Source organism: Flavobacterium chryseum (genome assembly GCF_004362015.1).
Classification (GTDB): Bacteria; Bacteroidota; Bacteroidia; order Flavobacteriales; family Flavobacteriaceae; genus Flavobacterium.
This window is the reverse complement of record NZ_SNWW01000001.1, coordinates 771,645-829,315: the sequence shown is the minus strand read 5'-3', so window position 1 is coordinate 829,315 and position 57,671 is coordinate 771,645. Positions and strand designations below refer to the sequence as shown.

Sequence of the window (57,671 nt, the reverse complement as noted above, 5' to 3'; positions counted from 1 at the left end):
ATAAATAATATAGATACTCAAATAACCAGCGACATTTCAGCTAATAAAATGTCTTTTAGCGAAAACTCTAATGCTACTTACAAAGTTAAACTTGACGAAATGGCTAATGCAGGGTATGCTAATTTGTTTTTAAAATTTGGAGAGAAACTTGAAGTAAACGCAGGAATTCGATTTGAAAGCACTCTTAAAGAAACTCATTACAGAACATTAGGTTCTTTTGATGCTCCTTTCAGAATATTAAAATATGATAATGCCTATTTTTTACCATCAGTAAATCTTAAGTATTTGTTGACTGAGACTGCTAACATTCGTTTTGCAGCAAGTAAAACTTACACTAAACCAGTTATCATGGAGGCTTTCCCTATATCTTTCATCAATGCTGACGGAACTTCAACTCAAGGAAATTCAATTTTGAAAAACAGCGACAATTATAATGTTGACTTGAAATATGAGCTGTTCCCAACGGCTAAAGAAATGATTACTGTTGGATTATTTGGAAAACACATTATCAATCCAATTGAAAAAACTTTCATCTCAAACGCAACCACAGGAACAGTTACCACTTTTCTAAATTCTGAAAGTGCCAACATATTTGGAATAGAAGCTGAATTACTCGTTGGTTTAGAAAGAATCAGCGAAAGCTTAAATGATTTTTCATGGGGATTAAATGCTACATTAATGTCATCCAAAGTTACTGTAAGCCCAACTTTTGAATCTATCGATGAGGATGGGATAATTACCGTAAAACCTTCTATTGAAACGCATCAATCAAGATCACTGCAGGGAGCATCAGACTGGTTAGTAAATTCAGATTTAAAATATGAATTTAATTTCAGCAATGAGTGGTCGAACACTGTTTCATTAGTTTATGGTGTTTTTGGAAAAAGAATATATGCTGTAGGAACCAATGGACAAGACCATATCTATGAGTTGCCTGTACAGCAATTGGATTTTGTATGGGGAAGTAAAGTTTCAGAACATTTTGATGTGAAATTTACCGCTGACAACTTATTAAATCCATTACGAAAATTAGAATTTGGTAACGATGGAACTATAAAAGTAGCTGAAGAATCATTATTGGCTAGTAGTTATAAAAAGGGAATCGGGTTTTCATTAAAACTTGGATATACTTTCTAGAACCCAAGAAAAAATAATTATTAAAAGCTCCATTTTGGAGCTTTTTTTATGCACAATTAAATTGAGTTTAAATTAGCACAACAAAAAACACATAACATTCTCTTCACATTATAATTGTCTTTTGGTAACCGTAATGTAATATTGAGATAACACCAGAAAAAGATTATCGTTCTAATTTTGACAAAAATAAAAACACATAATAACACAACTATGAAAACTAAACTTTTTGCTTTAGCACTTGCTACAGGATTATTTTTAAATTCTTGCTCAAGTAGTGATGATCCAACTCCAGTTGTTACTCCTGTTACTGGTGAAATTACAGGTCCAATAACTAAGGACGTTACTTACGCATACGGAAACTACACTTTGAAAGGAATTGTAAAAATCAATGCTGGTGTAACTGTAACTATTGAGGCGGGATCTACAATAACGATTGACAAAGCTACGGGCGACAATGCTCTAGTTATTTTGAAAGACGGAAAATTAATTACAAAAGGAACTGCTGACAAACCAGTAGTATTTACAGAAAAATCTAAGGTTCCCGGATCTTGGGGAGGAATCATTATGTATGGTGATGCTCCTGCAAAAGTAGCTGGTGGAGGAACGACTTCGACATCTGAAGACGGAAATAATATCTCTTACGGAGGAACAAATGCAACTCATAATAGTGGTTCATTAGCTTACACAAGAGTTGAATACGCTGGTTCAAAATTAGCTGACGGAGCAAAAGAAAACAATGGTTTTACTTTTTACTCAGTAGGTTCAGGAACAACTTTAGATCACTTAGTATCTTACAAAGGTGCTGATGACGGATTCGAATTTTTTGGAGGAACTGTAAGTATGACTAATGCTATCTCTTATGGTAACTATGATGATTCATTTGACTGGCAAGATGGATGGCAAGGTCAAGCAAATACAAACTGGTATGCTTACCAAGTTGATAAAGGAAACTATGGTATGGAAATTGAAGCTTCTTCAAATGACAATGCGTTTTTTCCAAAAGTAACTAATATCACTCTAAAAAGAGCTGCAGGTACGGTTACAGAAGAGCAAAAAGAAATTCAATTGGATGCTTTTCAATTTAAAAAAGAAGGAAATGGAGACTACAGTAACATCGTAATCGATGGTTATGTTAGTCAAACTATGCCTACAGCATTTAATGGTGGTGTATTACAAGTACTAGATAAAGTTACTTACGATCATCAAGTTGCTGGTGGAAAAATCAAATTAAATAACGTAAAAATTACTAACTCTCCTCTTATCTTCATTTCAGGACAGGCTACTTTTACATTATCTGCTGATAGCTTTCTTCCTGCATCAAACTGGACAACTAGTACTACTGCTACTGGTGCAGTTTTAACTCCTGGTGCTTGGGCAACAGTAGACGGTGTTAACTTAATCAAATAAGAATACCACACATATAAAAATGTTAAAAACATCCTAAAATTTTAGGATGTTTTTTTTTGGCGTAATTTTTGTAATTTTTTTTGTATATTTACATTAATCAAAATTACGCGATGGCAAAAAACTACTTTTATATTACACTCTTATTGGCATTTTTCTTTACTCTGAGCGCTTCTGCTCAAGATAGTAAGCAATTACCAAAATCTCAGGACGTAAGTACGACTATCGAGGGCCTGAGCTTGTATCCTAACCCGGTTACAAATGGTAAAGTATATATTTCATCTAAAAACGACTTAGAAAAAGAAGTTATTGTTTTTAATGTTTTAGGAAAAAAAGTAATCCAGACACATTTATCTTCAAGAGAACTTAATGTTGCTGATTTAGCACCTGGTGTTTATATCATAAAAATTAGCGAAGAAAATGCTTCGGCAACACGAAAGCTCATCATTCGATAAGAAATAGCAAATATATTCAAAGCTCCAAATAATATTTGGAGCTTTTTTATTGCCACAACTTCTTGCAATTATAATTATCTTTGCAAAAAAAAGTTTTGATTACAGCCAACGATATATTTACCATTTCCAGTCAGAAGCAATTTGAAAAAACAGCCTTAAAAGTGTTTCGTTTTCAGCACGAGAATAATCAGGTATATCGTGATTTCTGCGATTTTTTAAAAATCAATCCACAACTGGTAAAATCGCTGGAACAAATTCCTTTTTTGCCTATTCAGTTTTTTAAAAGTCATAATGTAGTTTCTAATAACGATTTTGCTCAGGTTACTTTTACCAGCAGCGGAACTACAGGAATGATTACAAGCCGACATTTAGTGACCGATGTTTCCCTATATGAGGAAAGTTACTGCAATGGATTTTCTCAGTTCTATGGCAATATCGAAGATTATGTTGTTTTAGCCCTTTTGCCGTCTTATCTTGAACGTGATGGGTCTTCGCTCATTTATATGGTCGAAGATCTAATAAAACTATCCAATCAGCCTGAAAGCGGGTTTTATCTACACAATCACGATGACTTAATAAAAAAACTAACTACTTTAGATGAATCTGGGCAAAATGTAATTTTAATTGGTGTTACTTACGCTTTATTAGATTTGATTGAAAAACATCAATTTAACCTTCAGAATACAATTATTATGGAAACCGGAGGAATGAAAGGCAAACGCAAAGAAATGATTCGCGAAGAATTGCATGAACAGCTTTGTAAAGGTTTTGGAGTTTCTGCCATTCATTCAGAATACGGAATGACGGAACTTTTAGCGCAAGCCTATTCTTTAGGAGAAGGCGTATTCGAATGTCCGTCATGGATGCACATTTTAGTTCGTGATCCGGAAGATGCGCTCACTTACGTGAAAGACGGAAAAACAGGTGGAATCAACGTTATTGATTTGGCTAATATTAATTCATGCTCCTTTATCGCTACCCAGGATTTAGGCAAAAAAAATCCCAACAACTCTTTCGAGGTATTGGGACGTTTTGATAATTCTGATATTCGTGGGTGTAACTTGATGGTTTTGTAATATAATTTCAATACACCTACATTTATTTCATTGTAATTCGTAAGAATATACACGATTTAATAACTTATCGTTAATATAGAAAAAATACTACATTTCTATTTAAAAATATACTTTAGAGTAAAATTTTAAATAGAAAAAAAATGAAAAAAATTACTTTACTAGTGCTTGTTTTTATAAGTATTAACAGTTGGTCTCAGACTTACAAATTTCACACATTACAAGATTTAGGGCCTAATATTGAAACAGCAATTTCTGCTGAATGCGCTAAAAGTATTACAGTTGGACCAAATAGAGATGTGAATTTGAATCAAAGCTTTAAATTAGAAGTTGGGAAAATTTACAAATCTGATTTAGTGTTAGGATCAACTTCCGGTTCAAGATACTACAAGGTACTTTATGCTGTTGATTACTATCTTGATAAAGGAGCAGAGATAGATGAGCCTGCAGATTTTGTACTAATTCCAGATTTATGTAATTCCTTGTCATGGAAATACATTAGACCAATATCATTAGGATCAACATTAGAAGAAGCGCAAAGCAATTATTGCTCCAATTTAACAGTTAATACAACTAGAGAAAAGGTAAATCTTAAAATAACTAGACCTTTAAATATAGGAGATGTATATCTAATGGATTTTGGGAAAGGATCAAATTATTATTTAATTGATGGATCAAGTATAGAAGCAGGAGATAGTGAATATCAACTGGACACTACAATCAGTAGCGCCATTTTTTCTTCTGTTACATTAAATTGTCCAAAACCTGATTTACAAGCTACGGGTGTAAATTTCGGATCCGGAACAATGAATACTGGCGCAACCGCTACCGCGACATATGCATTAAAAAACAATGGCGGTCGCGCATTTAACACAACTCGCTGCTTAATTTATTTCTCTAAAGGCAATTCTACTCTAAGTAGTGATGATATATTAATTAAAGATATTGTAATTGAACCGCTAAACTCTAATGAAACCAAATCTGGATATCCATCTATAACTATTCCAGCTAATATTACTAATGGTACATATTACACCATTATGCAATTAATTAATAGTGAGGATATAAATGCTAGTAATAACGTAATTTCATCTTCAACATCATTTACTATTAATCAAACAACAACCCCAGCAGGAAAACCAGATTTAGTCATTGATCCAAATAACACCATTATTTTCAGTAATTGTTTTGATTGTAGTGCTGCACTAAGTGATTTAGGAAACAAAAGGCACACAATAAGCAATCAATCAGGGAGTATCAATTTGCAGGTAATAACCATTAAAAACATAGGAAGCGCTGCATCAACTCCTACAACACTTCAGTTTTATTTATCTACTGACGGTATTATTGATACAGCTGATTTAAAATCTACTGCAAGTAGTGTCGCAATAAGCGCAATAAACCCAGGAGCTTCAATTACAGTATCCAGAACAATTTTTTCTTCTAATTTTGGTAATATCGGCACAACCTTTACCGGAAACAGAAACATTCTTATTTCAGTAGACGACTCTAAAACAAACACTGAATCAAATGAAAATAATAATGTTACTACTATACCTGTAACTTTCTATAATCCTTTTGGCAAAAAAGTGCAATCAAAGTTAGAAGTTGAAGAAGCTAAACAACCTTATTTAATAAATGTTTATAATTTTGAAGGACAAAAAGTTCTAACCAAAGAAGTCTACTCTAAAGAAGAAGAAAACAAATCATTAGATTCACTAAAAAGTGGTATTTATATCATTAAATCTAAAGATGAAACCCGAAAAGTTATTAAATAAAAATAGTTATTAAAGCAAAAAAGCATCCGCAAAGGCAGATGCTTTTTTTATAGTTATAATTTATGGCTTCTGAATTGAGTTAAACAATCCTCAAAACAAAATAATTTCTTCTACCACTTTGCAATAACACAAACTGATTGTTGATCAAATCATTTGCAGTTAAAACAAAATCTTCTTTGATTTTTTCTCTGTTTACAGAAATTGAATTTGCTGTCAAAGCTCTTCTCGCTTCTCCGTTAGATTTAAAGAAACCTGTTTTTTCATTTAAAACAGTAACAATATCCAATCCGCTTTCTAAATCTGCTTTTGCGATTTCAGCTTGCGGAACTCCATCAAAAACTTCTAAAAAAGTTGCTTCGTCTAACTGTTTTAAATCTTCGGCAGTTGAATTTCCAAACAAAATATTCGATGCCTGAATCGCTTTTTCCAATTCTTCTTTGCTATGAACAAAAATCGTAATTTCTTCAGCCAGTTTCTTTTGCAAAACTCTTAAATGCGGAGCCGTTTTATGCTCTTCAATTAAAGCATCAATTGTTTCCTTATCTAAAAAAGTAAAGATTTTTATATATTTTTCAGCATCAACATCGGTAGCATTTACCCAAAATTGGTAAAATTTATATACTGAAGTTTTATCAGCATCTAACCAAACATTACCGCCTTCAGATTTTCCGAACTTAGATCCGTCTGCTTTTGTAATCAATGGTGTTGTCAAAGCAAAGGCTTTTGCACTTTCTCCGCCCATTCTGCGTACTAATTCCGTACCTGTAGTAATATTTCCCCACTGGTCAGAACCTCCCATTTGCAAAAGGCAATTATTGTTTTTATATAAATGGTAAAAATCGTATCCCTGAATTAATTGGTATGTAAATTCTGTGAAAGACATTCCTTCTCCTTCTCCACTCAATCTCTTTTTAACAGAGTCTTTAGCCATCATATAATTTACCGTGATACGTTTTCCAACCTCACGCGCAAAATCAATAAAAGAGAATTCTTTCATCCAATCATAGTTATTTACCATAATTGGAGCATTTGAATCATTTGAATTAAAATCTAAGAAACGAGACAAAACGCTTTTAATTCCTGCAACGTTTTTAGCCAAAGTTTCTTCGTTCAGCAAATTTCTTTCGTCAGATTTCCCGGATGGATCACCAATCATTCCGGTTGCGCCACCAACTAAAGCAATAGGCTGATGCCCGAAATTCTTTAAATGAACCAATAAAATAATCTGAACCATACTACCAATATGCAGTGAATCTGCCGTTGGATCGAAACCTATATATGCCGCCGTTACTTCTTTAAGCAATTGTTCTTCGGTACCTGGCATGCTATCATGATATAAACCGCGCCATTTTAATTCTTCAACTAGATTCTTCATTTCTTTTAATAATTTGTGCAAATATAATTAATTCCAGTAGTAGTGGTTGCCTTAAACTATCTAAATCAAAAAAAATCACACTAAAATTTTTAACTCTTCAAGTGTTGATAAATCAGACTATAGCAAATATATAAAAACTAAAAAACTGTATTTCAATACATTAAAAAAAAAAGATTAGAAGAAAAAAAATAGCTAATAATAACCTGAAAAAGTGCGTTTGGTTTTTCTAATTTAGCGCCACCAAAAACTATATCCTATGAAAAAAATTTTACTAATTACCTTACTATTTTACTACTCATTTATCAATGCTCAAATTTCATTTGAAAAAGGGTATTTTATTTCCAATGACGGAAAAAGAACAGAATGCTTTATAAAAAATTTAGACTGGGGAAACAATCCGACAGATTTTAAATACAAAATACAGGTTAGTGACAACGATTACAAAACAGCAACGATTGCTGACGTTGAAGAATTTGGTGTTGAAAATATCACAACCTTCAAAAGAGCCAAAATTAAAATGGATCGTTCCCTTGATGATTTGTCCAAAGTATCACAAACCGGAAAGCCCGTGTTCGAAGAAAACACTCTTTTCTTAAGATTATTGGTTCAGGGCGAAGCCACATTATATTCATACAAAGAAGACAATCTTATCAGGTATTTTTACGAAACAAAAACAATTCCTCTGGAACAACTTGTGTTTTTAAAATATATAGTAATAGAAGACGGTAAATCGACAGGAGAGTTAAAAGAAAACAATTATTACAAACAACAACTAAATAATAATGTAAGATTGTCAAATACGAGTGATAGTGACATTAAAAACCTACAGTATAAAAAAGCTGACCTTACAAAATATTTTTTAAAATACAATAATAACGACAATAAAGAAACAAACCGCGAGCTATCAAAAACAAGCAAAGATCATTTTTTATTAAAAATAACTCCTGGAATTAGTTTTGTCTCGCTAACTATGAATGATGGCGATATACCATCTCTAGATGTAAAATTAGATAACAAAACTAGTTTTAAAATAGGTTTAGAAGCAGAATATGTACTACCTTTTAATAAAAACAAATGGAGTATCTTTTTGAATCCAATGTATCAAAAATATGAAAACAGTAAAGATTACAGCAGACGAGGTCCTTTCTTGTCTTCTCCTTTCACAACTCGTAATGTAGAAATCAAATATTCAAGCATTCAGCTTCCGATAGGATTACGTTACTATTTTCTTCTAAATAAAAATTCAAAAATTTTCGTAAATGCCGCGTATTCATTTGATGTAAATGGAAAAGCAAGTATCTCATTTGATAAAAATGTAGAGAATAAAAGTAATTCAGGATCTAATTTTGTTTTTGGATTAGGATATAATTTCAGAAATAAATTTAGTGTTGAAATTAGAACAAATACTAAAAAAGAATTACTACGCGATTACAAAACCTTTTCTGCTGAATATAAAGCAATTGATTTCGTTTTCGCCTATTCTATTTTCTAATATATAATAGAACTTTAAAAAAAAGCTTTAGAGCAATGGAAATATTTAATCAAATAAATATTTCCATTGCTCTATTTTTTTCAATTAAAAATAAAATAGATTTTAAGAATTAATCATCATTATTAATTGATTTATCAAAATCGCTATCTTTACAAAATGGTACTAGTAACAGGAGGAACGGGTTTGGTTGGCTCACATTTATTACTTCATTTAATTGAAAACGGAGAAAATGTCAGAGCGATTTATCGAGACATAAATAAAATTCAAAAAACAAAATCGGTTTTTGAATTATATAAAAAAGCAGATTTGTTCGAAAGAATCAATTGGGTTGAAGCCGACATTTTAGACGTTCCTTCATTAGAAATTGCTTTTATCGATATTGAATATGTTTATCATTGCGCTGCCTTAATTTCATTTGATCCAAAAGATGAAAATGCACTTCGAAAAACTAATATTGAAGGAACTGCCAATATGGTTAATTTTTCGATTGCTAAAGAGATAAAGAAATTCTGCTTTGTTAGCTCTATTGCAGCTTTGGGAGATTTAGCGCCTCACGAAACTTACATTACAGAAGAAACAGATTGGAATCCTGAAAAACCGCATAGTGATTATGCCATTTCGAAATACGGCGCAGAAATGGAAGTTTGGCGTGGTGTTCAGGAAGGTCTGGATATTATTATTATAAATCCCGGTGTTATTTTAGGTCCAATTCCCAAAACAAAAAATTGCGATCAGGGAAGTGCTGAACTTTATGTAAAAGTAGCGAATGGACTTCCGTTTTATACACTTGGAAATACCGGATTTATTGCCATAAGCGATGTTGTAAAAATATCATATGAATTGATAAAAAGCGACATCAAAAACGAACGCTTTACTTTAATTGCTGATAATATTGTTTTCCGTGATATTTTGAACACTATTGCAGATGTTTTAAAAGTAAAGAGGCCAAGCATTCATGCCAATTCATTATTTATGAATTTCCTCTGGATTGCCGATGCACTATTTTCTACCTTATTTTTCCAGAAAAGAAGATTAACAAAAGCAACTGCAAAAGCTTCTTATTCCAAGAATCTCTATTCTAATGAAAAAATAAAAACCGCTCTGGGAACGGTTTTTTTAGATGTACATCAATACATAAAAGAAGTATCGAAATTGTAATTTATTTTTTTGACTGCGCTTTAGCTTTAAATTGCATTGTTTTTCTTATTGAGTCAACACTACTTTTTTTCAAAGGTTTTACTTCATTAAGTTTTGGAGCCGATTCTGTTGTTTTTCCTTTATTTTTTTTCTTTGCCTTCGCAGCTTTTTTCTCCTCAATCTTTACTAACGAATCCGCTTTCTTTTGATTCGTTTCTAATCGCTTGGCAATTTGATCGAACATGTCTTTGTAGTTTTCATAATCTGCCGCGTAGTACATATTACTTTGAGCAAACTGCAAACTATCTACTTTATATTTTTGAAGAATAAATTTCTTCGGACTTGTATCTGAAGAATCTAACGACAATGGATTACTGTATTTTATTGCATCCAAAACAGATAAATCATACATAATATCAATCATCTTTCCTTTCTCAATAAGTCGTTTTGGTTGTTTTACCAACGCTTTTTCACAACTTACAGAAAGAAACAAAACCAATATTATTACTATAAAATTCTTCATTTTTTTCTATTATCTATCAAACAATAATCTTTTTCCGGCGCGAATGTCTTTAACTTTAAAGTTGTTATAGACCAACTCACCATTCACAAAAGTATGTGTAATTCTCGATTTAAAAGTATAATTTTCAAATGGAGACCAGCCACATTTGGCTAAAATATTTTCAGGTTTCACACTCCACGGCAAACTCGGATTTACAATCACCAGGTCGGCAAAATAACCTTCTTTTACAAAACCTCTTTTTTCAATTTTGAAAATTTTTGCCGGATTATGGCACATTTTCTCTACGATTTTTTCAACGGTAATTTTTCCCTGATGATGCGCTTCAAACATTGCAATAACGGCATGTTGAACTAATGGCCCTCCAGAAGGCGCTTTTAAGTAAGATTGGCTTTTTTCTTCTTTTGTATGAGGAGCGTGATCTGTAGCGATAACATCGATACGGCCGTCATTTAAAGCTTTCCAAAGTTCTTTTCTGTCATCAGCAGTTTTTACGGCAGGATTCCATTTAATGAAATTTCCTTTTGTTTTGTAATCTTCATCGGTAAACCAAAGATGATGTATACAAACCTCAGCTGTGATTTTTTTATCTTCTAACGGAATTTTATTGGTAAACAATTCCATTTCTTTCGCTGTTGAAAGGTGGAAAATATGCAAACGTGCTCCGGTTTTTTTCGCCAGCGCCACTGCTTTTGAAGACGAAATATAACAGGCTTCGGCACTACGAATTAAATGATGCGCCGTTACCGGAATATCTTCTCCGTATTGCTCTTTAAAAATGGCAAGATTATTTTGAATCGTAGTTTCATCTTCACAGTGAACTGCAATTAACATTTGCGTACTTGAGAATATTTTTTCTAAAGTCGCTTCATTATCAACCAACATATTTCCGGTAGAAGAACCCAGAAAAATCTTGATCCCTGCAACATTTCTTGGATTTGTTTTTAAAACTTCCTCTAAGTTATCGTTGGTTGCACCCATCATAAACGAATAATTCGCAAATGAATTTACCGCTGCAATCTGATATTTATCTTCTAAAATTTCTTGTGTAACGGCATTAGGAACGGTATTGGGCTGTTCTATAAAAGAAGTAATTCCACCCGCAACAGCAGCTCTCGACTCCGATTCTATGTCGCCTTTGTGTGTTAATCCCGGTTCTCTAAAATGAACCTGATCATCAATAGCGCCCGGCATTAAGTAACTCCCTTCGGCATCTATAACTATACAATCGGAAGTTTTTAAACTTATGCTGTCTGCTACTTCGACAATTAGGTCGTTTTCAATCAAAACATCACCTTCAAAAATAGATCCTTCGTTTACAATTTTAGCATTTTTTATTAAAATCCTATTCATCGCCATTGGGTTTATAATGTATTGATTAATTTTTTTAATCTAAGGGAAATTACGCCAAGAATAGCTTCTTTAATGATGGCATTGCTCATTTTCGAAACTCCTCTTGTTCTGTCTGTAAAAATAATAGGAACTTCGGTGATCTGAAATTTTGAGCAATAGGTTCTGTATTTCATTTCAATCTGAAACGCATAACCAACAAATTTTATTTTATTGAGATTTATCTTTTCTAAAACTTCTCTTTTATAACAAACAAAACCGGCTGTAGCATCATGAATTTTCATTCCGGTAATAAATTTCACATATACCGAAGCAAAATATGACATTAGTACACGGCTCAATGGCCAGTTTACCACATTTACACCTGTTACATAACGAGAACCAATCGCTAAATCAGCTCCACCAAAATGGCAGGCATCAAATAATTTTTCAAGATCATTTGGATTATGCGAAAAATCGGCATCCATTTCAAAAATGTAATCATATTTACGTTCCAAAGCCCATCTAAAACCATGAACATATGCCGTTCCAAGACCCGATTTTTTTTCTCTTTTTTCTAAAAATAATCTTCCCGGATATTCTTGCTGTAATGCAATTACTTTATTAGCAGTAAAATCCGGAGAATTATCATCAATAATTAAAAGATGAAAAGGTTTATGTTGCGAAAGTACAGCTCGAACTATACTTTCTATATTTTCAATTTCGTTATAAGTTGGGATTATGACAATGCAATCGTTCATTTTTCTGCGTAATTTCATCGCAAAAGTAAACTTTTTATGCCATTTCATTCATAATAAATGTATAATAAAAGTATTGATACAAAAAATTACTAATTTTGTAACGCTATGACTGAACACCTTCATCCCAGAATTATCGAGAACAAAGATTGGGCTACATTTTTATTTGTAGTGGCCTTTGCGCTTGTTGCTATTACTAAATCGACTTACGAAAACAGATTTAGTGAATTTAGTAAACTTATTTTTTCAGATAAATACGCAAAAATTTATCGCGATACGAGCAACTTAAAAGGCAGTTTTATCGTCGGATTGTTTTTCGTACAAGTTCTTTCATTTTCATTTTTCATCCAGCTTACCTTGGATATTTTTGGATATGCGTCAAAAACTGATTGGATTTTGTATATTCAGATTGCCACATTTCTGTTGTATTTTATTTTAGGAAAATTTTTAATAGAAAAAATCGTTGCAACTTCTTTTAATATCGACGAATTTGTAAGCCTTTTCAACCTGCAAAAGGCAACTTACAGAACTTACATTGGCGTTTTAATACTGCCAATTAACGCTATTTTATTCTATTCTGACAACATTCCTAAGAGCGTACCCCTAGTAATAATAGGCATTTCGCTATGTATAAGTCTATTCTCCTATTTTATTTCAATTAAAACGTATCAAAACGTAATAATCAGTAAATTATTTTATTTTATTTTATATCTTTGCGCTCTTGAAATAGCCCCTTATTATTTCATGTATTATTGGATAACAAAAGAGGTGGCTTAGTAAATGTTTATAATATGAAAGTGAAAACAATTTTGGTGTCACAGCCTGAACCTAAAGTGGAAAATTCTCCTTACTTTGAGCTCCAACAAAAACACAAAATAAAAATTGATTTCAGACCATTTATTCATGTGGAAGGGGTTAACGCAAAAGAGATTCGATTACAAAAAATCGACCTAAATCACTACACTGCGATTATTTTGACAAGCAGAAATGCAGTAGATCATTTTTTCAGAGTAGCAGACGAAATGCGCTACAAAGTTCCTGAAGGATTGAAATATTTTTGTCAATCTGAAGCAGTTGCGTTTTACTTACAGAAATATGTAGTGTACAGAAAGCGAAAAATTTATGTAGGTGCAAAAGATTTTGCTGATTTATCTCCACTAATTAAAAAATACAAAGACGAAAAGTTCCTGCTTCCGGCATCTGACCAGTTAAATGCTGACGCACCTATTACTTTAAATAATTTAAAAGTAGATTGGACACAAGCGATTTTTTACAAAACTGTAATGAGCGACTTATCTGATTTAGCTGATGTTTATTATGATGTTTTAGCGTTTTTTAGTCCAACCGGAATTAAATCTTTGTTTAAAAACTTTCCTGATTTTAAACAAAACGAAACCAGAATTGCTGTTTTTGGAAGCACAACTCAAAAAGAAGCCCTTGATTATGGATTGAGAATTGATATTCTTGCTCCAACTCCTGAAACTCCTTCGATGACTATGGCTTTAGAAAAATACATTAGCGAAGCAAACAAAGGAAAATAAACCTTTTTTAATAAAATATCAAATTTATAAAATCCAAATTCCAACTGCTTGTTGGGATTTGGATTTTTTTTGTTTTATCATTAAGAGATTAAGATAAATTAAGCTCTATCTTAATGAATTTTTAAAGAAAAGATTAAGCGTTCTTCTTTCTTTATTTTCTTAATCTCTTAATGGTAAAAAACCTCAATACAAAAAAATCAATCTAAACTTTCATTTCTAAATTATTCTAAAGTTTAATTCTTAAATTTGATTTCTATTTTAAACCAAATTACCCAAATTAGTTTCAAACCAAAACTCTTATGAAAATTAACTCTCTTATAATTGAAATTGATGGCATCGACAAAGAAATCCTTCGGTATTTAATGGATGATGCACGAAAACCAATTTTACAAATTGCCAATAAAATAGGAATTTCGGGAGCTGCGATTCATCAGCGTTTGAAAAAACTGGAACAATCTGGCGTAATTTCAGGATCTAAATTTACTGTTAACCCAAAAGTTTTAGGTTATAACACAATGGCCTTTGTTGGCGTTTATCTGGATAAGGCTTCCAGAAATTCTGAAGCGGTAAAAGATTTAAAGAAGATTCCTGAAGTTTTAGAATGTCACTACACAACCGGAAACTGGTCGGTTTTAATAAAAATTATTTGCCGTGATAACGAACATTTGATGCAGCTTTTGAATACTAAAATTCAAGCGATTGAAGGTGTTTCAAGAACTGAAACATTTATCTCGTTAGATCAGCAAATTGACAGGCAAATACAGCTTTAAAGGAAATTCCAATTTTTTAAATTCCAAATTCCAATTTAGAAAGAAATTTCAATATTTAAATTCCAACTTTGAAATTGGAGGCACTACAAATAATAAACCCGACAAGTTTTAAAATTTGTCGGGTTTGCTTTTATTTTCAATTTTGGAATTTGGAATTTGGAATTTGGAATTTAAAAAATTGGAATTTAAAAAATTGGAATTTAATTTCTAGTTCCTCCTGCTTCCCGAATAAATCGAAATATAGTACAATAAAGTTGCTATAGATCCTATTGCCGCTACAACATAAGTTCTTGCAGCCCATTTTAAGGCATCTTTTGCTCCTGCCTGCTCTTCTTGTGTCAGCATATGTTTATTTTCTAACCACGCTAACGCTCTGTTGCTCGCATCGTATTCTACTGGCAAAGTAATAATAGTAAATAATGTTGTTGCTGCAAAAATTACAATTCCTACCAATAATAATTGAGGAAAAGTTCTCATCATCAAAATTCCGGCAAGCAAAATCCATTGCACATAATTGGATGCAACGCTTACAATTGGAACTAGTTTAGAACGCATCGTTAGCCATTCGTAACCGATAGAGTGTTGCACGGCATGACCGCATTCGTGAGCTGCAACAGCCGCTGCAGCCGCATTACGATGATTATAAACTGCTTCGCTTAGATTCACCGTTTTATCTGACGGATTATAATGATCTGTCAACTGTCCTGGCGTCGAAATAACGCGAACATCAGTAATGCCATTATCAGCCAACATTTTCTCAGCAATTTCAGCGCCGCTCATTCCGTTTCTTAATTGCAATTTAGAGTATAATTCGAATTTACTTTTTAGTTTTGAACTTACCAACCAGCTAAATAACATAATTGCTCCGGCAATAATTAAATATCCACTTCCCATAACTTAGTTTTTTTTGATTGAATTTAAAGTTACAAAACAAACATCAATTTATGAACCAATTTCAAAAAATGTCATTTTGGCATTCAGTAGTTTGCACGGAGAGAATTAGAATAGGATAGAAAAAAGAGTTTTTATAACCCCAAATCAAGCACATACGAAATTTTAACCGCAACGTTGTCTTCAAATCTCAGTAACTGATTTGGTCCATAGCGATAAAACCCGCCTAAACCCAACCCTTTGTAGATCTTGTTTAACTCGATTCCGGATTCAAAAAAACCTTTGTCTAAAGTTTTGTAGGCTGGTCCCACATGCTGTTCCGGATTTTTCATATTTCCCCATGCCATTCGGGTAACCAATACTAATGAAGGACTAACTTTTCTTAGCAATTTAATTCGGTCAAAACCATGTTTTATCTGAAACATAACATATTGACTGGAAAAGAACTCATTAAAATACATGGTTTCAAAACTGTTTCTTCCAGAAAAAGTAATACGCTGTACAACAGTTTCTTTTGTTAGGTTATTTGGCGCCGTATTGTATAGATGTGTAATAGGAACGTCGCCCATAGCATAACCTCCCTGCAATAATAAACTTGTTTTTTGACCGTTCAGGTATTTTTTTTCATACTCTGTTTTAAAATCTATTTTGCCAAAAGCAAAGTCATTTCCTAATACATTTGGCAATGATTGTGTGTATTGAAAAGTAAACCTCGGGAATCTTTTATCAGATTCGGTTCTGCCTGTTGGTGTTTGCATGAAATCACTAAATGGTGCCCAAACAATCGACAGCATAACGGTTGTCATAGTATAACGCGAATACAGTCTTCCGTCAAGATTAAAAAGATAATCAAATTTTGGCGTAATATCATTGGTTGATAATTCCAGAACAGCTTCGGTTTTAGGAATTATTTTAGTTTGAAGATTGGCTCTCCAGCTTATGTATTCGTAAAAAGTACTAATATTAATCGGACGCGGGTCATAAATCTTAAAAACACGCTTGTCAACTGCGAACACCGTACTTGCAATCTCACGAATGTCATCTGTGTAATATCCGTTCAGCCATGTATTGGTGTATTTATCAAGCAAAACTCCGGAACCTATACTGTATTTAGTTACACCGTCTTTTGTACCATAAGCGCCATAACCTTCTATCCTGAAATTTTTAGAAAAACGGTCGTTGGTAATTCCGCCCAGTCCTAATCTAAAGCCTTCGTAATTATTGTAGCTCACTATTTTTTTCAAATCCAGATCAACGGGGCCAATAGGAAAAAATCCATTAATGATTTTTCGTCCAGAACCTAATCGTTTTTCTATTCTTCTATCCAAAGAAAGGCTATCTAATATAAGATATGTTTTTTCACTCTTTAAATCAAGACTGTCTTTTCTGTATTTATTCCAAAAAGCTTCGGGTTTATTGCTGGCATCATCTTTAATTTCAATGTAAAGGGATGGATTTTTTATTGGTGTATTTGTATTGTAATGAATATCAAAATTTTTACTTTCAGAAAGTAAATAAGTAAAATCTGAAGCTACTTTTTTTCTTGGTTCAAAATTTTCTTCCGCGTCTGCATCAAACTGAATTGTTCCGCCTAAGATTTTAATATCTTCTTTGTTTTTTCCTTTTACAATTTTGAAAGTTGTGTTACTTTGAAACCACAGTTTTTCACTCGGAACATATTCAAATTCGTGAACACCGCTAATGTCTAACACGGCTTTTGTACGCATTACGGCTTTAGCAACAGCAAAATTTTCCTGATCGATATACAAAACACCTTCCAGCGTATTCGACTTTCTTTTTTTCTTGTTTTTAAAGTAAATCATATAGGTATTTCTACCTTTGATCGCTACAGTATCCAGAAGTTTGTAATTATAATCAGAAAGCGCATTGTTCGCGATTGGACTTTGATGTCTTGTTTCGAACAATTCATAATTTGAATCGTAAATTGAGATAGATTGTAAATTGAATGCAATGATCTCATAAACAGGCTGCTTAAAACCTGCCATTTTTGTACCGAGAATTGTTTCCTTAAGTTTATTATTGCCAAACTGATATTGCGATAATTTTTCTGTTTGAAACAAATGCTGTTTGCTGATTATTTCTTTAAATTTAAAATCAGATGAATCTACATTAATTCGTTTTTTATCGAGGTCTTTATAAGCTGCTGATGAATCAATTCTTCCATCGATAGAATCAGGATTAGCCGTAACTATTAGCTTGTTGTATGTTTTATAATCAAAACTGCTTAGTTTTTTTTGCGGATTGTTGTTGTTTTTATTTGCAATTACATTTCTAATAATGGCCAAAGCGGGATTTTCATTAGAAATAACAACTTCTTTCAAATCATCTGTTTTCTCAGAAAGCGAAACCGGATAAAACTTTTTATTTTCTAGTATGGTAATAACTTTGGTATTGAAACCTATATAAGAAACTTTAAAAGAAGTAATTTTAGATGTTGAGGAAAGAATAAATTTTCCGTCGACATCCGTAATTGTATTATTATTGTCTGATGTTGTAATGGTAGCAAAAGGAAGCGGTTTGTTTTTGGAGTCGTTCACAATTCCGTTTATTTGAAATTGCGCATGAATATGCAGCGTGAAAAACAAAGTCAGTAAACAAAATAGCTTCATAGAGAGGATTATAGTTCAGAAACAAAAACATTATAAATTTTGTACGCAAAAATAGGAATAAAAAAATCCGTCCAGTATAATTTAACTAAACGGATTTTTTATTTGTACTGAATAAACTTACACTTTCATGATTTCGGCTTCTTTTGCAGCCAATAGTTCATCTATTTTTCTAATAAAAGTATTTGTAAGCGTCTGAACTTCTTCTTCTGCAGATTTACAAACATCTTCAGAAGTTCCATCTTTTTCTAATTTTTTAATCTCGGTGTTAGCATCTTTACGAACGTTACGAACACCAATTTTTGCATCTTCAGCTTCCGCTTTTGCTTGTTTTGCCAAATCTCTACGACGCTCTTCTGTTAAAGGCGGAACGCTAATAATGATAACATCACCGTTGTTCATTGGATTAAAACCGATGTTGGCAATCATAATTGCTTTTTCGATCGTTTGAAGCATATTTTTTTCGAAAGGCTGCAATGTAATTGTTCTTGCATCAGGAACACTTATTTTCGAAACTTGCGAAAGTGGTGTTGCTGATCCGTAATAATCTACAAAAACGCTTCCAAGCATGGCCGGAGAAGCTTTTCCTGCACGAATATTTAGAAATTCTTTTTCTAAGTGGGCAATCGAACCATTCATAGATTCTTCAGTACTTTCTAATATAAAGTCTATTTCTTCATTCATTTTTTTTCTCGATTTTTAGATTCTTAGATAGTTAGTTTTAAAAATCTAACATCTAAAATTATACCAACTAATATGTTTTATTTTTTAGGATTGTTTGTTTGATATTATTTGAGCTTAAAAGTCTAATAATCTAACAAATCTAAATAGCTTAAATATTAACTACAGTTCCAACATTTTCTCCTTCGCAAATTCTCAATAGGTTTCCTATTTTGTTCATATCAAAAACAACTATTGGTAATTTGTTTTCCTGGCTTAAAGTGAAAGCTGTTGTATCCATTACGTTTAATCCTTTTTTAAGGACATCATCAAACGAAATGAAATCGAATTTTACTGCCGAAGCATTTTTTTCCGGGTCAGAATCGTAAACACCATCAACACGGGTTCCTTTTAAAATAACATCTGCGTTAATTTCGATTCCTCTTAAAACAGCTGCAGTATCGGTTGTAAAATAAGGGTTTCCGGTTCCGGCACCAAAAATTACAATTCTGCCTTTTTCAAGGTGGCGGTCTGCTCTTCTTTTAATATAAGGTTCTGCAATAGATTCCATTTTCAAAGCAGTCTGCAAGCGCGTTTTCATTCCTTTGTCTTCAAGAGCACCCTGCAAAGCCATTCCGTTAATTACAGTGGCAAGCATTCCCATGTAATCACCTTGTACTCTATCCATACCAGCACTTGCTCCCGCAACGCCTCTAAAAATATTTCCTCCTCCAATAACAATAGCAATTTCAACTCCTTTATTGTGAATTTGCTGTATCTCTTCAGCATATTCAGCCAGTCTTTTAGGGTCGATTCCGTATTGTAAATCACCCATCAAGGCTTCTCCACTCAGTTTTAGAAGAATTCTTTTATATTTCATTTGTGTGTTGCGTTAATTTGTGCAAATATAGACATATTCTGTTTTTTAAAAATAATGTTTTCAAAAATTAATTACTCTTTTCTGATTAAATTTTGATGTTTTTAGATTTATTTTTTTGAATGTGATAAAAGTCATTCAGCTGTCTTTCTAAAATTTGTAAATTTATCACATCCAAAACGAAACATATATGAAAAGTATTGTAGCCAAAGCATTATTCAATAGTTATTCTTATGCTGAATATCGAAAATTAGTTACCGATTTACTATCAGAAGGAAAATCAACCGGTGATCAGCAGTCTGAAAGCCTGACACATTATACAAGTTTGAATGAAGCCCGAATGAATCGATTAGAGAAAACCATTAAAATCTCTGAAGATGTTATTTCGAAACTACAACAATTAAACAATCATTATATCTGGCTGGTAATTTCTGAAGGCTGGTGCGGAGATGCAGCTCAGATACTTCCTATTATCAATAAAATGGCTTTAGAGTCAAATAAAAAGGTAGATGTGCGAATTGTTTTAAGAGATCAGAACAACGAATTAATGAGCCAATATTTGACAAATGGAGGAAGAGCAATTCCAAAAGTTGTAATAATTTGTAAAGAAGCCGGAATTGTGCGTGCAGACTGGGGACCAAGACCAAAAGGCGCAACGGAGTTAATGACGAATTATAAAAGAGATTTTGGTGTAATCGATGAAAAAATTAAAACCGATTTGCAATTATGGTATTTGGCTGATAAGGGAATATCTGTTCAGGAAGAATTGCTTCAGATTATGGAAAACATCAAATATAACCGATTGTAATTTTCCTATTATAAATCTTCAAAACCACACATGGATTAGGTAACACATTGAAGGTAAATGTTTTAGTTCTTAAAAAATCAATAAAATATTTATTTGTAATTAAATTTTTTGTATCTTGCTATCGTAATCCCACTTCTATTATTTACTTTTTGATTTACTCTTTTACTGGTGTCTATTTAATATTTAACCATTAATACATGCACTATTATGAAAAAGTTATTCGAAAGGTTTTATGATTTATTTTCAACATTTTTATTCGGAGGAAAAAACATTCCTCATTATTAACATCAAAGATAATGATGGAATAAAAATATTTTGATTTAGGAGCTGGCACATTACTATTGTCTTATATGTAATGTGCTTTTTTTTATTACTTATTTCAGGCTTTCTTCAAACAAAGTAACATCAATTGCATCTCTTACATCATAATCGCCAATTTTTGTTCGGCGCAGAACCGTTAAATGCGATCCTGAATTCATTGCTTTTCCAAAATCGTAAGCTAACGAACGAATGTAAGTTCCTTTGCTGCAAACAACCCTAAAATCGATTTCTGGTAATGCAATTCTGGTAATTTCAAATTCGTGAATCGTAGTTTTTCTGCTTTCGATTTCTATCGTTTCTCCGGCGCGTGCATGTTCGTATAATCGAACGCCATCTTTTTTAATAGCCGAGAAAATAGGTGGCTTCTGATCGATTTCTCCTAAAAACTGTTTCACCGTTTCGTGAATTAGAACCTCATCGATATGTGAGGTTTCGAAAGTTTCGTCGATTTCTGTTTCTAAATCGTATGACGGAGTTGTCGCCCCAATGTAAAAAGTTCCGGTATATTCTTTCGCCTGACCTTGCAGTTCCGTAATTCTTTTAGTGAATTTTCCGGTACAAATTAATAATAAACCGGTCGCTAAAGGATCTAAAGTTCCTGCATGACCAATTTTGAACTTTTTTGGAAGTCCAACTTTATTAATTAAAAGGTATTTTAATTTATTGACAGCTTGAAACGAACTCCATTTTAAAGGTTTATCTATCAGTAAAATTTGTCCGTTTAAATATTCTTCAGGCGTCATTATATGATGGTAAGGGGATGAATGAAAAAGTGAATCAGTAATAAAACGATTCCGGCGATGATTCTGTAATAACCAAAAACTTTAAATCCGTTTTTAGTCAAAAATCCAATGAAGGTTTTAATCGCTAAAAGTGCTACAATAAAAGCAACAACATTCCCAATAACCAATAAGTTAATCTGATCGTGAGATAATTCAAAACCAGCTTTATAATAGTCGTAGCATTTTTTTACTGTCGCACCTAACATAGTTGGTACAGCTAAAAAGAATGAGAATTCTGCCGCTGTTGTTCTTGATAATTTTTGAGACATTCCTCCTACTATACTAGCTCCACTTCGTGAAACTCCCGGAATCATGGCTAAACATTGAAATAATCCAATTTTAAAAGCCTGCAAGTACGTTATTTGTTGTGAAGTTTCTGCTGTATTTGGATTGTTAAACCATTCATCAACTTTCAATAAAATAACTCCTCCTATCAAAAGTGAAATAGCAACCGTAACCGGATTTTCTAATAAACCATCAATAAAATCACTTAAAAGCAAACCTAAAACGACAGCCGGAATAAACGCAACCAAAAGTTTAAAGTAAAAGTCAAGTGTTTGAAAGAAACGTTTAAAGTATAAAACAACTACAGATAGAATAGCGCCAAGCTGAATTACAATCGTAAAAAGTTTAGTAAAATCTTCCTGAGCAATTCCAAAAAAAGAAGAGGCAATAATCATGTGACCAGTTGAAGAAACAGGTAGAAATTCTGTTATTCCTTCAATAATGGCAAGAACGATAGCTTGTAATGTATTCATTAAATTAGATTGTTAGATTTTAGACTTCTTAGATTTTAGACTTCTTAGATTTTCAGAAAAGATTAATCTAAAGATCTAAAATGTCTAAGTAGTCTAAAAAAGTCTATTTAGATTTTTTGAAAATAGAATAAATCGTAATTCCAAAACCAATTAAAACGGTTGTTGGAGCCAAACGGATGCGTCTAAAGCTAAATACATCTTCGTTAAAAACATTCGGATTATCACTTCCTCCACCAGACATTAAAATAAATCCTAGTGCGATAACACCAATTCCAATCAATAAGATTTTGTAGTTGATGGTATCAAAAAGGAATTCCTGTTTGTGTGATTGTTGTTCTTCGTTATTATTATTTTTCATTTTGTCATTGCGAGGAACGAAGCAATCTCTTCCTCTTTATTATATGAGTTTATTTTTTTTAATCTAAAATCTGCAATCTAAATTCTAAAATTAATATAAATCGTCTGTTCTTAAATTCAGGAAACGTTGTGTTGCAAAGTGTGTGCTTACCCATGTGATTAAAACACCTAATCCGAAAACAGCTAATAATACCAATCCGATCAATCCTTTATCTTCTAAAATTCCTAATCCCGGGAAATTAGTATCGACGTAAAATAAGACTCCGATTAAAGCAATAATGGCCAATCCTGCGCCCAACATTCCTAATTTTACGCTTCGGCTTACAAATGGTTTACGAATAAAAGCTTTTGTTGCTCCAACCATCTGCATGGTTTTAATAATAAAACGATTAGAATGTATAGAAAGTCGTAATGAACTATTAATCAATAAAACAGCAATAACAGTTAAGAAACCGCTGATGATTAAAATCCACATACTTACTTTTTTGATATTGTCATTTACTAGATTTACCAATTGTTTGTCATAAACAATGTCTTCAATCATCGTGTTTTTACGAAGATTGCTTTCGATTTGCAAAATACTGTCTCTTTCAACATAATCTGCTTTTAAGTGAATATCATACGAATTCAATAAAGGATTTTCTCCTAAAAACGTTAGAAAATCTTCTCCAATAATATCAGTGTGTTCTTTAGCCGCTTTTTCTTTGGTAACATACACATAAGATCTCGCAAACGGAGCTCTTTTCAATTCAGTATTGAATGCTTTTATAACACTATCATTAGCTTCATTTTTAAAGAAAACCGTCATTGCAATTTTTTCTTTAAAATCATCAGCCAGTTTTTTAGAATTAATAATGAATAATCCCAGTACTCCCAAAAGGAATAATACCAGAAAAACACTTAATACAACCGAAAAATAAGAGGAAATTAACCTGCGTTTTTGAAATTTATCAAAGTTAGAACTCATAATATGCTTAAATTATGTGGTAAAAATAATAAAGAATTTCTTTAAATGAAGTTAATAAAGACCAAACTTTTAACTTTCCTACTATAAATGTACAACTAATGTTCAAAACAATCAAGATAAAAACTGAGACACCGAAGAATCTTAGCTTCTCAGAACCTTGAAAGCTGGTTTAACCGCAAAGTGTTCAAAAGTTTTTTTAATGTGTGGTTTTATAATAGCGCAAAGTTCGAAAAGCTTTGTATTTATAAAGCTTTGCAAACTTTGCTTTTTTAGTAAAGTCCTTTAAGTAAAAACTTAACACGATTTGCGGTTAAATCAAAAGGAAATGATTTTTGAGTTTTCGTAGACAAAAGGTTATTCCATATTCGAAAACAAGTGTTTTACTTAATTGAAAGAGACGTTTTTTGTTATTTTATTTGTTTGTCAACAAAATAGCTTTGGTACAATCTACAATAAATGTAAATTTGCGACTTAATTCGGTGGCAAAAACCTAAAACCTTTGTCACTCTGAACCTTTGAACCTTTACAATGAAATACAATCCAAACGAAATCGAAGAAAAATGGCAAAAATATTGGGCTGAAAACCAAACTTTTGCCGCAAAAAATAACTCTGAAAAACCGAAACATTATGTTTTAGACATGTTTCCTTATCCATCAGGAGCAGGATTACACGTTGGGCATCCGCTGGGTTACATTGCTTCAGATGTTTATTCTCGTTTCAAAAGACATCAGGGTTTCAATGTTTTGCATCCAATGGGATATGACAGTTTCGGATTACCGGCAGAACAATATGCGATTCAGACTGGGCAGCGTCCGGAAGATACAACGCGTGTAAATATTGATGGCGGCGTTGATAAAGAAGGAAAACAAATTGCAGGATATAGAAAACAATTGGATAAAATTGGGTTTTCTTTTGACTGGAGCCGTGAAGTACGAACTTCAAATCCGGATTATTACAAACATACACAATGGATTTTTATTCAATTATTTAATTCTTGGTATTGCAAAAAGCAAAATCAGGCATTTAATATTTCAGAACTTGTAAGGGTTTTTGAAGAAGAAGGAAATGTCTTGGTTGAAGCGGTTTGCGATGATAATGCTCCGATTTTTACGGCCGAGGAATGGAATTCCTATTCTGAAGATCAGAAAGAAAAAATGCTATTGCAGTATCGTTTGACTTATTTGGCTGAAACTGAAGTAAACTGGTGTCCCGGTTTAGGAACTGTTTTGGCAAATGACGAAATCGTAAACGGCGTTTCTGAGCGTGGAGGATTTCCTGTAATTCGTAAAAAAATGACACAATGGAGCATGCGAATTTCTGCTTATGCAGAACGTTTGCTTCAGGGTTTAAATGATATTGACTGGAGTGAATCTATAAAAGAATCGCAAAGAAACTGGATTGGAAAATCAGTTGGTGCGATGGTTAAGTTTAAAGTACTTGGTCCAAAGTCAGACTCAGGACTAGAGACTCAGGACTCCTTTATTGAGGTTTTCACCACTCGTCCTGACACCATTTTTGGAGTAACTTTTATGACTTTGGCACCGGAACATCCTTTGGTTGCTGAGATTACAACTGCAGATCAAAAAGCTACGGTTGAAGCTTATATCGAAAAAACAGCAAAACGTTCTGAGCGTGAGCGTATGGCCGATGTAAAAACCATTTCCGGAGTATTTACAGGAGCTTATGCTGAACATCCGTTTACAAAAGAACCAATTCCGGTTTGGATTGGCGATTATGTTTTGGCAGGTTACGGAACAGGCGCTGTAATGGCGGTTCCTTGTGGCGACGAAAGAGATTATGCTTTTGCAAATTTCTTTAAAGGCCAGAACGGAATGCCGGAAATCAAGAATATTTTTGCCAATGTTGATATTTCTGAAGCGGCTTACGGCTCGAAAGAAAATGTTGAAATTGCTAATTCTGATTTCTTAAACGGATTAAATTATAAAGATGCTACGCAAAAGGCAATTGCCAAGTTAGAAATAATCGAACAAGGAAGTGGAAAAACAAATTACCGTTTGCGTGATGCTGTTTTCTCTCGCCAGCGTTATTGGGGAGAACCTTTCCCGGTTTATTATGTAAACGGATTGCCAAAAATGATTGATGCACAGCATTTGCCAATTATTTTACCAGAAGTAGAGAAATATCTACCAACCGAAGACGGTTTGCCTCCATTAGGAAACGCAGCAGTTTGGGCTTGGGATACAAAACAAAATAAAGTTGTTAATACTGATTTAGTAGATCATGTTTCGATTTTTCCTTTAGAATTGAACACCATGCCAGGTTGGGCAGGAAGCTCATGGTATTGGATGCGTTATATGGATGCACACAACGAAACCGAATTTGCGAGCAAAGAAGCGTTGAAATATTGGGAAAGCGTTGATTTATATATTGGTGGAAGCGAACACGCAACCGGACATTTACTATATTCTCGTTTCTGGAATAAATTTTTAAAAGATAAAGGTTTTGCTCCAACCGAAGAACCATTCAAGAAACTGATTAATCAGGGAATGATTTTGGGGACGAGTGCATTAGTTTACAGAATTTCAGGAACAAATAAATATATTTCTAAAAACCTTAAAAATGATTATGAAACTGAGGCTTTACATATTGATGTTAATATGGTAAATGCAGCAGATGAAATTGATGTTGAAAGATTAAAAAGATGGCAGCCCCAATTTGAAAATGGTGAATTTATATTAGAGAATGGAAAATTTATCGTTGGTCGTGAAGTTGAGAAAATGTCTAAACGTTGGTATAACGTAGTTAATCCTGACGATATTTGTAATGAATATGGAGCCGATACTCTACGTTTATACGAAATGTTTTTAGGGCCGTTAGAGCAAACAAAACCTTGGAGCACTGGAGGAATAACCGGAGTTTTTGGTTTCTTGAAAAAATTATGGAGATTGTATTTTGATGATAACGGTTTAATCGTAAACAACGAAGAACCAACAAAAGACAACTTAAAATCATTACATAAAACCATTAAAAAAGTAGCAGAAGATATAGAGAGTTTCTCTTTTAATACTTCGGTTTCTCAATTTATGATTTGTGTGAATGAATTGTCTGCTCAAAATTGTCATTCAAGAGCGATTTTAGAACCGTTAGCCATTTTGGTTTCGCCTTACGCACCGCATATCGCAGAAGAATTATGGTCGCAATTAGGAAATACTGAATCAATTGCAACAGTTGATTTTCCAATTTTTGATGCAAAACATTTAGTGGAGACTAATAAAGAATATCCAGTTTCTTTCAACGGAAAAATGCGTTTCACAATCGAATTGCCTTTGGATTTAACCGCAGCGCAAATCGAAGAAATCATCATGAAAGATGAAAGAACATTGAAACAATTAGACGGAAAAACTCCAAATAAAGTGATTATTGTTCCGGGTAAAATTATTAACCTTGTAGGTTAATAATTTAAAACTCCAATATTTTAAAATTCCAAATTCCAACTTTCTGTTGGGGTTTGGAATTTTTTGTTTCTTATATGTAGTAAACCCGACAGGTTTTAAAAACCTGTCGGGTTTGTTGTAGATAGTGCTTTCATAAATTTGTGTCATTTCGACGGAGGAGAAATCACATCCAGAGAGCAACGAACCGGAAATCCGTTATGTGATTTCTCCTCCGTCGAAATGACACAGCTGGGTGTAGAACCAAGAACTAAAACAAAAAAAATCCCAAACTCCAAATCTCTAAAGATTGGAATTTGGGATTTTTATCGAAAGCTTCGGGATTGAAATTTCTCCCCTTTTATGGTTTCAAAATCAAAACCGAAGGTGTATTATTCAACCACGTACTTTGAGATTCTATTAGTTTTTTCCAACTGTCTAAACTTATAATCATTAAGTTTTGGCTTTCTAAAAACTCTTTTTTTATTGTTCTGTCGTTCATAATCATAATATGGTTTGGGGCAATTTGCTCTATTGAGCGAATGCTTTCCTGAATATCGCGCGTGTTTTTTACTTCGCCGCTGGCATCGAGAACTGTAATTTGCGAACCATTATTGTTGATTAATTTCTTAGCGTAATCAATCAGAAAAGAATCTTCGTGAGTAAAAATTGGCATGAAAATCTGGTTGACTTCTTCTAAATCTTTATCAATAAAAATTCCGACAGGCATTTTACTTTTTGCAATAATATGACGTGTTCTTTCATCGAAGGGAGAATTTTCGAACAAACCTTCTTTTCCTGTAAATTTATCTATTAAACGATCCGGATTTACAATTCTGGTCGTAAAGCCGAGAATTTTTCCAAGTAAAGTTCCATCAAAAATAGATTGACCTAAACCTACTAACAACAAATCGTATTCGCCTTGGTTTGCCGTATCAATAATGTCAGTATCAATATCATTTGTTACTTTAAAAATACTTACCATATTCTGGTTCAAACGTTCTGATTCTTCAATAACCGGAACTAACATTTTGCGTTCGTGATCTTTTACGTCAAACGAATGTATTTCGGTACTTAAAGACAAATGCATTGCGGTTACAATCGAATTGTCAGGTTGTTTTTTTACTAAACTATTGGCGATTTTCAATAATTTTTTTCCTCTTTCAGGAGTTGCAAAAGAAAGCAGAATTTTGAATTTACTTTTATTTCCAATTTCCTCAGGAATTGCCGTTACCTTATCTTTAAAAATATATCCAATAAAATCTAAAGCCGGACCTGTCATAAAAGTGGTTACCAAAGCCATAATGACCATCATGGTGAAAATTTCGGTAGAAAGAACTCCTAAATCATAACCAATATTTAAAACCACCAACTCCATCAAACCACGTGTATTCATCAAAGCTCCGATAGCTAAACTGTCTTTCCAGTTTTGTCCAACAAATTTTGCTGCTAACGCACTACCGAAGAATTTTCCGGTTACTGCAACTGCAATAATTACCGCAGTAACTTTCCATAAATACGGATCGTTTAATAAACCAATTTGTGTACGTAAACCTGTGAATACAAAGAATAATGGCAATAGAACAATAATAGAAACGTCTTCAACTTTTTCTATAAATATATTTCTGAATTTATTGTTTTCCGGCATAATTGCTCCGGCTAAAAAGGCTCCAAACAAAGCGTGAATTCCAATTAATTCTGATGCGTAAGAAGAAAACAAAAGTGTTATAAAAAAGATTGCTACAACCGGTTTGTTCAAACTTTCGCGAGTTGAGTTTAAATCTCCCACACGTTTTAAGAACGGACGCACTATTTTCAACATAATAATTACGTATAAAATAGCCAAACCTATTACATATAAAGCACTTGTAAATGAACCCGCTTTTACAATTGCAATTACAACTGCCAAAATACACCAAGCCGTAATATCATCTGCAGCAGCACATGTTATGGCAATGGTTCCGAGTTTTGTTTTTTGCATGCCGCGTTCCTGAACAATTCTGGCCAAAACCGGAAACGCCGTTATGCTCATCGCAATACCCATAAATAATCCGAAAGAAGCAAATTCTACGCCTTCCGGAGCAAAAGTACCATAGATAAAATAGGCTAAAGTTAATCCTAAAGCAAACGGAATTACTATACTGGCATGACTGATTACTACAGATTCGTGTGCTTTATTTTTTAGCACTTTTAAGTCTAATTCCATCCCGATAACGAACATGAAAAGTATTAAACCAATCTGACTTAAAAATTGTAAGTTTCCTAAAGATTCTTTTGGAAATAAAGCGGCTGAGAATTCAGGAAAATACATTCCGACCAAAGAGGGCCCTAAAACAATTCCGGCAATCATTTCTCCAATTACAGAGGGTTGTCCGATTTTTCTAAAAACCCATCCAAATAAACGGGCTACTAAAATTATTGTGACAATCTGCGCTAATAAAATAGCTAACGGATGTTGCAGGTTCTCAACCATCGAATGAAGAAAATCGTTCCAATGATTACTTTCTATTTTTTTCTGAATAATTCCACGGCCTACTTCCAGAGCGGCTCCTTTTGAAATTACCCAATATATCAGAGCGCCAAAACCGCCAATAATTGTTACGTAAAACAAAGAGTTTTTTAAGTTATTCATAACTTGTATTTTTAATAATTGGCGCAAATATCTGAACTGAAATTCAGCTGAAAAAGTAAATTTACAGCTAATTTTCAATCTATGTAACAAGTCCGAAAAACTTTGTAATAAGTTAGATTTTAACCTTTTTTAGAAAGTCAGAACGATAGGTTTCGCTAAGAATTAACGCGTTGCTTTTGTCATTTTTTTCTAAATGATGCAAAACAATTTCGTTATGGTTAAAGAATTTAATAGCCTTTACTGCTACGATTTCTTTTTTGTTTATGCGGCAGAAATCGGCTTCAGGTAATTCTTTGAGAAGTGTGTCGAATTTAATGTTTTTCAAATTCAAATAACTTCCATCAGTCAGCAGAACCGTTTTATCCCGGCTATCACTCTCAGCCGTTTTAATGTACTGAATTTCATTAAAATACAACAACGTTTTTCCCTTATCTGTATTTAATTGAATGAATTTCTTACCCGAAGTTGGTTTATTAAATCGTTCAAAAGCTTTTGAGATCGCTTTTTGTAAACGATCCAGTTTTACAGGTTTTGTAATATAATCTACGGCATCAATATTAAAAGCATCGGCAGCATATTCTTTATAAGCCGTGCAAAAAATAACTAATTTATTGTTTAGCATTTCTGCCAGATGCAAGCCATCCATTCCAGGCATTTCGATATCAGAAATTAATAAATCAAAATCGAGATTTGGAATTTCGGCCAGTAGTTTTTCAGGATTATTAAACGTTTTTACGATTTCTACTTCAGGAATTTGTTCACAAAGCATTTTCAGGTACGTTAATCCCGGTAACTCATCGTCCAGTAGCAAGCATTTCAGTTTTGTATTCAAGTAAATCTATTTTTAGATGAGCTATATAAATGTCGTTTTCTACAAACCTGTCAAGTTTGAAGTTATTTTTATAAATGATTCGCAAACGGTGTTCTAATGTGGCATGACCAAAACCGCTTCGTTCCTTTTTTAATACTTTTTTATCCGAAATTTTATTCGAAACTGTCATAGAAAAAGCATTGTCTTTAAACTCAAAAACCACCGAAATAAAGGCATCGGCACTTTGCAAATCTGCATGTTTAAAAGCATTTTCAATTAAATCTATCGAAATTAACGGCGCAAGCAATGGCTGTTCGTATAATTTGTCTTCTTTATTAAGGTTGGTTTTGATCTTCAATTCAAAAAGCGGACTGATTTTGATTTTATTGATTTCGATTAAATTCAGAGCAAAATCAATTTCTTCTTTGGCAGTTACAAATTTCTTTTTGCTTTCGTATAAAATATAATCCAGAACATTAGCCAGTTTATCTAAAGCAAAATAAGTCTGATAAGCGTGTGACTGAATTGAATTTAAAATATTTTTAAAAAGATGCGGATTTAGTTTAGATTCTAAATTTTCTAATTGCAAATCATTCACTTTTGCTTCGAGTGCATAAAAGCTTTTTTCAGCATCCTCTTGTGCTTTTTTAGATTGCATTAATTGATACACCACAAAACAAATGATGAAAATCAGCAGTAAAATAATAGCTAGAAAAATAAAAGTAATGGTATTGTTTTCTTGCATCCCTGGATAAATTATCATTGAAAATTCATCTGTAAAAGTAGCTATTTTTTTTGCCACAGATTTTAATGAATTCTAATTATCAAAAAATATTTTTAATTGGTGAGAATCTTCAAAATCTGTGGCATATTTCTTTAATGACTAGAAACAAACTTCAATCCGATAATTGAAGCAATTAAAGTCGAAAGGAAAAATATTCTCCAAAAAGTGGCAGGTTCTTTAAAAATAAATATTCCCACTAACACCGTTCCTACAGCTCCGATTCCTGTCCAAACTGCATAAGCAGTTCCTATTGGCAAGACTTGCGTGGCTTTATATAACAAAATCATACTTATTGAAAGGCATACAAAAAAGCCAATCATCCAATAGGTAGAAATAATTCCGGTTGTTTCTTTGGCTTTTCCTAAACATGATGCAAATCCAACTTCAAAAAGCCCGGCAATAATTAATAAAATCCAATTCATTTTCTTTTCATTTTTTAAATTAAATGCAAATATCAGAAAATATCACAGAACTCATTCTAATTATACGACTTTTCCTAAAAAAAGCAACGTTAATTAATGTTAACATATAGTAAAAACAAAGTGATTGTTTATGATTTCTAGCGCTTTTCACTACATTTGCAACCATTTTAAAGATTTTTATGAAAAACGCTATTCAAGTTGGGTTTTGGGAGAAAACAGCCCGAATCATTCTTAAAAACAGAATTACGATATTGGTTATTATCGCGGCCTTAACGATTTTCCTTGGTTATCAATGGAAAAATCTTGCCATGTCTTATACCGAAGCCAACTTACTTCCTAAAGATCACATCGCAAACAAGGAGTATCAAAAATTTCTGGACAAGTTTGGTGAAGAAGGAAACCTTGTGGTTATCGGTTTTAAGGATCCGAATTTTTTTACGCCAAAAAACTATGCAGCCTGGAATGAATTGATGACGGGTTTAAAAAAATCTAAAGAAATTGATTTAGTAGTTTCTCTGAATGATTTAAAAAAGCTTGAAAAAGATACCGTTAACGAAAAATTTGTGCTAAAGCCGTTTATCGATCAAAGCAAAACAATAGATCCGGCTTATTTAAAAACCGTACAACATGATTTGTTTAACAACCTGCCTTTTTACGAAGGATTGCTGTTTAATAAAACAAGCGGAAGTGTGCGTTCTGCCATTTATATTAATAAAGCGCTTGTAAATACTGCCGAAAGAAAGACTTTTATACTTGAAAACCTAGTTCCGAAAATCGACAAATTCGAAAAAACAACCGGAATCGACTTGCGTGTTTCAGGAATGCCATACATCAGAACCATCAATGCTAACAATATGAAAGGTGAAATTGCTCTTTTTATTGGAGCTGCTTTATTGATTGTTTCCTTGATTTTCTTTTTCTTTTTCCGTTCGTTTAGAGCGACATTTATCTCGATTTGTATTTTGATCGTTGGCGTAATCTGGTCTTTTGGAACATTGGGATTATTGCATTATAAAATCACGATTTTAACGGCTATTATTCCTCCATTAATTATTGTTATTGGAATTACGAATTGTATTTTCCTGATTAATAAATACCAGCAGGAAATTAAGCTGCACAATAATCAGGCAAAAGCTTTGCAGCGTATTATTTCGAAAATTGGAGTTTCTACTTTAATGACGAACTTAACTACTGCAATGGGTTTTGCAACATTTATGATTACAGGAAACGATTTGCTTTTTGAATTTGGTTTAGTGACTTCAATAAATGTAATTTCAGTTTATTTACTGACGCTTTTAATTGTGCCAATTGTGTACAGTTTTATGTCGGTTCCGGGTGAAAAGCATTTATATCATTTAACTAAAACGTACATTTCGACCTTATTGGATTTTGTTGAAAACGTGGTAAAAAACAAACGCAGAGTAATTTATACTATTTATGCTTTGCTTTTATTGCTAAGTATTGTTGGTATTTCTCAAATGAAAGTTTCCGGAAGTTTGATTGGTGAAATGCCAAAAAGCGCTTCTTTCTTTAAAGATATTATTTTTTACGAAAAAGAATTTAACGGTGTAATGCCGCTTGAAATCATGATTAACACCAAACACAAAAAAGGTGTTATGAAAGCGTCTACAATTCGCAAAATGGACGAATTGCAAAATACGATTGAAGAAATGCCAGAATTGGCAAAACCGGTTTCAATCGTGAATTTGGTTAAATATTCGAAACAGGCTTTTTATAACGGAAATCCTGAATATTATCAATTACCAACTTCTCAGGAGCAGACTTTTATTTTGGGTTATGCGAAAAATGCAACCAAAAACAGCAAAGAAAACTTAATGAAAAGTTATGTTGATTCGACAGGACAATATGCCAGAATCACAACTTTCATGAAAGACATTGGCACGGATGAAATGGCAAAAGTGGAGAAAAAATTACATTCTAAAATAGATGAAATTTTCCCGAAAGACCGTTTTGAAGTTACCGTGACCGGAAAAGCATTGGTTTTTCAAAAAGGAACATCGTATTTGGTAGACAATTTAATTGAATCGTTAATTTTTGCGATCTTAGTTATCGCTGCTTTGATGTTGTATTTGTTCAGATCATTCAAAATGGTTTTTGCATCGTTGATTACGAATATTTTACCACTTTGTATTACTTCAGGCTTAATGGGTTATTTCGGAATTCCGTTGAAACCTTCAACGATTTTAGTATTCAGTATCGCGTTTGGAATTTCAGTAGATAATGCGATTCAGTTTATGGCGAAGTATAAACATGATTTAATACAAAGCAACGGAAGGGTTAAAAAATCTGTTTTCAGTGCTTTGAGAGAAACGGGAATCAGTACTTTTTATACATCGGTAGTCTTAATTTTAGGATTCGCTACTTTCACGCTTTCCAGCTTTAGCGGAACAATTGCCCTTGGTGGATTAATTTCTTGCACATTGTTGTTTGCAATGTTTGCGAATTTATTGGTTTTACCGGCTTTGGTTTTAACTTTTGAGAAGAAGAAGGCTAAAAAAGAGGATTTGGAGAATTTGGAAGGAAACACGAATTTTACGAATTAGCACACATAGATTAATAATCAATTTATATGAAAAAAATAGTTCTGATTTTTCTTATCTTAAATACAAGTTTCATTTTTTCTCAAAACTATTTTGAAGGTAAAAATTTATATTGCAAATCTGAGAATCCAGAAGCAATTAAGTCATTTAATGTTGGTATAGAAACACTTTATTTAAATAGGTCATTAGATAAGAAATATCTAGAGATGACATCTAAAGCCTTTTTTCAAGCTTATAAAAAAGACACAACTTTTTGTGATGCATTATTCTTTACAGGCTACACACTAAGATTATTAAACGACAAAAATGCTTTGGCGTATTATATGCTAGCAGACACATCATATAACAAGTCTATTGAGTTCAAAACTAATCTCGCAGCAGAATGTTTGCGATATGGTAATGAAAAAACCATAAAACTTGCACGAAAAAAATACACTGAAATAATTAAACTTTTCCCTGAAAACCCCGAGGGATATTATGGTTTTGCTGTTACATCTCCAATTTTAGGAGATTATGAAAAAGGATTAGAAAATATAAATATTGCCATACAGAAATATATACTTATAAATCCAAAATTGAGAAATGATGTATTATTCCTAAAAGCAATTTTATTATCATTAAATAAAAGGTATGAAGAAGCTCTCCCCTTTTTGGAAAATGTTTCATCAACATATAAAAAAGATTTTAATTTTAGAGTTCATTATTCACTTTGCTTACTAAAAGTTTCGGAGATGAAAAAAGATGAAAAAATGAAACAGAAAGCTCAAAAAATTTATGAAAAAATAGAGGAAAAGAACGAAATTCCGAATGAGCTAAAAGAGTTATTAGTATTTTAAAACTATAAGAACAAAATACTTAATCATAGCAGTCAAAGGGAAAATGACCAAAAGTGTGAAGGAAAAAAACTTTCTTTTATAAACAAATGCCCTAGCCCCGATAGCAGCGGCATCCTTTCTATTTTTTCTTTAAAAATAGAAAGATATAGCGGATAGCGGGAAACAGCTTCAAAAATTAATTATTATCGTTTATATTTGCAATTCGATATAAAAACACTGATTTTATTTTAATCTAAAATCAGAAATCTAAAATCTAAAATTAAAATGAAACACACAAAAGTTAAAGACTTATTAAACAGTACGACGACGCTTCAGGAGGTTAATGCAAAAGGATGGGTGAGAACTTTTAGAAATAATCAGTTCATCGCGCTTAATGACGGTTCTACCATTAATAATATACAATGTGTTGTTGATTTTGAAAATACACCGGAAGAGACTTTAAAAAGAATCACTACCGGAGCTGCAGTTTCTGTAATTGGAACTTTGGTAGAAAGTAAAGGTGCGGGTCAGAAATATGAAATTCAGGTTACTAAACTTGAAATTCTTGGAGATTCTGATGCAGAGAAATTCCCAATGCAACCAAAGAAGCATACTTTAGAATATTTACGTACTCACGCACATTTACGCGTACGTACAAATGCTTTTGGTGCGATTATGCGTGTGCGTTCGGTGCTTTCGTTTGCAGTTCATAAATATTTTCAGGAAAAAGGTTTTGTGTATGTAAATACGCCAATTATTACGGGAGCTGATGCTGAAGGTGCAGGAGAAATGTTTCAGGTAACTTCATTGCCTTTGGATAATTTGCCAAAAAATGAAGAAGGAAATATTGATTTCAAAAAAGATTTCTTCGGAAAGCATACTAACTTGACCGTTTCTGGACAATTAGAAGGCGAAACTTTTGCAATGGCTTTGGGTCAGATTTATACCTTTGGACCAACTTTTAGAGCTGAAAACTCAAATACTTCTCGTCACCTGGCAGAATTCTGGATGATTGAGCCGGAAGTTGCTTTCAACGATTTGGATGATAACATGGATTTGGCTGAAGATTTTATTCAGTACGTAATTAAATATGCTTTAGACAATTGTAAAGATGATTTGAAGTTTTTAGAAGGACGACTTTTAGAAGAAGAAAAAGCAAAACCACAGGCGGATAGAAGCGAAATGCCTTTGTTAGAGAAATTAAACTTCGTTTTAGAAAACAACTTCAAACGTGTTTCTTATACTGAAGCAATTGATATTTTAAGAGAATCAACTCCGAATAAAAAGAAAAAATTTCAATACATCATCAACGAATGGGGAGCTGATTTACAATCTGAACACGAACGTTATTTGGTTGAAAAACACTTTAAATGTCCGGTAATTTTATTTGATTACCCTGCAAACATCAAAGCGTTTTACATGCGTCTAAATGACAACACAGAACCAGGAAGAGAAACTGTTCGTGCAATGGATATCCTTTTCCCTGGAATTGGAGAAATCGTGGGTGGTTCTGAAAGAGAAGAACGTTACGACGTTTTGGTTGAGAAAATGAAAGCTTTAGAAATCGACGAAGAAGAATTATACTGGTATTTAGACACCAGAAGATTTGGTTCTGCAACTCACGCAGGTTTCGGTTTAGGATTTGAGCGCCTTGTATTGTTTGTAACCGGTATGACAAACATTAGAGACGTAATTCCTTTCCCAAGAACTCCTGGAAGTGCAGAATTTTAATCTAAGATTCTAAGGGACTGAGATACTAAGGTTCTAAGTTTTAAAAAATAATTTTTAATACGAATTTAATTCATCACAAGATACTCAGTACCTTAGGGCCTTAGTATCTTAGCAACTTTTATATGCTAAAGCAATTTTTAAATTTAAAATTATCCCAAAAATTATCTCCACAGCAAATTCAGCTGATGAAGTTAATTCAATTGCCTACGCAAGCTTTTGAGCAACGTTTATTAGAAGAAATGAACGAAAATCCGGCTCTAGAAGCTGGAAAGGAAGATGAATACGAAGCAGATGAATTCGCAAATGAAGAATACGACGATTATGATGATGCAGAATCTGACAGAATCGAAGCAGACGACATTAACATAGACGAATACTTAAGCGACGACGACACGCCGGATTATAAAACTCAGGTGAACAATTACGGTGAAGATGAAGAACGCGAAACGCCTTTTGCTTCGCCGATAAGCTTTCATCAGGATTTAATCAATCAGTTGAATACTTTTATTTTGAACGATGAAGAGCGCGAAATCGCTGAATTTCTTGTTGGAAGTATTGATGATATGGGTTATATACGCAGAAGCGTTGCCGACATGGTCGACGATATGGCTTTTACGCAAGGTATTTATACCGATGAAGTAATGGTCGAAAAAATGCTGCATGTTATTCATGAATTGGAACCTTCGGGAGTTGGTGCGCGTGATTTGCAGGAATGTTTATTGTTACAATTAAAGCATAAAACACCAACTGAATATGTTGATTTAGCAATTGATATTATCGAAAACCAGTTTGATGCTTTTACCAAAAAACATTACGATAAATTATTGCAGAAATACGGTGTTTCAAACGAACAGCTTAAAAAAGCGATTCATGAAATCGAAAGACTGAACCCAAAACCAGGTGGCTCTTTTACAGGAAACAACAAAGTAACAGAAAATGTTGTTCCGGATTTCGCGATCAGAATTGTTGACGGCGAATTGGAACTGACATTAAACGGGCGAAATGCTCCTTCCCTGCACGTTTCTAAAGATTATCAGGAAATGATGCAAACGTATAAGGATTCTCGTGATAAATCGACTGCACAAAAAGATGCAGTTCAGTTTATCAAACAAAAACTGGATTCTGCGAAATGGTTTATCGATGCGATAAGACAACGTCAGGAAACACTTTTTGTAACGATGAATGCGATTATGCATTATCAGGAAGAATTCTTTTTAGACGGCGACGAAACTAAGCTAAAGCCAATGATCTTAAAAGACATTGCAGATATGGTTGGTTTGGATATTTCGACGATTTCACGTGTTGCCAATAGTAAATATGTTGAAACTCCGTACGGAACAAAACTAATCAAAGAGTTTTTCTCTGAAGCCATGAAGAATGACCAAGGAGAAGATGTTTCGACTTTAGAAATCAAAAAAATTCTGAAAAATACAATTGAAGAAGAAGACAAAAAGAAACCTTTGCCAGACGATCAATTGGCAGAAATCTTAAAAGAAAAAGGATATCCAATCGCGAGAAGAACCATTGCAAAATACCGTGAACAGCTTGATATTCCGGTTGCAAGAATGAGAAAGAAGATATAATACAATTGCAATTCACAATAAACCGGATTAAAATCCGGCACTACAATATCAATCGAGCCGAAGGCTCTTTATAGGGAGTTCCATAGGAACATATAATATTGTAGAGCTGGACTTCAGTCCAGTTTTAATATCAGATTTTATACAAAACAACAAACCCGACAGATTTTAAACCTGTCGGGTTTGTTGTTATATCAAGCATTTTGATTATTTATACTGATCTGGCGTTATAGTAACTTGAAATAAATAAATTCCTTTTTTATCCTTATAGCTGTAAATCAAAGTAAAACTATTTTTTCGAAATGTTCTAAGACCGGGATTAGACTTTGCCGTACTAATTAAACTTTGTGCAATATTTTCTTTTATTGTTTCAATTTCTGCAGTCTGTTTCTCAACATTTACTAAAGTCAAATTATATTGAACAACTTGTTTTTGAGGTAAACTAACACTATCCAAACGAATTCCTGGTTGTATTAATAAAGGGCAATTTTCATTATACTTTGCTACCAGCTCTGTTATTTCAATATTTAAATTAGGATCTTTAGGAGAAAAATAAAGAATTAAACTTGCTGATAATGCTATAATTCCACTAATTATTAAAACAATTAATCTTTTTTTCTTTGACGGTTGTTTCATTTGAAGTTTGATTTGTGACGAAAATGAAATTATTTTCCCTGATTTTTTTTCATTGCATTATAATACGCGGCACGGCTTAAAGGTTCGTATTCTTCCGTTTCACCAAGCATTACCAATTTATCATTATCGGTTTTACGGAAACTATAATTGGCAAGATTTCCTGTTCTGGTGCAAACAGCGTGAACTTTAGTTACATATTCTGCTGTTGCCATAAGCGCAGGCATTGGTCCGAAAGGGTTTCCTTTAAAGTCCATATCAAGACCTGCGACTATTACACGAATTCCCTGATTGGCAAGATCATTACAAACCGTAACAATTTCATCATCAAAAAATTGTGCTTCATCAATACCAATTACATCGCAGCCCTGAGCTAAAATAGCAATATTGGCAGCGGCCGGAACAGGAGTTGAGCGAATTTCGTTGGCATCGTGCGACACCACCAATTCGTCATGATAGCGGGTATCAATAGCAGGTTTAAAAATTTCGATTTTTTGTTTGGCAAATTGTGCACGTTTTAATCTGCGGATTAACTCCTCGGTTTTACCCGAAAACATTGATCCACAAATAACTTCAATCCAACCAAACTGTTCTTTGTGATTTACTGTATTTTCGAGAAACATTTTGTATTTTTCTGCCTTTAAAGATGAATAGTTTTTATTACTTTGTACTGGTAATAAATTGACGCTAAAATTTACTGTTTTAACGTTTTTTCAAAAGTAGAAAATTTTTATCAAATCGAAGATTCGCAAACGCTTATTAACAGAAATAAAAATTCATCTCGTCAATTTTCTCCATTAATAAAGAAATTCAATACAAAATACACTAAAATACCCTATTCACTATAATTTCAACAGTTATGAAAAAAAAATTGGAAGCCGATTTAATCAGCATTGCACATCGAATTTTAAAGCTTAAAAATAAATCCGATATCAATCAATTATATCTTGAAACACAGAAATTATACGAAAAATTAGCGGTTTTAAAATTTGTAGATGAAAATTTTGATGCTCAAAAACCAACCATTGGCCGAGGCGAAATTGATTCTCAACTTGAAACTATTTTTGATAAAGAAGAAATAATTCCGACAGAAATTGAAACTGAAGTTCCCGCTCCGGTTGCAGAAATTGCAATTGAAGCAACTCCTGAACCTGAAATTGAAGAAGTAAAAGAAGAGATTAAGGAAGAAGTTATTGCGGAAGTTCCTGAAGAAGTAATTCCGGAACCTGTTGCAGAAACGATTCCAGAACCTGTTGCCGCAATTGAAGAACCAGTTGCTGAAAAAGTAGAAGAACCGGTTTCAGAAACTAAAAAAGAAACTGCTACAGAAAGTTATTTTAGAACAATAAGCGATTTAAAACCAATTCCTGATTTTAAACCTGCTTTTGAATTAGACAGAGAAGAAAATGTAGAAGACGAAAAAACAGAAGAAATAAAAGCCGAAGAACCAAAAACAGAAACAGATAAAAAATCAATTCCGGTTCATCATATTTCGTTTGAAGATATTCTGGGCGTTAATTATGCCGATGCACAATTTGTAAAAGTGGATAGTTCTGAAAATGTTCCTGCTCCTCCTACTCCATCAATAAATGAATTCAACGAGAAAAAAACAGCTGTAGAAACGACTACTTTAGAATCTGAGAAATCAAAAGCGGTTCCGCTAAACGAGAAATTAGCAAAAGGTTTTCATATTGATTTAAATGATCGTATTGCATTTACAAAAAATCTTTTCGGAAACAGTACCGAAGATTACAGCCGCGTTTTAAATCAGTTATTGACATTTGATACGTATGGCGAAGCTCAGGATTTTATTGAAAACATGGTAAAACCAGATTACAATAACTGGGAAGGAAAAGATGATTACGCAGAACGTTTTCTTGGAATTGTTGAGAAAAAGTTTTCATAAACACGAATTTCACGAATTAACACAAATTTAAATTCGTTAAGTAGTCCTGCTATTAATTCGTGTTAATTCGTGAAATCTGTGTTATTACACTTTAATATTAAAATTAAATATGTCTAAATTATATATCGTTCCAACGCCAATTGGCAATCTTGAAGACATGACTTTTCGTGCTATTAGGATTCTCAAAGAAGTCGATTTGATCTTGGCGGAAGATACCAGAACGAGCGGAAAATTGTTGAAGCATTTTGAAATTGGCACGCACATGCACAGCCACCACATGCACAACGAACACAAAACAACCGAAAATTTAATTGCGCGTTTGAAAGCCGGCGAAACTATTGCCTTAATTTCAGATGCAGGAACTCCGGCGATTTCTGATCCTGGATTTTTATTAACGCGCGCCTGTGTCGAAAATAAAATTGAAGTAGAATGCTTACCAGGAGCAACAGCTTTTGTTCCGGCTCTTGTAAATAGCGGACTACCAAATGATAAATTTGTTTTTGAAGGTTTTCTGCCTGATAAAAAAGGACGTCAGACTCGGTTTTTGGCTTTAGCCGAAGAAACCAGAACGATGATTTTATATGTTTCTCCACATAAATTGGTTAAAACTTTAGCCGAATTTATTACTTATTTTGGAGAAGACAGACAAGTTTGCGTTTCGAGAGAATTATCAAAATTACATGAAGAAAATGTTCGCGGAACCGCAAGAGAAGTTCTGACTCATTTTGAAAAAACAGCACCACGCGGCGAAATTGTCGTTGTCGTTGCTGGGAAAACAATAATAAAAGAACCTAAGAAAAGTAAATTTTCTAAGGAAGAAGAAGATTAATATTTGCCACTAATTTTCACGAATTAAAGTTTGATTCAAATTAAAAATTAGCGGAAATTAGTGAAATTCGAGGCGAAAAAAAATAACAATACAAATCATGAGCATTCAAGCCTTTTTAGAAAAAGTAAAACAAACTCCAACACAAATAACATTTCCGGAAACGATTGCAGTGATTGAGGAAAATTACAATTTTACTCCAACCGCTTTTCAAAACGGAACACAACATAATGCAGCCGGAGAAAACTCTGGTTCTTGCAAGTTATTTTCTTTCGCAAAATTGCAAAATCTAAATAAAGACGAAACTTTAGCTTGTTTTGGCGCTTTTTATTTTGATGAAGTTTTAGGAGATCCAAACGGAACGAATCATCAGAACATTAGAAACTTTATCAATTTAGGCTGGGACGGAATTCAGTTTGAAGGAAACGCTTTAGAAGCGAAATAATTTTAGATTTTAGAGTGTAGATTTTAGATTTCTGAAAGCTACTTAATTCTGAATTCCTAAAGACTTTGTCAAAGTTTGAAACTTTGACAAAGATAAAACCGGATTTTTCTATCACAGATTAAAAATATTTACGTTACTAGATTAAACGATTTCAGAAATCCACAATCTAAAATCAACACTCTAAAATCTAAAATCAACCATGCGTTGGACATTAAAACCAAAACCTTCTGAAGATAAAATCAAACATTTGGCGCAGGCCTTAAATGTAGAAGATTTTGTAGCAACACTTTTGATTCAGCGTGGCATTGAAACTTTTGAAGATGCCAAAAATTTCTTTCGCCCTTCATTAGAACATCTTCATGATCCGTACTTGATGAAAGATATGGACAAAGCGGTTGCGCGAATAGAATCAGCCATAGAAAATCAGGAAAATATTTTAGTTTTTGGCGATTACGATGTCGACGGAACAACAGCAGTTTCTTTGGTTTCAGCGTATTTAAAATCACATTACCCAAATATTGCGACATATATTCCGGATCGTTATGACGAAGGTTACGGAATTTCTTTTAAAGGAATTGACTTTGCCGATGACAACGGATTTTCATTAATTATTGCACTCGATTGCGGCATTAAATCTATTGATCATATCGCCTACGCGAAAGAAAAAAACATCGACTTTATTATTTGTGATCACCACAGACCCGGAAATATTCTGCCGGATGCCGTTGCGATTTTAGATCCAAAAAGAGAAGACTGTTCCTATCCGTATGACGAATTATGCGGTTGCGGCGTTGGTTTTAAACTGATTCAGGCTTTAGGTCAGAATCGAAATGAAACGATTGAAGATTTGGTTCCGTATCTGGATTTGGTGGCTACGGCAATTGCAGCAGATATTGTTCCGATTACGGGTGAAAATCGGGTTTTAGCTTATTTCGGATTACAAGTTATCAATAGCGAACCAAGACCCGGAATTAGAGCTTTGGTGCATCAAATAAAAAAGAAAACATTAGATATTACAGATGTTGTTTTTATTATTTCGCCAAGAATAAACGCTGCCGGAAGAATAAAACACGGAAATCATGCCGTTGAATTACTAACAGAATTCAATTTTGAGCAAGCACAACAATTTGCATCAGAAATTGAACAATATAATTCTGACCGAAAAGATTTAGATAAGAGAATTACCAAAGAAGCTTTTCAACAAATATTAGAAAATCAGGAAGAAGAAAGATTTTCGACTGTTGTCTTTCAGGAAGACTGGCACAAAGGCGTTATCGGAATTGTCGCTTCAAGATTAATCGAAACCTATTACCGTCCAACTTTGGTTTTTACAAAAAGCGGCGATAAATATGCGGCTTCTGCAAGATCTGTAAAAGGCTTTGATGTTTACAATGCATTAGATGCCTGCGCGCATCATTTAGAGCAATTTGGAGGTCATATGTACGCAGCGGGAATGACTTTGAAAGCCGAGAATTATAAACCGTTTAAAGATGCATTTGAGAAACAAGTTTCAGAAACGATTTTACCTGAAATGCGAACTCCGGAAATAGAAATTGATGCTGAAATTAATTTTTCGGACATTACTCCAAAACTTGTTCGGATTTTGAAACAATTTGAACCTTTTGGTCCACAAAATATGACTCCGGTTTTTATGACCAAAGATGTAAAAGATACAGGTTACGCCAAAACTTTAGGAGCAGATGACGAACATTTGAGGCTTTTTGTAAAACAATCTAACTCCGAAGGAATTGCGGCAATTGGTTTCGGACTCGGAAAAAAAATAAACATTACAAAAAATCAAAACCCTTTTCAGCTGGCTTATTCATTATCTGAAAATGAATGGAATGGCACTGTTTCTACTCAACTTATGCTAAAAGATATTAGAACAAATGAAGAATAAAACAAAAAAAGCCGATCCTTATCAGGCATTGCGCTACAGAGAATTTAATGTGTTTTTATTATTGCGTTTCGCTATGGTTTTTGCCTGGTCGATGCAGTTTATTGTTATTGAATGGGAAGTTTATAGTATAACTAAAAATCCGCTTTCGTTGGGACTTATTGGTTTAATGGAAGTAATTCCAGCCGTAGGAATGGCTTTATTTGCCGGGCATATGGTCGATCAAAGAGAGAAAAAAGGTTTGTTGGTAAAATGTATTCTTGGGTTTTCTGTAATTAGTTTTGGGTTGTTTTTATTAACCTGGCCAAAAATCGTTACTGGTTGGTCTACAGATGCCATTTTATATTCCATTTACTTTTTAGTGTTTTTGGGAGGATTGGTTCGCGCTTTTCTTGGCCCAACTATTTTCTCGCTCTTGTCTTTAATTGTTCCTAAAAAAGCATATCCAAATGCCGCAACGTGGAGTAGTTCGGTTTGGCAGATTGGTTCTGTTTTAGGGCCGGCGGTTGCTGGTTTTTCTATCAACTTTATTGGCGTTCACTGGTCAATGTGTCTGGTTGTTGGATTTTCTGTATTCTCTTTGATTGCTTTATCACAAATCGAGAAAAAACCAATTCTCAATCCTAAAATTGGCGAACCGGTAATGGAAAGTCTGAAAGAAGGATTGAAGTTTGTCTTTAATAACAAAACCATTTTAGGTGTTCTTTCGCTTGATATGGTTGCTGTTTTATTTGGTGGAGCTGTAGCATTACTTCCTGTTTTTGCGCAGGATATTTTAAAAGTTGGCCCGGAAGGTTTTGGTGTATTAAGAGCTGCACCGGCAATTGGTGCGTTTATAACGATGCTGATTTCAGCGTATGTTCCGTTGTACAAAAAAGCCGGAATGAAACTGTTGGTAGCAATTTTCGTTTTCGGATTGTGTATTATTCTATTCGGAGTTTCAACTATTTTCTGGCTTTCAGTTGTAGCTTTATTTTTAAGCGGTGTAGCTGACGGAATTTCTGTAGTAATTCGCCAGACGATCCTGCAACTTAAAACTCCAGATCATATGCGCGGACGTGTTGCGGCCGTGAATTCTATGTTTGTGGGTTCTTCGAATGAATTAGGCGCTTTTGAAAGTGGTCTAACAGCCAAATTGATGGGAACTGTAGTTTCTGTAGTTTTTGGCGGAAGTATGACGCTTTTAACTGTTTTAGGTTTCGGAATAAAATCGCCTACGTTTAGAAATTTAGATCTTCAAAAGGATATGGAAGATCATCAAAATATGGAGTAATGAAACGTTTACTATTAATTTTCTTTTTCACCATTTCCTTTTTCGCAAACGGACAAAATCTTTACATCAAAACATACGGAAATTCGAAAGATAAACCCGTAATCTTTATTCACGGTGGACCAAGTGGGAATTCGACTTTATTTGAAGGCACAACTGCTCAAAAACTGGCTGATAAAGGTTTTTATGTCATTGTTTATGACAGAAGAGGCGAAGGAAGATCTACAGACCTCAACGCAAAGTTTACTTATGAAGAAGCTTTCGCGGATTTAAATTCAATTTTGAAAGAATACCATTTACAGCAAGTAACGCTTTTGGCTCATAGTTTTGGAGGTTTGGTTGCTACACTTTATACCGATAAATATCCTGGAAATGTAAGTTCTCTTGTTTTGGCCGGCGCTTTATTTTCGCAACAGGAAACTTACGATCATATTTTAAAATCGGTTTCAAAAATTGCAACTGCTAAAAAAGATTCAAATCAATTGAAAAAAATAAGTACAATTGAAAAGCTAAATAAAAACTCGGCAGAATATCGAAAAGGGTGTTTTGACTTAGCGGGAGAAAATAGTTATTTCAAAATGCCGAATCCAACTGATGCTTCAAAAAAATTATATAGTGATTACGAAGCGAGTGAATTTTTTAAAACCAACATTCGAAACAAAAATGCGCCACTGCTTTTTTATCAAAATGAAAAGCAAAACAATATCGACAGCAGACCTTTTTTAAAGAAAATCAAATCAAGCGGAGTTCCTATTTATGCTGTTTACGGAAAGAGGACGGTATCTTTTCTAATGCTCAAATTAGTTCGATTAAAAGCATTGTTGGAAAAAATCATTTTGCTTTGTTGGAAAACTGTTCACATTATTTATTTGTTGATCAACAGAGTCAATTTTTATCTCAAATTGAAAAGTGGTATAAGTAAAATTTTATTTTGAATATAAATGATATAAATAAAGTTTAAGTATATCTTTTAAAACCCCATTATAAGACTTATAATGGCGAATATTTTTTTATTATTTTATGATTCTTTTATTTAGAATTGATATAAATAATATTTATATTTGTTACAATAAAAGGATTTGTAATGAAAGAAATAGAACAGTTATACCACAACAATTTTGGAATTGCGTTTTACTGGAAAAAGGAAAACGAAACCATAACTGACAAAGTGCAATTGGTTTTTAAAGAAACCGGATTCTATTTTAGCGTTCAGGAATTGAATCAGTTTTGCGATTTAATAGAAGACAGCATGATCGAAAATGGCTGTTGTGAAGCTTGCGAATTAAAATATTCCTGCCATAAATTTTTATTGAAAACACCTTGCGCTTCTATCGATTTGGCGGTTTCTATGACGGAATTAAAATCGATAAAAGATTTGGTTGAAGGTTCTTTGTTCCGAATTGATCTTGACGAATATGTTTACGGAGCCGGCATGAATTAGCTATCAATTCAGAACTATATTAAATATTTAACTACATTCTTTCATAATTGAAATATATTTTGATTTTCTTCAAAAAAAAGTATATTTACAATAATGAAAAAAATAAGAATTCTTTTTGTCATTGCTGTCTTGACCACATTTTTTACAAGCTGCAAGAATGAATCTGACAATTATATTGATCCGCGCGGAACCGATTATGCCGGTTCTGAAAGCTGTATTCAATGTCATCAGGCACAATCTGAATCGGCTTTTCATACTTCACATTTCAAAGCCACAGCTCCGGCAACTAAAGAAAATATTCTGGGACATTTTAAAGATGGTAAAAATATCTTTGTTTATGATAAAGACACAAAATTAGTGATGGAAGAGCGAAACGATACAATGTATCAGGTTTTGTATAAAAACAATAAAGAAGTTAAAGCTTATCCGTTTGAAGTTTTATTTGGAACCAAACACGCCCAAACCAGCGCATACTGGAAAAATCATTATAGTTACGAACTTCCTATTTCGTACTATAAATCGATAAATTCGTGGGCAACAAGTCCGGGTTATTCTGCAACTACAACTAATTTCGAAAGAAAAGTAGAAAAAGAATGTTACGGATGCCACAGCTCTAATATTGCGAGTAGATATATTACCACCAGTTCGGATAGCATTACTTTTATGACTATGGAAGTGGAAGATTTTGTGAACAAAAAAACGCTGATTTATGGTATTGATTGTGAACGCTGCCACGGTCCGGCAAAAAAACATGTTCAGACACATTTAAAATTTCCTGATTTAAAGATTGCTCAAAATATTGTTGCTTTCAAAAACTTAAAAAGGCAGCAAAAAATAGATGCATGCGCGCTTTGCCATTCCGGAAATGATAAATATAAAATGAAATCACGTTTTGAATTTAAGCCCGGAGATAATCTTTCAGATTATTTTAGAGCTGTTCCGGGATCAAATGACAGCATTCATTATGATGTTCACGGAAATCAATTGGGATTACTTTCTCAAAGCAAATGTTTTAAGAAAAGTGAAACTATGGATTGTATGACTTGTCATAATCCCCATGAAAATGCATCTCAAAATCTAAAAACGTATTCTAAAATTTGCATGAGTTGTCATCAGGGTGTAACGCATAACGAGGCGACTTTAAAAACGATTTCAAAAGCGATGTTAGCAAACAATTGTGTGGAATGTCATATGCCGAAACAAGATTCAAAAGCAATCCGTTTTCAACAATCAAATAAAGCGGCAATGTCGAGTTATTCTTTACGAACACACAAAATTGCTATTTATCCGGCCAATAAAAATTAATTATTGTTCGAATTTTTGAAGTTCGAAAGTTTCGCCATCAAAAACTCCATAGGTAAAATAACCAATCCAGTCGCCAAGATTTACATAATTGGAATCTTCTCCAACCGGAATAATCATTGGTAAATGACGGTGTCCGAAAATAAAGTAATTGTAATGTTTGGTTTCGAGTTTGCGTTTGGCGTATAAAACCAGCCATTCGTTTTCTTCTCCTAAAAATTTTACATCTTCGGCACCCGAAATCAGTTTGTTTTTAACGGATAAATATTGCGCTAAACTCACACCAACATCCGGATGCAACCAGCGAAAAAGCCATTTTGAAAACGGATTTGTAAATACCTTTTTCATTCGCTTATATCCTTTATCACCTGGGCCTTTTCCGTCGCCGTGACCTATTAAAAAGGTTTTCCCGTTAAAAGTGAATTCCTTGTTATCATGATAAACGGGAATATTCAATTCAGTTTGAAAATAATCATTCATCCATAAATCATGATTTCCAACGAAAAAATAAATCGGGATTCCGCTATCACGAATTTCAGCAAGTTTACCTAAAACACGCACAAATCCTTTTGGCACAACGGTTTTATATTCGAACCAGAAATCAAACAAATCTCCCAATAAAAAAATAGCTTCGGCATCTTGTTTTACCACATCTAACCAGGCTACAAATTTTTGTTCGCGAGGCAAACTCAACTCAGAAGTTGGAGCTCCAAAATGCTGATCAGAAGCGAAATATACTTTTTTCATTTAGATTATTAGATTTTTAGACTGCTTAGATTGTTGGACTTCTTAGATGTTAGACTTCTTAGATATGGACTTTTCGACTTTGGACTTTGGACTTTTCGACTAATTAATTATCAGATGCATACCATTCTGCGAATGACGATTCTGTTTCCTGAAGTTTAAGGGAAAAAAGAGAAATTTCTTTTGGCAAACGCGCGATGATTCTTTCAGAAAAATCAACTACCATATTTTCACTTGTTGGCTGATAATCAACCAAAATTACGTGATGTCCACGGTTTTTTAATTCATTTGCCAATTCGATATGCGGTGTCGTTTCATTAAAAACGGTTGCATGATCAAACTGATCGACGATTTCTTCTTTTACAATTTTCTTTAGATCCGAAAAATCAATTACCATTCCGAATTTTACATTTGTCCGATCCGTTATTGGCGAACCAATAACTGTTACCGACAATTTATAACTGTGTCCGTGAACGTTTTTGCATTTTCCGTCGTAACCGTACAAAGCGTGACCGGTTTCGAAACTAAATTGTTTTGTAATTCTGATATTACTCATCGATTTGAATTTTAGGTTGCAAATTTACAAATTAATAACCGTTTAAATAATAAATTCCAAATAAAGAAAAATCCCAAATTCCAATAGAGCATTGAGTTCTATATTGGAATTTGGGATTTCCTTTTTTTTATTTCTTAAACTGTGTCAAAGCATTTCTGCTAAAATCAGATAAAACCAATTTACCAGTAATCGCGGCTCTTTCAATAAGTAATGATTCCCATTGTTCTGTTCCTTCCCAGATAATTTTCTTCATTTCGTGTAAAGCTTCCGGATTGTACGAGCTTAATTTTTGAGCAAAATTGGCAACGGCTGCATCCAGTTCTTCTGAAGAATGAAGCGAAGCATACAATCCGTTTTGAAGCGCCCATTCTGCAGATTTCCATTCGTGTGCGGCTAATGTCATTTCGGTCATGGCGGTTTTACCAATTTTACGTGAAACGGCCGGCTCGATCACAAACGGACCGATGCCAATTGCCAGTTCAGAAAGTTTTATAGCGCTTTCGGTCGTAGCCAAAACATAATCGCAAGTGGCAATAATCCCTACTCCACCGCCAACTGCTTTTCCCTGAACACGACCTACAATTAGTTTAGAGCAATTTCGCATGGCATTTAGCAAATGTGCAAAACCAGAGAAAAATTCGGTTCCCTGTTCTTCATTTTCTACTGTCAGAAGTTCATCAAACGAAGCGCCTGAACAAAAGGCTTTCGAACCTTCGCTTTGCAAAATAATAACCGAAATAGTTTCATTTCGACTTAAAGAATTAATTTCGGCAGTTAAGCGATCTAACAATTCTCGTGGGAAAGAATTACTCGCCGGATGACCAAATTGAACGGTTGCAATATTATTTTGAAAAGTAGTTTCTAAAGATCCCTTTTGAATTTCTGAACTCATAAAATAGTTTTTATGGTAAAGTTACGATTTTGGCAACTATTTTCAACTGAAGCCGATTTGAAATTTGTTTTTTGAAAATTAATTGACTTTATTTGCTACACAATTGGGGGATTAGCTCATTTGGCTAGAGTACTTGCCTGGCAGGCAAGGGGTGACCGGTTCGAATCCGGTATTCTCCACAAACCGTATTACTTTATTGTGATACGGTTTTTTTATTCATTAAACTAAAAACCATATGAAAAAAATCATTCTAGCTTTATTTGTATTAATAAGCATTAATTCTTTTGCACAAGAATTTAAAATCAAAAAGGGAGAAGTCTTATTAGACGGAAAACCAATTGCGAAAATTTCTACAAAAGTACTTCGCGAATACAAAATCTCGAATTTAGACGGTACAAACACGATTACTGCTTACATGAGAATTTGCAATACGACAACACCGGGTAAAGTTTATATTGAAGTTTTTAATGAAAATGATAAAAAATCTAACGATCTTGATTTTGCAAAATATTCGCCTTTTAATGTAGACAGAAGTATTGTTCAAACTTTGTTTGCAAAGGAAATGATTACAGAAAACGGCGTTCAGTTAGAAAAAATAAATGCATTTCTAAATGATACACCAACTGGTTTGGGCGAAAAATACGGTTGTAAACAAGAGAATGCAGAGAAAAAAATTACCGATGCTCTTGATTTAACTTTAGATGACAGCGGCAATATCCTGAGCAAAAACCAGAAAATTGGCTACATCTCGATGATTACTAAAAATGGCCAGGTCGAAAAATATGAAGTAACAGACTTAGACCATAATTTAATTGCAACCTGGTTTGCACAAATGGGAACGGTTCAGGGTTATGATAAATATCTAAACAAGGAAATAATAACGTACGATAAAAAAGTTTTTAAAGTAGAGTTTGACAACGGCGGAAATTTTATTGGCTACAAAATGAGCAAAGACATTACAGCAATAAATATTGTAAAAAAACTTGCTGTCAATGGTTACAATCTAGGTCACAGCAAATAAAGAATTTTAAAATTATATTTTTCAAAAAAGGAGTTATTAGTATTTACTATGACTCCTTTTTTGCGTTATGTGAGTAAGTTTTATTTTCAGAAGATCTTTTGTTCAAAATAAAATCGTTTTTAATTAACTTACATGAAATTATATAGAGCGAAATATTTATAATTTCAAATTAAAAACTTAAAAGATGACAATATTACTACGCTGGTTATTATTGCCCATAATCGCACTACTTGCATTATTGTTCTGGAAAGGCAGTCCACTACTTATAAAATCTTCATTACTGGTTATTCCGTTGGGTCTTATTATTGGCTGGTTTGCACATGAAGGCGCTTTTGGCGGAAGCGGCGGATTAGAAAAAGTTTACGGTTTGATCACCTTAATTGGTTTTTTGTTTTTCTATGAAATCGGGCTATTAATTGTTCGTTATCAGCTAGCCAAAAAAAGCTTAAGTACTACAGAAGATGACGTACTTCTTATTATTGGATTGGTTCTTTTAATTTCATCAATTGTATACTTTTTAATAGCAATTTCCGAATAGGACAAATAAAAAGATTAAATATTTATATAATCCCTACGGGATATTTATTGGATACGTTGCTTTCTACTACCAATATGTAACTCCTAACGGAGTATTTCGTAGAAATTAAATATTGGTAAATAAATATTAAATGCAAAACATTTGTCCCGTAAGGACTTTAAAGTTTTTTTTTAGTTATCGTTCTCATTTATAACCTACCTCAACAAATACCCCAATCGAATACTTCCATAAAAAGAGCCCGTCATATCATGACTTTCTAATTCTTTTCCGTGATAAATAAAAGAGTAAGACAAATTGAAATTATTGTGTCGGTATTTTAAACCAAACTCGGCATTAAAGCGCCACGGAATCAATTCGAAAGTTACCGGACTTGTATTGCTGAACATACTTCCTTCGATTGTAGCATCGTAAAATTGGTAATTGATACTTGGAATCGCATAAAAATAAAATTCTCTCACATTAAACTGCGGTTGAGAATTTACAGAAGCATCATGCAAATTCGAATCGTAAATTGGGAGTAATTTCTTAAAACCAATTCGGGTCAGGAAACCTGCTGAAACTCCGGTAAAAATAGTGCCCAGATTTGCTTCCGACTGAAAATTTAGATCTATAAATTCTTTGGGATTGCTTTTAAACAATTTTTTAGAATACAAAACATGCGCCTGAATCCCTAAAGCGTTATGAAGCTGGTTCTCCCAACCGTAAACGGTTTTATAACCAATAACATGGTGAAAGCTTTCCTGTGTTTCGCGACCAAAGGCATTTGGCCCCATATAACCAATTTGAAAATCGGTTTTTAAAACTGATTCTGACTGGTAAAAGAAACTTCTTCCGGCTTCGGCAAAAAGATAACCCGTAAAAGGACGATTGTTATCATTGGCCGCTTCTTTGTTAATATATCTTGGATTATATATATATTGCCCAACTCGAAATTCAGTTATTTTTTTATTGATTTTCTCGTTGTTGTTCTTCGATAAAAATCGGTAAAAAAGTTCTAAACCATTCGTATAATACATATCATTTTTAGACGATGTGTATAAATCATTGTCGGTTATAAAACCTATTTCTTTAGTTTTTCCTTGTCCAAAAGTCAACGTTGTAGTCAATATCAGAAAAGCAAAAAATGCTTTTTTACTTTCCATTATAATTTATTTTTCCAACATAACGCATCTCGCGAACGATTCTCTGTTTTCTTCTGTTAATGTAACTTGATGAACCTGTAGCTTTAAATTTTCTTGGATTGGGCAAAATAGCGGCAATTCCGGCAGCTTGCATTGGTGTTAAACTCGACGCATCCCGGCGGTACCAGTGTTCTGTTGCGGCATAAGCGCCATAAACACCGTCACCCATTTCGATGCTGTTTAAATAGACTTCCATGATGCGTTCTTTGCCCCAGATAATTTCTATTAAAACAGTAAAATAAGCTTCTAAACCTTTACGCAAATAACTTTTTCCCTGCCATAAAAATACATTTTTGGCGGTTTGTTGCGAAATTGTACTTCCACCACGAATTCGGCGACCGCGCTCGTTGCTTTTGTATGCTTTTTGAAGCGCTTTAAAATCGAAACCATTATGTATCAAAAAAGTTCCGTCTTCACTGGCGATTACAGCTTTTTGTAAATTCATCGAAATTTTCTCAATTGGTTCCCAGTCATGATCAAAATAAACCTCTTTCCCTCCTGCTTTATTTTCGATTGCACGAATGATCATTAATGGCGTAAAAGGCACCGGAACAAATTTAAAAAAGATCACAGAACCAATTGAAAGGCCGAAAAACCATAACATTAGTTTAATGAAAAACCATTTTACTTTTTCACCCAAAGAGCGGTTCTTCTTTTTAGCGGTTGGTTTCGGTTTACTTGCGGTAGTTTTTTTTGGTGCCGGTTTTTTGGTTGCTGCCATTATATTAAATCTGCTAATTCTGTTCCTATTAAACTTCCTATTGCTACACCCATTCCGCCTAAACGCACTCCACAAAACACGTTTTCAGACAGTTGCGACACAACAGGTTTTTTACTGTTTCCAATTCCCATGATTCCGCTCCAACGATGGGCGATTTGGAATTCCTGGTTTGGTAAAATTACATTTTTAAGTAAATCTTCCAACTTATTTTGTACAATTTTGGTCTGGCCAAATTCAGTTGTGGTTTCAGTTTCAAAATCGAGATTTCGTCCACCTCCAAGTAAGATTCTGTCGCCTATGTTTCTGAAATAATAATAACCGCGATCCAGATGAAAAGTTCCTCTGATATCTAAATTCTTTATAGGTTCTGTAATTAAAACCTGTGCTCTTGCAGGCTGTACGGCTCCATTGGTTAATTCACCTGAAAAACCATTGGTTGCAAAAAGTATTTTATTCGATTTAAAGCTAAAATCGCCAAGAACAACTTCAACCTGATTTCCTAAATCTGAATATCCTGTTACCGTTTGTTGATTCAAAATTAAAATATCGGCAGCGACGGCTTGTTTCAGCAATTCCTGCATCATATTTCCGGTATCAATCTGTGCTTCAAACGGATTAAAGATCGAATATTCATGAATATTTTCAAATCCAAATCGGTCTACTTCTTTGGCAAAAACATCATTTTTAAAAATAGGCTTCAAAATTTCGTTGATAAACGGCAAACGCATTATCGTTTCGTTAAATCCTCTTTCGTCCTCTTTTAGAAACAATTCATATCCGCCATGAGGTTTAAAATCAATTGCATTGTCTCCTAATCTTTTTCGGAGCAATTGCAAACCTTGCCAGCGTTTTTCAATAAGCTGTACGACATCTTCTTCGGTATGTGTTTTTAAATCTTCCAAAATTTCTGAAAGACTTCCGAAACAGGCAAAACCGGCATTTTTTGTACTTGCGCCTTGTGGCAGCATTCCTTTTTCCAACACCAGAATTTTGGCTGCCGGAAATTTTTCGCGTAAGCGCAATGCTGCATACAAACCCACGATGCCGCTGCCCACGATTGTATAATCGACATTCGTGAACCAATTTTTCAGTTCCCAGTAACTTAATTCCATTTGGCAAATTTTTATAAAAATAATGATTTTTTTGAACCATTTAAGTAATATAAGTTCATTTAAATTTTATTTTTTTGCCAAAGATTTCACAGATTAACGCTATTTTTTTCTTAAACATTAATGTTTTGTTTTTTACCATTAAGAGATTAAGAAAATTAAGTACTGCTTTCTAAATATACCTTAATACCTTCATCTCTTAATGGTTCATCTAAAAAATTATGTGTCAGGCTGAGCGAAGTCGAAGCCCTTTCACGTAATAAGCCTTCTTCCGAAGCTTCGGAACGGTCAGGCCGACAACGCCGGTAAGTTTTAACAAATAATTGGAATTTGGAATTCAAAAAATTGGGATTTAAAATTCGTACTTTTAGCTCCACAAAAATTACAAGTTTATTATGAAAAAAGTTTTATTTACAACCTTAATAATGATGAGTTTAAACGCTATCGGACAAAATGTAATGTCACCGGAATTGTTATGGAAATTAGGAAGAGTCTCTGCACTTGGACTTTCGAAAGATGAAAAGAATGTTGTTTTTAAGGTTTCGACTCCTTCTGTAGAAGAAAACAAGTCGTCGTCTAAATATTATATTTTGCCTGTAAATGGCGGAAATGCAACTGAAATTAAAGACACGAAAGAGGTATTGAAAGACAAAAATGTTTCGCCTGACGGAAAATTTTTAGTGTATAATGAAGAGGTGAAACTTGATAAGGTTTTAGGTAAAGATTATTATCCGAACCTTCAAAAATCAGATGTTCAGATTTATAATGGCTTAGATTACCGTCATTGGGATACCTGGAATGAAGGGAAATTCAACCATGTTTTTTATAAAGAAAATAAAGAAGGCGCAACAGGAATTGACATTTTAAAAGGTGAAACTTTTGATTCTCCGCAAAAACCTTTTGGTGGTGACGAAGATTATATCTGGTCTCCGGACGGAAAAAGCATTTTTTATGTATGCAAGAAAAAAGCAGGAACAGAATATGCGATTTCTACGAATACAAATATTTATGAGTACAATTTAGAAACTAAAAAAACGACGAACAGAACCGAAGATAATTTAGGTTACGATACGGCGCCGCAATTTTCTCCAACAGGAAATTTGACCTGGCTGCAAATGAAACGTGATGGTTATGAAGCTGATAAAAACGACATTATTGTTGAGTTTAAAGGAATCAAAACCAATCTAACTGCAAATTGGGACGGAACTGTAGATAATTTTATCTGGAGTAAAGATGGTAAAAATGTGTTTTTTGTTGCTCCGGTTGATGGTACAAAACAATTGTTTTCTGTAAACTTTCCGGGTTTAACGAAAATAGCAATTCAGGTGCAGCAATTAACAAGTGGGGATTTTGATGTAAATGATTTAGTTGGTTTTGCTGGCGACGACATTATCGTAACAAGATCTGACATGAACCATGCCGGAGAGATTTTTTCTTATAATTTGAAGAAAAAAAACTGGAAACAATTATCAAAGGTAAATACAGAAACTTATAAAACGCTTTCATTAGGTAAAATTGAAAAACGTTATGTAACAACAACGGACGGCAAAAAAATGTTGGTTTGGGTAATTCTTCCTCCAAATTTTGATGCTACGAAAAAATATCCAACCCTATTATTTTGTCAAGGCGGACCACAATCTGCTTTAACTCAGGCTTATTCTTTCCGTTGGAATTTCTCCTTAATGGCGGCAAAAGGCTATATTGTTGTGGCACCAAATCGTCGCGGAATGCCAGGACATGGTGTAGAATGGAACGAACAAATTAGTAAAGACTGGGGCGGACAAGTTATGGACGATTACCTTTCTGCAATTGATGATGTATCTAAAGAAAGCTATGTCGACAAATCTCGTTTAGGGTGTGTTGGTGCAAGTTACGGTGGATATTCTGTATTTTATTTAGCTGGAATTCACAAAAACCGTTTTAAAACTTTTATAGCCCACGATGGCGTTTTCAATACTGTTAGTATGTTAGGAACTACTGAAGAAGTTTTCTTTAACAACTGGGATTTTGGCGGTGCTTATTGGGAAAAAGATAATGCTGTGGCGCAAAAAGCATACACAACTTTTAATCCTGCAACTTTGGTGCAAAACTGGAATAAACCTATTTTGATTATTCAGGGAGGAAAAGATTTTCGTGTGCCAATTGGGCAAGGACAAGAGGCTTTTCAGGCGGCACAATTACGAGGTATAAAAAGCCGATTATTGTATTTCCCGGAAGAAAATCACTGGGTTTTGAAACCTCAAAATGCTCAGGTTTGGCAAGGAGAATTCTTTAAATGGCTGAGTGAAACGCTATAATTCATTAATTAAATAAAGTTCGCCGCCTATTTTTTCAGATTCAATTTTAGAGTTTGAAAAAATAGGCGGCTTTTTTTAGACCATTATTACAATTATATAACATTTTGGATGCCTTTAATTTTCTTAAATTAGAAAATTTTAAATAAATTGCAATTTAATAATAAGCTAAAAGCCCAGCAATTCTACTATATGGAGAGTAAGAGAAGTTATACCGCATTAAAAGTACTCTTCAGTTATATTGCCTTGTTAGGATTAGTGGTTACTGTGGGATGGTTTTTGTATTCTGAAAATGTCGTTTACAACAAACTTGAAAATAAGATTGCTTATGAGAAAACCAAAATTTTAA

52 protein-coding genes and 1 tRNA gene (2 of these 53 cut by a window edge) are annotated in these 57,671 nt (G+C 33.5%); 29 read left to right on the top strand and 24 right to left on the bottom strand.

Features of this window, described 5'->3' with window-relative positions:
* The 5 genes from EV143_RS03465 to EV143_RS03445 all read left to right on the top strand — a co-directional run.
* Nucleotides 1–1,137, top strand: the 3' end of a protein-coding gene (locus EV143_RS03465) for a TonB-dependent receptor (protein ID WP_133506576.1). It extends 1,683 nt beyond the left edge of the window; only the last 1,137 of its 2,820 coding nucleotides appear in the window; its start codon lies beyond the left edge, outside the window; the stop codon is at nt 1,135–1,137.
* A 210-nt stretch (nt 1,138–1,347) separates the two neighbouring features.
* Nucleotides 1,348–2,544, top strand: coding sequence for a hypothetical protein (locus tag EV143_RS03460; RefSeq protein ID WP_133506575.1), 1,197 nt, complete (start codon nt 1,348–1,350; stop codon nt 2,542–2,544).
* Between the two features lie 110 nt (nt 2,545–2,654).
* Nucleotides 2,655–2,996, top strand: a complete 342-nt coding sequence (locus EV143_RS03455) for a T9SS type A sorting domain-containing protein (protein ID WP_133506574.1) — start codon at nt 2,655–2,657, stop codon at nt 2,994–2,996.
* 95 nt (nt 2,997–3,091) lie between these two features.
* Complete coding sequence (locus tag EV143_RS03450; RefSeq protein ID WP_133506573.1) at nt 3,092–4,072, top strand: LuxE/PaaK family acyltransferase; 981 nt, start codon at nt 3,092–3,094, stop codon at nt 4,070–4,072.
* Between the two features lie 140 nt (nt 4,073–4,212).
* Nucleotides 4,213–5,847 carry a CARDB domain-containing protein gene (locus EV143_RS03445; protein ID WP_133506572.1) on the top strand — a complete coding sequence of 545 codons (1,635 nt, stop codon included), beginning with the start codon at nt 4,213–4,215 and terminating at the stop codon, nt 5,845–5,847.
* Nucleotides 5,848–5,926: 79 nt separating this feature from the next.
* On the opposite strand, the gene tyrS is transcribed toward EV143_RS03445, so the two are convergent.
* Entirely contained in the window at nt 5,927–7,222 is a 1,296-nt protein-coding gene (gene tyrS, locus EV143_RS03440; protein WP_133506571.1) for a tyrosine--tRNA ligase, read from the bottom strand.
* A gap of 256 nt (nt 7,223–7,478) precedes the next feature.
* Between tyrS and EV143_RS03435 the strand changes: the two genes are divergently transcribed.
* Nucleotides 7,479–8,714 carry an outer membrane beta-barrel protein gene (locus tag EV143_RS03435; RefSeq protein ID WP_133506570.1) on the top strand — a complete coding sequence of 412 codons (1,236 nt, stop codon included), beginning with the start codon at nt 7,479–7,481 and terminating at the stop codon, nt 8,712–8,714.
* A 156-nt stretch (nt 8,715–8,870) separates the two neighbouring features.
* Entirely contained in the window at nt 8,871–9,872 is a 1,002-nt protein-coding gene (locus EV143_RS03430) for an NAD-dependent epimerase/dehydratase family protein (RefSeq protein ID WP_133506569.1), read from the top strand.
* Between the two features lies 1 nt (nt 9,873).
* Here EV143_RS03430 and EV143_RS03425 read toward each other — a convergent pair whose 3' ends face one another.
* The 3 genes from EV143_RS03425 to EV143_RS03415 are packed head-to-tail and all read right to left on the bottom strand — an operon-like array spanning nt 9,874 to nt 12,461.
* The gene (locus EV143_RS03425) at nt 9,874–10,374 is read right to left on the bottom strand and encodes a DUF4296 domain-containing protein (protein WP_133506568.1); all 501 of its coding nucleotides are present in this window, start codon (nt 10,372–10,374) and stop codon (nt 9,874–9,876) included.
* A 9-nt stretch (nt 10,375–10,383) separates the two neighbouring features.
* Nucleotides 10,384–11,724: a dihydroorotase gene (locus EV143_RS03420; RefSeq protein WP_133506567.1), complete on the bottom strand. Its 1,341-nt coding sequence runs from the start codon at nt 11,722–11,724 to the stop codon at nt 10,384–10,386.
* Nucleotides 11,725–11,735: 11 nt separating this feature from the next.
* The gene (locus EV143_RS03415; protein ID WP_133506653.1) at nt 11,736–12,461 is read right to left on the bottom strand and encodes a polyprenol monophosphomannose synthase; all 726 of its coding nucleotides are present in this window, start codon (nt 12,459–12,461) and stop codon (nt 11,736–11,738) included.
* Nucleotides 12,462–12,566: 105 nt separating this feature from the next.
* Between EV143_RS03415 and EV143_RS03410 the strand changes: the two genes are divergently transcribed.
* From EV143_RS03410 to EV143_RS03400, 3 genes are all read left to right on the top strand, one after another.
* A complete protein-coding gene (locus EV143_RS03410; protein ID WP_133506566.1) occupies nt 12,567–13,235 on the top strand; it encodes a DUF4271 domain-containing protein in 669 nt (222 codons plus the stop codon).
* A gap of 14 nt (nt 13,236–13,249) precedes the next feature.
* Complete coding sequence (locus EV143_RS03405; protein ID WP_133506565.1) at nt 13,250–13,999, top strand: uroporphyrinogen-III synthase; 750 nt, start codon at nt 13,250–13,252, stop codon at nt 13,997–13,999.
* A 299-nt stretch (nt 14,000–14,298) separates the two neighbouring features.
* Nucleotides 14,299–14,769 (top strand): Lrp/AsnC family transcriptional regulator, encoded by a 471-nt coding sequence (locus EV143_RS03400; RefSeq protein WP_017496220.1) that lies wholly within the window; start codon nt 14,299–14,301, stop codon nt 14,767–14,769.
* Nucleotides 14,770–14,976: 207 nt separating this feature from the next.
* On the opposite strand, the gene EV143_RS03395 is transcribed toward EV143_RS03400, so the two are convergent.
* The 4 genes from EV143_RS03395 to pyrH form a co-directional block, all read right to left on the bottom strand.
* A complete protein-coding gene (locus EV143_RS03395) occupies nt 14,977–15,663 on the bottom strand; it encodes a zinc metallopeptidase (RefSeq protein ID WP_133506564.1) in 687 nt (228 codons plus the stop codon).
* 131 nt (nt 15,664–15,794) lie between these two features.
* A complete protein-coding gene (locus tag EV143_RS03390) occupies nt 15,795–18,290 on the bottom strand; it encodes a DUF5686 family protein (RefSeq protein ID WP_133506563.1) in 2,496 nt (831 codons plus the stop codon).
* A gap of 117 nt (nt 18,291–18,407) precedes the next feature.
* Complete coding sequence (frr, locus tag EV143_RS03385; RefSeq protein WP_133506562.1) at nt 18,408–18,971, bottom strand: ribosome recycling factor; 564 nt, start codon at nt 18,969–18,971, stop codon at nt 18,408–18,410.
* Between the two features lie 148 nt (nt 18,972–19,119).
* Nucleotides 19,120–19,827 carry a UMP kinase gene (gene pyrH, locus EV143_RS03380; protein ID WP_133506561.1) on the bottom strand — a complete coding sequence of 236 codons (708 nt, stop codon included), beginning with the start codon at nt 19,825–19,827 and terminating at the stop codon, nt 19,120–19,122.
* A 187-nt stretch (nt 19,828–20,014) separates the two neighbouring features.
* Here pyrH and EV143_RS03375 point away from each other — a divergent pair, with 187 nt between their 5' ends.
* Nucleotides 20,015–20,632: a thioredoxin family protein gene (locus tag EV143_RS03375; protein ID WP_133506560.1), complete on the top strand. Its 618-nt coding sequence runs from the start codon at nt 20,015–20,017 to the stop codon at nt 20,630–20,632.
* Between the two features lie 374 nt (nt 20,633–21,006).
* Here EV143_RS03375 and truB read toward each other — a convergent pair whose 3' ends face one another.
* The 4 genes from truB to EV143_RS03355 all read right to left on the bottom strand — a co-directional run bounded on the left by truB (nt 21,007) and on the right by EV143_RS03355 (nt 23,817).
* Nucleotides 21,007–21,696 carry a tRNA pseudouridine(55) synthase TruB gene (gene truB, locus EV143_RS03370; RefSeq protein WP_133506559.1) on the bottom strand — a complete coding sequence of 230 codons (690 nt, stop codon included), beginning with the start codon at nt 21,694–21,696 and terminating at the stop codon, nt 21,007–21,009.
* Entirely contained in the window at nt 21,696–22,493 is a 798-nt protein-coding gene (locus tag EV143_RS03365; protein WP_133506558.1) for an undecaprenyl-diphosphate phosphatase, read from the bottom strand. Before EV143_RS03365 ends, truB begins: the two co-directional genes overlap by 1 nt.
* 103 nt (nt 22,494–22,596) lie before the next feature.
* Nucleotides 22,597–22,851, bottom strand: a complete 255-nt coding sequence (locus EV143_RS03360) for a DUF3098 domain-containing protein (protein WP_133506557.1) — start codon at nt 22,849–22,851, stop codon at nt 22,597–22,599.
* Nucleotides 22,852–22,941: 90 nt separating this feature from the next.
* Nucleotides 22,942–23,817, bottom strand: coding sequence for a cell division protein FtsX (locus tag EV143_RS03355; RefSeq protein ID WP_133506556.1), 876 nt, complete (start codon nt 23,815–23,817; stop codon nt 22,942–22,944).
* Nucleotides 23,818–24,345: 528 nt separating this feature from the next.
* Here EV143_RS03355 and leuS point away from each other — a divergent pair.
* Nucleotides 24,346–27,234 carry a leucine--tRNA ligase gene (leuS, locus tag EV143_RS03350; RefSeq protein WP_133506555.1) on the top strand — a complete coding sequence of 963 codons (2,889 nt, stop codon included), beginning with the start codon at nt 24,346–24,348 and terminating at the stop codon, nt 27,232–27,234.
* A gap of 337 nt (nt 27,235–27,571) precedes the next feature.
* On the opposite strand, the gene EV143_RS03345 is transcribed toward leuS, so the two are convergent.
* The 4 genes from EV143_RS03345 to EV143_RS03330 all read right to left on the bottom strand — a co-directional run bounded on the left by EV143_RS03345 (nt 27,572) and on the right by EV143_RS03330 (nt 31,859).
* On the bottom strand, nt 27,572–29,842 hold the full coding sequence (locus EV143_RS03345) for a cation:proton antiporter (RefSeq protein WP_133506554.1): 2,271 nt from the start codon (nt 29,840–29,842) through the stop codon (nt 27,572–27,574).
* Nucleotides 29,843–29,954: 112 nt separating this feature from the next.
* On the bottom strand, nt 29,955–30,674 hold the full coding sequence (locus EV143_RS03340; protein ID WP_133506553.1) for a LytR/AlgR family response regulator transcription factor: 720 nt from the start codon (nt 30,672–30,674) through the stop codon (nt 29,955–29,957).
* Nucleotides 30,637–31,398 (bottom strand): sensor histidine kinase, encoded by a 762-nt coding sequence (locus EV143_RS03335; RefSeq protein WP_133506652.1) that lies wholly within the window; start codon nt 31,396–31,398, stop codon nt 30,637–30,639. Before EV143_RS03335 ends, EV143_RS03340 begins: the two co-directional genes overlap by 38 nt.
* Before the next feature lie 131 nt (nt 31,399–31,529).
* Nucleotides 31,530–31,859: a DMT family transporter gene (locus tag EV143_RS03330; RefSeq protein ID WP_133506552.1), complete on the bottom strand. Its 330-nt coding sequence runs from the start codon at nt 31,857–31,859 to the stop codon at nt 31,530–31,532.
* A 179-nt stretch (nt 31,860–32,038) separates the two neighbouring features.
* Here EV143_RS03330 and EV143_RS03325 point away from each other — a divergent pair, with 179 nt between their 5' ends.
* The 4 genes from EV143_RS03325 (at nt 32,039) to rpoN (ending at nt 38,549) form a co-directional block, all read left to right on the top strand.
* The gene (locus EV143_RS03325) at nt 32,039–34,423 is read left to right on the top strand and encodes an efflux RND transporter permease subunit (protein WP_133506551.1); all 2,385 of its coding nucleotides are present in this window, start codon (nt 32,039–32,041) and stop codon (nt 34,421–34,423) included.
* Between the two features lie 26 nt (nt 34,424–34,449).
* Nucleotides 34,450–35,256, top strand: a complete 807-nt coding sequence (locus tag EV143_RS03320) for a tetratricopeptide repeat protein (RefSeq protein ID WP_133506550.1) — start codon at nt 34,450–34,452, stop codon at nt 35,254–35,256.
* Between the two features lie 264 nt (nt 35,257–35,520).
* The gene (gene asnS / locus EV143_RS03315) at nt 35,521–36,966 is read left to right on the top strand and encodes an asparagine--tRNA ligase (RefSeq protein WP_133506549.1); all 1,446 of its coding nucleotides are present in this window, start codon (nt 35,521–35,523) and stop codon (nt 36,964–36,966) included.
* Nucleotides 36,967–37,088: 122 nt separating this feature from the next.
* Nucleotides 37,089–38,549 (top strand): RNA polymerase factor sigma-54, encoded by a 1,461-nt coding sequence (gene rpoN, locus EV143_RS03310; RefSeq protein WP_133506548.1) that lies wholly within the window; start codon nt 37,089–37,091, stop codon nt 38,547–38,549.
* Nucleotides 38,550–38,753: 204 nt separating this feature from the next.
* On the opposite strand, the gene EV143_RS03305 is transcribed toward rpoN, so the two are convergent.
* Both EV143_RS03305 and EV143_RS03300 read right to left on the bottom strand, forming a co-directional pair.
* Nucleotides 38,754–39,182: a hypothetical protein gene (locus EV143_RS03305; protein WP_133506547.1), complete on the bottom strand. Its 429-nt coding sequence runs from the start codon at nt 39,180–39,182 to the stop codon at nt 38,754–38,756.
* 29 nt (nt 39,183–39,211) lie between these two features.
* The gene (locus EV143_RS03300) at nt 39,212–39,802 is read right to left on the bottom strand and encodes a thymidine kinase (protein WP_133506546.1); all 591 of its coding nucleotides are present in this window, start codon (nt 39,800–39,802) and stop codon (nt 39,212–39,214) included.
* A 236-nt stretch (nt 39,803–40,038) separates the two neighbouring features.
* Between EV143_RS03300 and EV143_RS03295 the strand changes: the two genes are divergently transcribed.
* The 8 genes from EV143_RS03295 to EV143_RS03260 all read left to right on the top strand — a co-directional run bounded on the left by EV143_RS03295 (nt 40,039) and on the right by EV143_RS03260 (nt 48,269).
* The gene (locus tag EV143_RS03295; RefSeq protein ID WP_133506545.1) at nt 40,039–41,085 is read left to right on the top strand and encodes a hypothetical protein; all 1,047 of its coding nucleotides are present in this window, start codon (nt 40,039–40,041) and stop codon (nt 41,083–41,085) included.
* 109 nt (nt 41,086–41,194) lie between these two features.
* Nucleotides 41,195–41,914, top strand: coding sequence for a 16S rRNA (cytidine(1402)-2'-O)-methyltransferase (rsmI, locus tag EV143_RS03290; RefSeq protein ID WP_133506544.1), 720 nt, complete (start codon nt 41,195–41,197; stop codon nt 41,912–41,914).
* A 97-nt stretch (nt 41,915–42,011) separates the two neighbouring features.
* On the top strand, nt 42,012–42,356 hold the full coding sequence (locus tag EV143_RS03285) for a HopJ type III effector protein (protein WP_133506543.1): 345 nt from the start codon (nt 42,012–42,014) through the stop codon (nt 42,354–42,356).
* Nucleotides 42,357–42,555: 199 nt separating this feature from the next.
* Nucleotides 42,556–44,256 carry a single-stranded-DNA-specific exonuclease RecJ gene (recJ, locus tag EV143_RS03280; RefSeq protein ID WP_133506542.1) on the top strand — a complete coding sequence of 567 codons (1,701 nt, stop codon included), beginning with the start codon at nt 42,556–42,558 and terminating at the stop codon, nt 44,254–44,256.
* Entirely contained in the window at nt 44,246–45,526 is a 1,281-nt protein-coding gene (locus EV143_RS03275; RefSeq protein WP_133506541.1) for an MFS transporter, read from the top strand. Before recJ ends, EV143_RS03275 begins: the two co-directional genes overlap by 11 nt.
* A complete protein-coding gene (locus EV143_RS03270) occupies nt 45,526–46,458 on the top strand; it encodes an alpha/beta fold hydrolase (RefSeq protein ID WP_243739780.1) in 933 nt (310 codons plus the stop codon). The genes EV143_RS03275 and EV143_RS03270 overlap by 1 nt, the downstream gene beginning before the upstream one ends.
* A gap of 149 nt (nt 46,459–46,607) precedes the next feature.
* The gene (locus tag EV143_RS03265) at nt 46,608–46,964 is read left to right on the top strand and encodes a hypothetical protein (protein WP_133506540.1); all 357 of its coding nucleotides are present in this window, start codon (nt 46,608–46,610) and stop codon (nt 46,962–46,964) included.
* Nucleotides 46,965–47,057: 93 nt separating this feature from the next.
* Nucleotides 47,058–48,269, top strand: coding sequence for a cytochrome c3 family protein (locus tag EV143_RS03260; RefSeq protein ID WP_133506539.1), 1,212 nt, complete (start codon nt 47,058–47,060; stop codon nt 48,267–48,269).
* On the opposite strand, the gene EV143_RS03255 is transcribed toward EV143_RS03260, so the two are convergent.
* From EV143_RS03255 to EV143_RS03245, 3 genes are all read right to left on the bottom strand, one after another.
* Complete coding sequence (locus EV143_RS03255) at nt 48,270–49,013, bottom strand: UDP-2,3-diacylglucosamine diphosphatase (protein ID WP_133506538.1); 744 nt, start codon at nt 49,011–49,013, stop codon at nt 48,270–48,272.
* Nucleotides 49,014–49,116: 103 nt separating this feature from the next.
* Nucleotides 49,117–49,566: a 6-pyruvoyl trahydropterin synthase family protein gene (locus tag EV143_RS03250; protein ID WP_133506537.1), complete on the bottom strand. Its 450-nt coding sequence runs from the start codon at nt 49,564–49,566 to the stop codon at nt 49,117–49,119.
* Between the two features lie 127 nt (nt 49,567–49,693).
* On the bottom strand, nt 49,694–50,458 hold the full coding sequence (locus EV143_RS03245; RefSeq protein ID WP_133506536.1) for an enoyl-CoA hydratase/isomerase family protein: 765 nt from the start codon (nt 50,456–50,458) through the stop codon (nt 49,694–49,696).
* Nucleotides 50,459–50,563: 105 nt separating this feature from the next.
* Here EV143_RS03245 and EV143_RS03240 point away from each other — a divergent pair.
* The 3 genes from EV143_RS03240 to EV143_RS03230 all read left to right on the top strand — a co-directional run bounded on the left by EV143_RS03240 (nt 50,564) and on the right by EV143_RS03230 (nt 52,017).
* Nucleotides 50,564–50,637 (top strand) — tRNA-Ala (locus tag EV143_RS03240).
* 56 nt (nt 50,638–50,693) lie between these two features.
* Nucleotides 50,694–51,479 carry a hypothetical protein gene (locus EV143_RS03235; RefSeq protein ID WP_133506535.1) on the top strand — a complete coding sequence of 262 codons (786 nt, stop codon included), beginning with the start codon at nt 50,694–50,696 and terminating at the stop codon, nt 51,477–51,479.
* Nucleotides 51,480–51,663: 184 nt separating this feature from the next.
* Nucleotides 51,664–52,017 carry a hypothetical protein gene (locus EV143_RS03230; protein WP_133506534.1) on the top strand — a complete coding sequence of 118 codons (354 nt, stop codon included), beginning with the start codon at nt 51,664–51,666 and terminating at the stop codon, nt 52,015–52,017.
* Nucleotides 52,018–52,211: 194 nt separating this feature from the next.
* On the opposite strand, the gene EV143_RS03225 is transcribed toward EV143_RS03230, so the two are convergent.
* From EV143_RS03225 to EV143_RS03215, 3 genes are read right to left on the bottom strand one after another with little or no spacing between them, the layout of a single operon-like run.
* Nucleotides 52,212–53,159, bottom strand: a complete 948-nt coding sequence (locus EV143_RS03225; protein ID WP_133506533.1) for a lipid A deacylase LpxR family protein — start codon at nt 53,157–53,159, stop codon at nt 52,212–52,214.
* Complete coding sequence (gene mtgA, locus EV143_RS03220; protein WP_133506532.1) at nt 53,149–53,919, bottom strand: monofunctional biosynthetic peptidoglycan transglycosylase; 771 nt, start codon at nt 53,917–53,919, stop codon at nt 53,149–53,151. Before mtgA ends, EV143_RS03225 begins: the two co-directional genes overlap by 11 nt.
* Nucleotides 53,919–55,031 carry an NAD(P)/FAD-dependent oxidoreductase gene (locus EV143_RS03215; protein ID WP_133506531.1) on the bottom strand — a complete coding sequence of 371 codons (1,113 nt, stop codon included), beginning with the start codon at nt 55,029–55,031 and terminating at the stop codon, nt 53,919–53,921. Before EV143_RS03215 ends, mtgA begins: the two co-directional genes overlap by 1 nt.
* A 392-nt stretch (nt 55,032–55,423) precedes the next feature.
* Here EV143_RS03215 and EV143_RS03210 point away from each other — a divergent pair, with 392 nt between their 5' ends.
* Nucleotides 55,424–57,325 carry a S9 family peptidase gene (locus EV143_RS03210; protein ID WP_133506530.1) on the top strand — a complete coding sequence of 634 codons (1,902 nt, stop codon included), beginning with the start codon at nt 55,424–55,426 and terminating at the stop codon, nt 57,323–57,325.
* A gap of 189 nt (nt 57,326–57,514) precedes the next feature.
* Nucleotides 57,515–57,671: the 5' portion of a hybrid sensor histidine kinase/response regulator gene (locus EV143_RS03205; protein WP_133506529.1), read on the top strand. The gene runs 2,288 nt beyond the window's last position; only the first 157 of its 2,445 coding nucleotides appear in the window; the start codon lies at nt 57,515–57,517; its stop codon lies off the right edge, out of view.

Bases quoted from the DNA above. Each gene is read 5' to 3' on its own strand.
- EV143_RS03305 (WP_133506547.1), bottom strand. From the start codon at position 39,182: ATGAAACAACCGTCAAAGAAAAAAAGATTAATTGTTTTAATAATTAGT.
- EV143_RS03265 (WP_133506540.1), top strand. From the start codon at position 46,608: ATGAAAGAAATAGAACAGTTATACCACAACAATTTTGGAATTGCGTTT.
- pyrH (WP_133506561.1), bottom strand. From the start codon at position 19,827: ATGAAATATAAAAGAATTCTTCTAAAACTGAGTGGAGAAGCCTTGATG.
- EV143_RS03285 (WP_133506543.1), top strand. From the start codon at position 42,012: ATGAGCATTCAAGCCTTTTTAGAAAAAGTAAAACAAACTCCAACACAA.
- EV143_RS03355 (WP_133506556.1), bottom strand. From the start codon at position 23,817: ATGAGTTCTAACTTTGATAAATTTCAAAAACGCAGGTTAATTTCCTCT.
- EV143_RS03430 (WP_133506569.1), top strand. From the start codon at position 8,871: ATGGTACTAGTAACAGGAGGAACGGGTTTGGTTGGCTCACATTTATTA.
- EV143_RS03445 (WP_133506572.1), top strand. From the start codon at position 4,213: ATGAAAAAAATTACTTTACTAGTGCTTGTTTTTATAAGTATTAACAGT.
- EV143_RS03400 (WP_017496220.1), top strand. From the start codon at position 14,299: ATGAAAATTAACTCTCTTATAATTGAAATTGATGGCATCGACAAAGAA.
- EV143_RS03415 (WP_133506653.1), bottom strand. From the start codon at position 12,461: ATGAACGATTGCATTGTCATAATCCCAACTTATAACGAAATTGAAAAT.
- EV143_RS03360 (WP_133506557.1), bottom strand. From the start codon at position 22,851: ATGAAAAATAATAATAACGAAGAACAACAATCACACAAACAGGAATTC.
- frr (WP_133506562.1), bottom strand. From the start codon at position 18,971: ATGAATGAAGAAATAGACTTTATATTAGAAAGTACTGAAGAATCTATG.
- EV143_RS03325 (WP_133506551.1), top strand. From the start codon at position 32,039: ATGAAAAACGCTATTCAAGTTGGGTTTTGGGAGAAAACAGCCCGAATC.
- EV143_RS03335 (WP_133506652.1), bottom strand. From the start codon at position 31,398: ATGCAAGAAAACAATACCATTACTTTTATTTTTCTAGCTATTATTTTA.
- EV143_RS03250 (WP_133506537.1), bottom strand. From the start codon at position 49,566: ATGAGTAATATCAGAATTACAAAACAATTTAGTTTCGAAACCGGTCAC.
- EV143_RS03460 (WP_133506575.1), top strand. From the start codon at position 1,348: ATGAAAACTAAACTTTTTGCTTTAGCACTTGCTACAGGATTATTTTTA.
- EV143_RS03295 (WP_133506545.1), top strand. From the start codon at position 40,039: ATGAAAAAAAAATTGGAAGCCGATTTAATCAGCATTGCACATCGAATT.
- recJ (WP_133506542.1), top strand. From the start codon at position 42,556: ATGCGTTGGACATTAAAACCAAAACCTTCTGAAGATAAAATCAAACAT.
- EV143_RS03255 (WP_133506538.1), bottom strand. From the start codon at position 49,013: ATGAAAAAAGTATATTTCGCTTCTGATCAGCATTTTGGAGCTCCAACT.
- EV143_RS03390 (WP_133506563.1), bottom strand. From the start codon at position 18,290: ATGAAGCTATTTTGTTTACTGACTTTGTTTTTCACGCTGCATATTCAT.
- EV143_RS03260 (WP_133506539.1), top strand. From the start codon at position 47,058: ATGAAAAAAATAAGAATTCTTTTTGTCATTGCTGTCTTGACCACATTT.
- EV143_RS03320 (WP_133506550.1), top strand. From the start codon at position 34,450: ATGAAAAAAATAGTTCTGATTTTTCTTATCTTAAATACAAGTTTCATT.
- EV143_RS03235 (WP_133506535.1), top strand. From the start codon at position 50,694: ATGAAAAAAATCATTCTAGCTTTATTTGTATTAATAAGCATTAATTCT.
- rsmI (WP_133506544.1), top strand. From the start codon at position 41,195: ATGTCTAAATTATATATCGTTCCAACGCCAATTGGCAATCTTGAAGAC.
- EV143_RS03345 (WP_133506554.1), bottom strand. From the start codon at position 29,842: ATGAATAACTTAAAAAACTCTTTGTTTTACGTAACAATTATTGGCGGT.
- tyrS (WP_133506571.1), bottom strand. From the start codon at position 7,222: ATGAAGAATCTAGTTGAAGAATTAAAATGGCGCGGTTTATATCATGAT.
- EV143_RS03210 (WP_133506530.1), top strand. From the start codon at position 55,424: ATGAAAAAAGTTTTATTTACAACCTTAATAATGATGAGTTTAAACGCT.
- EV143_RS03275 (WP_133506541.1), top strand. From the start codon at position 44,246: ATGAAGAATAAAACAAAAAAAGCCGATCCTTATCAGGCATTGCGCTAC.
- EV143_RS03375 (WP_133506560.1), top strand. From the start codon at position 20,015: ATGAAAAGTATTGTAGCCAAAGCATTATTCAATAGTTATTCTTATGCT.
- EV143_RS03425 (WP_133506568.1), bottom strand. From the start codon at position 10,374: ATGAAGAATTTTATAGTAATAATATTGGTTTTGTTTCTTTCTGTAAGT.
- EV143_RS03215 (WP_133506531.1), bottom strand. From the start codon at position 55,031: ATGGAATTAAGTTACTGGGAACTGAAAAATTGGTTCACGAATGTCGAT.
- EV143_RS03395 (WP_133506564.1), bottom strand. From the start codon at position 15,663: ATGGGAAGTGGATATTTAATTATTGCCGGAGCAATTATGTTATTTAGC.
- EV143_RS03330 (WP_133506552.1), bottom strand. From the start codon at position 31,859: ATGAATTGGATTTTATTAATTATTGCCGGGCTTTTTGAAGTTGGATTT.
- EV143_RS03230 (WP_133506534.1), top strand. From the start codon at position 51,664: ATGACAATATTACTACGCTGGTTATTATTGCCCATAATCGCACTACTT.
- EV143_RS03405 (WP_133506565.1), top strand. From the start codon at position 13,250: ATGAAAGTGAAAACAATTTTGGTGTCACAGCCTGAACCTAAAGTGGAA.
- rpoN (WP_133506548.1), top strand. From the start codon at position 37,089: ATGCTAAAGCAATTTTTAAATTTAAAATTATCCCAAAAATTATCTCCA.
- asnS (WP_133506549.1), top strand. From the start codon at position 35,521: ATGAAACACACAAAAGTTAAAGACTTATTAAACAGTACGACGACGCTT.
- mtgA (WP_133506532.1), bottom strand. From the start codon at position 53,919: ATGGCAGCAACCAAAAAACCGGCACCAAAAAAAACTACCGCAAGTAAA.
- EV143_RS03245 (WP_133506536.1), bottom strand. From the start codon at position 50,458: ATGAGTTCAGAAATTCAAAAGGGATCTTTAGAAACTACTTTTCAAAAT.
- EV143_RS03410 (WP_133506566.1), top strand. From the start codon at position 12,567: ATGACTGAACACCTTCATCCCAGAATTATCGAGAACAAAGATTGGGCT.
- EV143_RS03225 (WP_133506533.1), bottom strand. From the start codon at position 53,159: ATGGAAAGTAAAAAAGCATTTTTTGCTTTTCTGATATTGACTACAACG.
- EV143_RS03300 (WP_133506546.1), bottom strand. From the start codon at position 39,802: ATGTTTCTCGAAAATACAGTAAATCACAAAGAACAGTTTGGTTGGATT.
- leuS (WP_133506555.1), top strand. From the start codon at position 24,346: ATGAAATACAATCCAAACGAAATCGAAGAAAAATGGCAAAAATATTGG.
- EV143_RS03420 (WP_133506567.1), bottom strand. From the start codon at position 11,724: ATGAATAGGATTTTAATAAAAAATGCTAAAATTGTAAACGAAGGATCT.
- EV143_RS03365 (WP_133506558.1), bottom strand. From the start codon at position 22,493: ATGAATACATTACAAGCTATCGTTCTTGCCATTATTGAAGGAATAACA.
- EV143_RS03455 (WP_133506574.1), top strand. From the start codon at position 2,655: ATGGCAAAAAACTACTTTTATATTACACTCTTATTGGCATTTTTCTTT.
- EV143_RS03270 (WP_243739780.1), top strand. From the start codon at position 45,526: ATGAAACGTTTACTATTAATTTTCTTTTTCACCATTTCCTTTTTCGCA.
- truB (WP_133506559.1), bottom strand. From the start codon at position 21,696: ATGACGCCTGAAGAATATTTAAACGGACAAATTTTACTGATAGATAAA.
- EV143_RS03435 (WP_133506570.1), top strand. From the start codon at position 7,479: ATGAAAAAAATTTTACTAATTACCTTACTATTTTACTACTCATTTATC.